The following is a 57,671-nucleotide window of genomic DNA, read 5'->3' on the forward strand; positions in this document are numbered from 1 at the left end:
GCGACATCGTTTCTCAAAGCGACTGAAGGTTTCACCCGGTTCTGGCCATCATTGATCGTCGTGGCCGGTTATCTGCTGGCGTTTTATTTATTGTCGCTGACGTTGAAAACAATTCCGGTCGGAGTGGCTTATGCGATTTGGTCCGGTGTTGGCATTGTACTGATCGCGCTGAGCGGCTGGCTTTTTCTCGAGCAATCGCTGGATACGCCCGCGATCATCGGTTTGATGATGATCGTGGCGGGTGTGGCAGTGATCAATGTGTTTTCCCGCACAGTACCGCATTAACAAAGTGTTCAGGCAATCCGCAGATCGGCAAGAAACCGGTCGAGAATTTCTTTGGTCACATGCGGCATGATCACGACATGTGCGCAGGGTGTCAGCTTTCCATCGAGACTGAGCCGCATCGTGGCGAGTGAATAGCGATCGATTACCGTTTTGTCCGGCGCGATGAAATAAACAATGTTTGAGTGGTCGTTGATGCGTACAGGGCGCAAGTGGCTGTAGTGATTGTTCATCTCTTTCAGCAAGTAGGCGGTGTTATCCAGTATGTCTTTAGCGTCCGCGGCTTGCTGTGCCAACGCTTTTTCCGAGCTGAAAAAATAAAATTCAGCCGGTTTGACAGCATCGCGCGAACAGGTGATCGTGCCGGGTACTTGCTGGATATATTCCGGGTCGTGGATTTTGCTGAATGGCGTCAGGAACGATGTAAAGTTTTTCCGCGTAGTAATGAATAGTCCTGCAGGGGATGGAAAACCAAAGAATTTATGACACGAAACAGCGATAGAGTCGTAACGCTCCGATGTGTTGCCAGTCAGCGGATTCACTGTTTGCTGCATGAGCTCGGCGGCAAACGGCGTGTGCGGCAAGAAACCGCCAAAAAGTGCGGCATCGAGATGCAGATATGCATTGCGGTTTTTTAACCTTTCCTGGATTGTGTCGATTGGGTCGATCGCACCTTTGAAGGTGGTGCCGATGGTGGCGACCACCAACGCGGGGCGGTCGCGATGGATGTTCAATTGCCGCTCCAGATCATCGGTATCCATAGCACCGTCCGGCTTGGTATCGACGATCACTGATTCGAGTTGCAAGACATCGCGCAAAATTTGTATCGAATAATGCGCTTCCTTGGTGAAATAAATTTTTGGCGGCACACCGGTGCGGCTATGCAGAATCGTTCGTCCCATATACAGTCCGTGCATGTTGCTATCGGTACCGCTGTTGCTGAGAAAACCCCACGTGTTGCCGTCGGGAAAGCCGTAGAGTGCGCCGAAACGATCGATCAATTCGCGCTCGAACGAATGGCTGTTAAAAGGGATATGGCTGTGCTCGTAGGGATTGCCGACATTATTAAAGGCGAATTGGTTAAATCCCGCGGTGGCGAGTTCGTTGCGCCAAGCGAAGAATTCTTTCGGTAGCGTATTCATATTGATCGGGTAACCGAGGAAATGCTCTTTTTGGCGAGCAAGACTCTGGATGGTTTCCATCTTGGCAGATACTTTCTGCGGCGGCTGATTTATTTGCGCAGAAGTCGCTAATGCGTATGGTGAGCATACGGCTGCTAAGGCCGTTGCACCTGTCATGCTCAGAAAATGGCGCCGGTTGATAGTCATGATAATGGCCTCCTGAACAAATAAGCGTTAGATATTACGCGGTTCGCAAGGTTTCTTACAGTCTTGCAAATAGGTGCTGTCTTGAATTGATGATCGAAGACCGCTATCGTAGTCGATTGATTAATTTTTCTGACATGTGATTATGAGCAAGGCATTCACCAAAGAAAGCGAAGACGACGAAGATCCGGACGGCACGCCGCAATTACCGCAGGGCGTGAAGAACTATATTACGCCGGGTGGTTACCGGCGGTTGAAGGATGAATTCGATCACTTATGGAAGATGGAACGTCCGGAGCTGGTTAAAACCATTACCTGGGCGGCATCGAACGGCGACCGCTCGGAAAACGGCGATTATATCTACGGTAAACGCCGCCTGCGTGAAATCGACCGGCGCTTACGCTTTTTATCCAAACGCCTGGATAATGCCGAGGTGGTCGATCCGGCGCAACGCGGCGACTGCGATCAAGTATTTTTCGGTGCTACTGTAACCGTTTGCAATGATCAAAACGAAGAACATACTTACAGCATCGTTGGCATGGACGAAGCCGAACCAAGCCGAGGCCGCATCAGTTGGATTTCGCCGTTGGCCAAAGCATTACTCAAAGCGCGCGAGGGCGACATGGTGATGCTGCAAACACCGGGTGGGTTGGAAGAATTGGAAGTGGTGGCGATTCGCTACGAGGCGTTGTGAGTTAGGATTTTATTTATGCAGAATCTCGCCATCTACATATAGCCATAATTCATATTCACGCACAAAGCGACTGATTTCGTGTAAGCGGTGCGCGCGACCATTGATTTTGTAACGTGCAATGAACTCCACGATGGCTTGATCCGCAGCAGTTTGCTCGTGGCGTTTGACGGTCAGTCCTAACCACTGTTGCGCCGGCTGTCCGGTTAATTCCAGCGATGCCGGGCGCGACTCCGGGTGCCAGGTCGCAAGTAGATAGTCTTCACGTTTCAAGGTATATGCGGTGTAGCGTGAGCGCATTAGGTTTTCTGCGGTAGAGGCTGTCTCGTTCTGATCCAGATAACGGCTGCAGCAGTTTTCATAATGCTTGGTGCTGCCGCACGGGCAGGGCGATGTTTTCAAGTGGGCGGTTGGGGTATTCATATACAATGCGGTTTGTTCGCCGTGTAATTTACCATAGTCCGCATGAATATCGCGTTGACCACTTCATCAGTGGATCCAGTGAATCTCCAATCGCGCCGGATCGCGCATCTGGACATGGATGCGTTTTATGCATCGGTCGAGTTGTTGCGTTACCCCGAATTGCGCGGATTGCCGGTGGTGATCGCCGGGCGGGATGAACATCAACCGGTGATTCAAGCGGATGGTCAACGACATTTTTTTCGTTTGCGCGATTATGCCGGACGTGGTGTCATTACCACCGCGACCTATGAAGCGCGGGCATTGGGCGTGCATTCCGCGATGGGTGTGATGAAAGCGGCGAAACTGGCGCCGGATGCGGTTTTGTTGCCGGTCGATTTTGCTGCTTACCGGCATTATTCACGGTTATTCAAAGCCGCGGTTGCCAGCATCGTTACGAGGATTGAGGATTCCGGCATCGATGAAATCTATTTGGATCTCAGCGACCTGCCGGACGATACGTCTGTACTGGCTATCCGGCTTAAACAAGCGGTCAAAGATGCAACCGGGCTTTCATGTTCGATCGGTATCGCACCGAATAAATTATTGGCGAAAATCTGCTCCGATCTGGAGAAACCGGATGGACTGACGATCCTTGGCTTATCTGATATTCCGCAGCGTATTTGGCCGTTGCCGGTGCGGAAAATCAATGGCATCGGTCCGAAAGCCGCAAGCAAACTGGCATCGCTGGGTATTACTACGATCGCCGAATTGGCGCAGACCGAACTAAGCGTGTTGTACCGGCATTTCGGGCGCAGTTATTCGATTTGGTTGTACGAAGTATCCCGCGGTGTTGACCATCGTCCGGTAATCGTTGATGCGGAGCCTAAGTCGATGAGCCGGGAAACGACATTTGAACGCGATCTGGATGCGCGCCGGGACCGGCAAGAATTATCGATTGCATTTACCGCGCTGTGCGAGCAAGTGGCCGATGATTTACGGCGCAAAGGTTATGCCGGACGCACGATCAGCATTAAATTGCGTTTTGATAATTTTCAGACAGTTACGCGCGATCTTTCCCTGGTCGTACATACCGCCGATCCAATCCGAATCCGCCGCACTGCGGGAGAGTGCTTACGGCGAGTGTCATTAGATAAAAAGATCCGTTTACTAGGAGTTAAAGTCAGCGGATTGTGTGCGGCTTCCTCCACTCCTACCACCGAGACGTGCCGTCAAAGGGAGCTACCACTGATTCCCTGAGTATTGCGATGTTATTTATCTAAACCGCAATCAAGGCCCTATAAATCCGGTTATTACTCATTAAATGTTTGTCTGGTTTCTTATACACTTGTGACGATGACAGAGGTGGGCTCAATACTCGCCGGCTGTTTTCAATCGCGTAACAACAAGAAAAATTTCAGAAGGAAATGAAGAATGGTTGATCGGACGAATCTTTATCGGATAGCACCTTTTGCTGCGTATGTTTTTTTCATGATCCTGGAAGATGTGTTGTTGAAGTTTGGCTGGGAAGCAAACGATATACGCTGGCTCTATGCGGCGAAAATAATTGTTGTGGCGGGATTGCTCTGGGGCATGCGTAGTGCTTATAGCGAATTACGTTGGCCTGGTGCTGCCGGTTTCCGCACTTGGGGTATTGCGGTTATTGCCGGCATCGTGGTGTTTGTTGCTTGGATTAATATGACGGCGGATTGGATGGTCATGGGGGAAGCGGTGGGCTTTGATCCACGCAATGATGACGAAATCGATTGGGTTTTCGTTGCTGTGCGGATAGCTGGTGCGGCTTTAGTGGTTCCGGTAATGGAAGAACTTTTTTGGCGATCATTTTTGATGCGGTGGATTCAACATCCGAATTTTCTGAGTGTGGATCCCGCTCAAGTAGGTCTCAAGGCATTGGCCATCGCAGCGATATTGTTTGCGGTCGCGCACAGTTTATGGTTCGCCGGTCTGTTCGCCGGGATCGTCTATAGTTTGTTGTATATGCGCAGCGGGACGTTATGGTCGCCAATACTGGCTCATGCCGTTACCAACGGGATATTGGGGATCTGGATTGTGGTTACCGGAAATTGGGGGTTTTGGTAAAGGTGATGGATGGTGAATTTCTCACCATCCGCTAAATAACATTCTCAGGGTGTTCGACAATTTCGTGGTAAATCATATGATGCAAGGTAAATACCTGATCCGGCTTTATGTCGGAGAATTCAAGGCCGGTGCAAATGACTTTCTGATTGTTTTTGTTTATTTGTTTGGCGGACCGAATAACCGCTTTGATCGATAGATGCAGTTCTCTGCTGAGGATATTGATATTAAAGGATAAGGTAACGGTTGAGCCGAGCGTTCCCAAAGGCAGCTTCGAACTGACCCCGGCTCCGCAGATACTCAGATCGGTAATGGCTATCGGGATTGCCTTTTCGGCTACCGTTGCTTCAATATTGCATTTAATTCTTCGGGATTTCCGGATGTTTTGACCCTGAACGACTTTGGGGAACGATAGATGTAGGTATTTGAAAGGAGCTTTGATTACTTTATCCACAAAAGCTGTAAATTTGTAAGCGTACTGACCGGTTACTAAACGAATATTCAACTGATCCCCTTCGATCAAAGGCTCTCCGATGATCTGATCGGATACCGGCATGGTGACGATTAGAGTGTTATTCGGTACGTAGCCGATCATAGATACCGTATAAGAATTCTGAGAGAGATCGCATGATTTTCTTAATTTTGAATAAGCCGCTAGAGTGATGTACATTTTTTGTCCCACTTTAATTTGCATATCTTCAAAACCGATCTGATCCGGTATTTTCTTGTCAGCTTCGGTTTGCTGAAGGGCGGGCGATTGCATACGAAAGACTGACAGTTCCTCCAATTCTCTGAGTTCATCCGCTGTTTTGAAGATATATCCGCGTTTTTGTATCGGTTTCTGGGATTGATCAAATAAATCCCATGGTAACGGTTGTCCTACAGTCAAATCGGATGTTTGTATCGGTGTCATGTTCATAGTTGATTATTATTGATTATTAACAAATTGGATGACTTGATATTGATTCTTCTATCTATTCAGTATGCTTTCTCATTTTTTGATAAGTACCGGTCTGATTTTTTACGGAGTCGATTCGCCAAAACTTTAATGTTTTGAAATGAAATTAACATTGCGTGTTGCGGATTATATGAAAGGTTCCCTGGTAACATAATATTTGAGAAAAGCGTATTGTTATGATTACGTGAATCGCGCCGCGGGCGTGTTGTAATTTATATCAACCAATTCATTTGTTTCGCGTATTTGCGTTGACCCTTAATATAATTCAATGATAGAGTTCTTACCATGGAGTTATCAGGGTCTTTGTCATTAACTTATCTGTATCTTTTTTAACAATATTTCAGAGGGGGGGAGAATGGAATATAAAACAAAATATAAGGACCAGATGATCAATACCGTGGCTGGAGGATTGTTGTTGCTCGGTATGAATTCGTCTGGTGTTTATGCGAACAGTGCGATTAGCAGTAACGAATTGAGCAATAACCCTTTTGTTAGAGCAATCAAAAACAGCGGCATTGAATTCGGCGGCTGGGTGCAAGGCGGTGCAACGTATAATCCAAGCCAAACACATGGCTTTATGGGACCTGTTACTTTTGCGGATCAAGCAAACAGGTTTCAATTAAATCAGTTGAATTTCTTCGTGGAACGGGGTGTGAAAACTGAAGGAAAGGGGTGGGATTTTGGTTTCCGGGCTGATTTCCTGTTTGGTACCGATGCTATTTTTACGCAAGCTTACGGTAACCCGGCTTTTGATGTTAATAACGGTAGACCGCTGGCGGATCGCGGCAATTGGGATTTGGGAATTTGTTGTAATTCCAGTCGTACTTACGGTATTGCAATTCCTCAGGCTTTTGCAGAGATATATGTGCCAATTGGAAATGGCTTGAATGTTAAAGTGGGGCATTTCTACACACCGATAGGTTATGAAACGGTTCCTGCGCCCAATAACTTCTTCTATACCCATGCTTATACCATGCAGTATGGCGAACCATTTACGCATACCGGTGTACTGGGTAACTACAATGTCAACAAAAATATCGTTGCGATGTTTGGTACCATTGGCGGCAGCGGAACCGGCGGTTGGGATGGAAACTTTGACAAGCAAATGGAAAACTGGGGAGGTATCGGTGGTGTTACCTGGACCAGCGATGACCACAAAACTTCTTTTAATGTCAGCGGTACCGGTAGCACGACATCGACCCGGAATAGCAGCTTCTGGGGAATGTACAGCATCGTCTTGCAACACCAATTTACCGACAGAACACATTTAGTCTTGCAACACGATCATGGTTTTGCGGATAACGTAATGTTATTTAACAATGTGTATTCCGGTGTTGTCAAAGATGCCCAGTGGTATGGTGTAAACACGCATTTTTACTATGATGCGACGCCTAATGTCTCGGTGGGTGTTCGCGCCGAATGGTTTCGTGATCGCGATGGCTTTCGGGTGTTCGCGCCGGGCAGGGTGACTGCGGCTACCAATTATCTTGGAACCAGTTACGCCAGTAACGTTGGCTTACTTGGCACCAGTACGCCTGCTGATTATTATGCTGTAACGATCGGTGCAAACTGGAAAGCGGCAAAAACATTGAATGTGCCTTGGAAAGGCATGAGAAATTTTAATCTTCGTCCGAATATTCGCTATGATCGCGTAGATGCTTTGCACGAATCATTGCAAGCTTCCGCTTATCGTCCATTCGGTGGTAATAAAGATCAAATCATCTTCTCGCTGGATGCTATTTTACCTTTCTAGATATTGACGATCCTGATAATTATGGAACAAAAATGCGCCTTAGGGCGCTTTTTTGTATGCACGCTTAATTCTTTTTAAGTTGCCGCAAGGTTTGTAGCAACACATCGATATCTTCCGGAGCCGGGGCTTCCCAGTTGCAAACTTGCCCGGTTTTCGGGTGAATCAGCGATAGTTTCCGTGCATGTAACGCTTGCCGGGGAAAACTCGATATGAGTTGCCCTGTTTTTGATTCCGGGCTTATCGGCTTTCCGCCATAGACCGGATCGCCGATCAACGCATGACCAATAGTATTCATATGTACCCGGATTTGATGCGTGCGGCCTGTTTCAAGGCTGCACTGCAACAAAGTGCATTGAAAGAAAGTTTCAATCACTTGGTAATGTGTCCGTGCGGGTTTGCCTGTTGCAGTGACCGCCATTTTTGTGCGCTGCGTGGGATGACGTCCAATGGGTGCATCGACAAGACCCCCTTGCTGAATTTCTCCTAACGCCAACGCCAGGTAATCACGCTTTACAGTTCGTTGCTGTAATTGACGCACGAGACTTGTTTGTGCTTCCACGGTTTTTGCAATGACTAGCAAACCGGTGGTGTTTTTGTCCAAGCGGTGCACGATCCCGGCTCTAGGAACATGTTCCAATTGCGGAGCATGGTGCAGTAATGCGTTCAGCAATGTACCGTTCCAGTTGCCATTTCCTGGGTGGGTTACCAATCCGGCCGGTTTGTCGATGACTATCAATGCATCGTCTTCATAAATCACGGTGAGATCGATATTTTCGGGCCTAAATGCCGTTTCGTGGGTGATATCGTGTGGTAAAACCCGCACGCATTCATTTCCCCAAACCTTATGTTTCGCAGTGGTCGGCTGATCGTCCAGTGTTACCCGATTTTCGGCAATCCATGTTTGCAAACGGCTGCGAGACCAATGGGGTAACAATTTTGCTAATGCTTGATCCAGCCGCAAACCGGCGCAGCCGATTGGAATGATTAATGCAAGCACCGCACAATCCGGATCACTCGGTGTGAGTGAACCCGGCTTTACGCTATAATCCCCGGATTGATCATCGCTATTAATGGAACTTGTCATGTTACGTAGTTTAGCTTTATTTCTGGTTATGGGGCTATCAGGTTGCGGATTGTTACCGGACCGCACGGAAGATCAGGAAGACTGGTCCGCCAATAAATTTTATTCAGAAGCAAAAGATAAATTAAATGATGGTAGTTATCCAGCGGCAATCAAGCTCTATGAGTCGCTGGAGTCCCGCTATCCTTATGGCCGGATTGCCCAGCAAGCGCAACTGGAAATTGCCTACGCGCATTATAAAAATGAAGAACCGGCATCTGCAATTGCAGCAGCGGATCGTTTTATTAAGCTGCACCCCAATCATCAGCACGTTGATTATGCTTATTATATCAAAGGATTGGCTAACTTTAACGATAGCTGGGGAATGATCAGTTTTCTGATGAAGGGGCCCTTAAAGCAGGATATGAGCGAACGGGATCCCAAGGCATCGTATGAATCGTTTGAGATTTTCAAGGAACTGGTAACCCGGTTCCCGGAGAGTAAATATGCCATGGATGCCAGGCAGCGGATGGCTTATTTACTGAATGCCCTGGCGATGGGCGAGATTCATGTGGCGCGTTATTATATGAAGCGTAAAGCTTATATCGCGGCTGCCAATCGGGCGCAAAATGCGGTTAAAGAGTACCCGCGCACACCGGCAACCGAGGAAGCCCTGTATATTATGATCAGAGCGTATGAAGCTTTAGAAATGTATGATTTGCGTGATGATGCGGAACGCGTCATGCGAATCAATTTTCCTGATAGCATTTTTCTTGCGGAATTACCCGAGGTGGGAGGAAAAGCTTGGTGGCAATTCTGGAAAAACTAATAAAGCTGAATTCTAAATCGGTTCCTTGATATGGACCGCCAGCACATCACATTCGGCGTGATATAACACATCCTTAGCCGTGGACCCCATCAACACGGCGAATCCATGCCGCCCATGCGAACCGACAATAATCAGGTCTATTTGTTGTTGAATTGCCAGCTGCGTGATTTCCTGCTGTGGCTCACCCCAGATAAGCCAACGGCGGGAAGGTGCAATATTAAGCTGATTGCTGATTTTCACTAATTTGTTTTTTTCCTGTTCCAATAATTCATAGGCTGAATCTTCCGTTAACGGAACGACCGTTCCATAGGGGGTATCGGGCATTGGTATGTTGTCCAATACATGAAGAATATGCAGGGTGGCATGAAACTGTTCGGCTAGAGCGCTTGCTCTTTGGACGACGAGCTGGTCGTGCTCGGAAAAATCGACAGTGAGTAAAATATTTTGATAATTGAGCATGTCAGGATATTGGAACGCTTGAAGAAATAATTGAGGCGCACTTTAGCATATCCTGCCGGGATTGCGTCGAACTTTGTAATACCGGTAGGGAAGCGCTGATTAATTGCTTGCGCAAGCGATTTGCTATGTTGGGTGATGCTCAGAAACGCGCTATATCCCGTGGCTCGCATCTCATCTTGTGCGGCGAATTAATCAGCGCTTCTTTAGTAATCCTCAGATCGTTTAAGATACTCTGATAAGAATTCGTCCACGCGGTGTTCATATTCTCTTCCGGCATAGGTATGCATATTAAAATGCTTGGCACCCGGAACAATCCACAGTTCTTTTGGAGCCCTGGCCGAAGCATATAAGCGTTCTGTTTCCGATTGGGTTGTATGGGCATCATGTGTTCCTGAAATGAACAGAACGGGTGCGTTAAGGCGATCGATTCGGGCGATCGGATTTAATTCTGCGATAGCGATATCCAGATTGAGCGATAGTTGCCAGAGCATCAACGGCAGTAATATGCTGCCATAATCTCCAAAATGGAGTTTTAAGCGATTATCGACCGCTTCTTCAAGGGTCGGGTGGAGCGATTCCAGAATCACTGCATTCAATTTTAGATTTTGCTTGGCAAGTACAATTGCAGCGGCTCCCAGCGACGTACCGATTGCACCGATTCGCTCATTCGGGAAACTCTTCCTCAGAAAATCGACCGATGCTTCAATATTTTCGGCTTCTTTCAAGCCGAAAGTAATTTTATCGCCGACGGTTTCACCGTGTCCTTGCAGATCAATGAGTAAAACACTATATCCCTTGTCTCTAAGAAAACGAGCCCGGCTTAACATCTCTACCCGGTTGCTTCGCATCGAATGCGCCAGAAGCACAGCGCCTTCACCGGGTATTCCTGGAACGAGCCAGCCATGAACAATGACATTATCCCGGCTTGGGATTTGCACGGACTCAACAGGAAAATCAGCGGAAAGCGCGGAAACCGTAGTGGGCGCCGGTGAAGTCAGAATCGTTCCAATAGCAAATAAAAGTGAAAATGCGATAAGAATAGCTATAACGAGTTTGAAAATTATGTTGGAGTGCATAACAGATGCAAAGTGAATAAAAAACGCATGATATTGATCGACTGATTCTTGGCTGTCGCCGGTAGCAGTTCTTGCTCAGTTATTTCATAGGATTCTATGACCGGAGTTTAATGGAATAGAAATTTATTTTAATAGTTGGATAAGCATAGGTTACTTTTGTTATCTGTCAAAGCTGAGGAATATGGTAGCAGAAACAAGGCAATAAAAATGATAACTAGCAGGTTTTTCGGTGCTAGTTCGAACATTTGAATTTTGAATCTTTACATACAATGGGCGGAAAGTCGGGAAGGAGCAAACCGGGATAACCCGATAATCGTCACCTATTTCGGGGTTATAAGCACTGATGACGGAGTAATTTAGATTGCAAAGAGAGGGCGTTCATTCAGCGGACAAGATAACTGAGCTGAAAATTATGGGAAGCTGAATGGTAATGCGAAAGCAGTAACCCGCTAAAGTAATAAAATATCTTAGGTAGTGTGGATATATATTACAACTCATTGATAAAAATGCTATATTAGTCACTTTTAAAGTGCAACCAGGCAAATGAGAGTTTTGATGAGATTCGGTATCGCTGTTGTTATCGAGGAACCATTTGATTTCAAATATGTTGTTAAGGTCGGATATTTTTGGGTGCATGACTATGGAAAATAAATTACACGATGAATTTCAGGAAAGATTATGTTTGCTGGCTACTACGTTTATCGAAGAGCTACCGGACAAAATTAATGAAATCGAAGGATTGTGGAGCAAACTGTTGGGCGAATGGGAGTCGGGCATGCTTCAGGAAATTCATCGCGCCGTCAATAATCTGGCAGGCAGTAGCAAAACATTCGGTTTTTCGGAATTGAGCATCGAGGCCAGAGTGCTGGAACAGATTTTTAAGAACTTGTTGTTGCAGCAAGTTTCTGCCGATGCGTTTCAAGCTAACCGGATTTCACAGCAAATCCTGGAGTTGAAGAAAATTTCGGAAGATAAAGAATCCAATCCAATTTTTATCCGGCAAACGATTGCTAATAAAGAAGCTTTCTTTACGATTCCACAGCCTTCGGATTTGATTTTTGTTGTAAATGCCGATGCTGAAGCCGCAGAGGAATTGGCATTGCAGTTGCGGTATTATGGCTATGAAGTGGAAGTTTTTAATCAGTTGGATAAATTTCGCGCAGCGATTTTACAGATACCCAATGCCATCGTACTGATGGAAATAGAATTTCCGGACGATGAAATGGCGGGAATTCGTGTCATGGAAGAAGTGCAGCGGGAATTGACGCAACCGGCCCAGGTCATTTTCATTTCGGTTCACGACGGTTTGGATTACCGGCTAGGTGCAGTACGGGCGGGCGGCTTGGCCTATTTTACCAAACCGTTTAATCCGGTCGAGTTAATCGGCCAGCTTGATCTAATAACAGCCTCGCAAATCCAGGATTCTTTCCGCATTCTGCTGGTTGACGATAATCCGACTATTCTGGCCTATAACGCCGCGGTACTGGAGCGGGCCGGCATGACTGTAAAAGCTGTTACGGGACCGTCGCAGCTACTTGAAACATTGAATGGCTTCAATCCGGATTTGATTCTGATGGATCTCTATATGCCCGGTTGCAACGGTATTGAACTGGCAAAAGTGATCCGGCAAATGGAAGGCTTTATTGCAATTCCTATCGTATATTTATCGTCTGAAAATGATTTCAATACGCAACGTGAAGCAATGAGTTTAGGGGGCGATGATTTTCTCGTTAAGCCTGTTTTCTCCCGGCAGTTGATTTCAGCGGTTACATTGCGGGTCATGCGCGCGAGGTCTTTGCGCGCACTGATGGTGCATGATGGTTTGACAGGCTTACTGAATCATGCGGCGATCAAAGAAGAATTGGTACGCGAAGTGGTGCGCTCCGATCGACTGAATACGCCACTCTCGTTTGCCATGGTGGATATTGACTTCATAAAAAAGGTCAATGATTTGCACGGGCACGCCGCAGGTGATCGCGTCGTTAAAAGTTTGGCGAGGTTGTTGAAGCAGCGGTTGCGTGGTACGGATATCGTGGGGCGCTATGGTGGTGAAGAATTCGCTGTGATCATGAATGATACGGATGCAACATCGGCTGCCAAAGTTATCGATGAAATCCGGCATGTTTTTTCACGGCTACTGCACTTAAGCCAGGAGGAGGAATTTTCGGTCAGCTTTAGTTGCGGGATTGCGGATCTCGAACACTTCCCGGATGCCGCGAAACTGAGCGAAGCGGCTGAGAAAGCGCTTTTTCATGCCAAGCAGCGCGGACGGAACAAAGTGGTAGTCAATAACGGGGATTAAGCATCCATAGAAAACGATTCCGGCGAGCACGGACAATTACCAGCTGTGATCATTACGACGGGTTCGCAATTCGCGAGGTGGTGCAATCGCCGGATCAATTGCAAATTGCTGCTTGCTGAAATCGGCGCGTGATCCGGGATCCGGATCAATTTCCTGAATGGATTCGATAACAGCGATACGCGGCGCCAGCCCTGCGGCATTGGCGACTTGAATGGAAAGCCCCGGCCGCGCATTCAGTTCAATAATCATCGGACCATGATCACGATCCAATACAATGTCGGCTCCCAGATATCCAAGGCCGGTCATTTCATAGCAAGCTGCCGCCAGTTGCAGCAATTTGTCCCAATGGGGAACCATTAATTCCGAGAAGGTCTTGCGCGTATCCGGATGGAATAATACCGGTTCGCCGTGTTGCACGGCATGTAATGCGCTACCGGTTCCCATATCAATTCCGACACCCACGGCACCCTGGTGCAGATTGGCTTTGCCATCGGAAGCGTGCGTGGTGAGCCGCAGCATTGCCATGATTGGATAACCGCGAAAAACGATAATGCGCAAGTCAGGAATGCCTTCATAACTATAATCAGCGAAAACCGGATCCAACTGAATCAGCGATTCGATCATCACCATATCGGGCTTTCCGCCGAGACTATGCAAGCCGCTCAGAATATTCGAAACATGCCGTTCGATGTCATGCAATTGTAATGCATCGCCGCTTGGCTTGAAGTAGAGATTGTGTTCATGCTCGGTAATAACCAGGATGCCTTTGCCGCCGCTGCCTTTTACCGGCTTAATGACGAACTGGGCATGAGGATCCAATATATCTTTCAGAAGCCTGACATCATGCTGATATTGCACGGTGCCAAGTAATTTCGGTACTGTGATCCCAGCTTGTTGCGCCAGTAATTTGGTTTTTAACTTGTCGTCGACCAATGGATATAGATGGCGCGGGTTATACCGAGAAATCAGACCAAAATTTCTCTGATTCATACCGATGATGCCGAAGCTCCTAAGTTTCTTAGCGCTGGCTAGAAGCATGACGCCGCTCCAGTGCGTGAAAACGATATAGTTCAGATAATCGGTACCCGGTATATTGTCCGAGAATTAAGATAAGCGCCAGATTCACCAGCATCAATTCAGGAAAATTGAACGTTAAATACTCGATCGTCCGATTTGTCATGAATAGATAAGCTATCACCGCGGTTAACAAACTGCCGCCACCTTGGATAAATACTTCGCGAGGTCCATCTTCTTCCCATAACACGGACATCCGTTCGATGGTCCATGACAGAATGATCATCGGGAAGAAAGTAACGGTCATGGCCTGGTCGAGCCCGAGTTTATTGCTGAGTATGCTGATGCTCGCCATAATCGCAATAACGACGATGATGACCGCCGAGATACGCGCGACAAATAACAGATTTAAACGCGATAAGTAGGAACGAATCAGAAGCCCGATGCCAACCACGGTCAGAAAGATAAGAATCCCGGTCAGCAAAGTAGTTTGTATTAAGGCAAGTGCGATCAGTATCGGCATAAAAGTGCCGGAAGTGCGGATGCCGACTAATAGGCGCATGATAACAACGATTAAAGCGCCGATTGGTAACAGTAAAATCATTTTGAATGCATTTTGCTGTTCGATCGGTAAACTATAAATTGAAAAATCGATGATGCCGGCCTGCTTGTTCATGCTATCGCGAACCACTAGGTTACGGGTTGAATGAACATTTTTGATAATTGAAAAAGATATTTGCGAATTTTTACCGCCGACGACATCGAGTAATGATTGGTCGCCACGTTGCCATATCAGAAAATTTTTCGGTTTGCCGATTTCGCCGGAGTCTTGATTGAAGAGCAACCACTGTCCACCGATGTATACCTCGATAAAATTGACCAGTACTTGTCTGCGGCGTCCATCTTGCAAATAGAGTCCGCGAACAATGTGCGCGCTGATACCTTCAAGCGCCAGTAAATTGATAATGAGGTGTGTTTTGTATTCTTCGGAGGATTGGTCATTAAGCAGCAAGCTTTGATTCTGGCCGGGCGCGTTGGAATTGAGGGTGGTAATAAGCTCGCGAGTGAAAGTTTCAGTGTTGGCCGATCGGCTGCGGACTTGATCCAGAAGCGTGGTCGCTGCTGTTTTAAGTACTTCATCAAACTCCGGTTTTTCCGGTTCGGGTGGAAGATCCGCAGTGCCTTCTTCGGTGATGGAGTCGGTCTCGTACATACTGAGCCGGTAATAAGCTGTTTGTGAACCGGAAGCCGTTCTTTTGCTCCATTGCGCACGGCGGCCGGTGGGGGAAACTAATTCACTGAATCCGTAATCAGGGGACGCGAAATCTTCTTCAATAATCGCAATATCCGAAGTTTTGGGTGGCAGGGCGAACGAAACGATAATCGGATCACCGCGCGCAATGAAATCGATTTTGGCTTCGATGGTCCAGACCGGTTTTTTGTCATCCGGCGATAATGGAAACCCCAACACGAAGTGCTTATAGAGAATCAAACCGATTCCCAGACCGATAAGGAGTATGACGATAAAATATAATCTTAATTTCGTGTGCATTATTTCACATCACCGGTTTCGAGAGTTTCAGTTTTGACGGCAGTAAAATCTTTACTAACATCCACAATCGCCAAGTCATTGAGAAAATTCCTGCCGATTAAGACTTGATATTTGAATTTACTGCGATTTTCCAAAGTAAAGTCAATTTGTTCATTGATATCAGCAAGAATAACCCGCATTCTGACCACGGGGCGCCGTTGCGCTTCCCTGTCGCCGCGTTCCTTAATGCGGACATGACGGCGCAAGCGTCGGGTAAGCTCCAGTATTTCACCGGTTTCAGGATGTGTCAGCTTAAAATTCACAAACGGTTTCCCATCTCTCTCGAACTCAACAATATCGATTGCATTCAACGATGAAGTTCGCGCACCGGTGTCAATTCTGGCGCTAAATTCCAAACCGGGCGGGTCGAGATACACATTTTCAATACCGCCGATCAGAGTTTTTCCATCCATTTTTCCAGGAGAATCCGGCTGTGACTGAGTGGTATTGTTGTTATCACAGGAACAGTGGTTGATATTGGTTGAAATTGTATCTTCTTTTGTGCTTGCTAATTTATCAGACTGACTCTTTTCCAAGAATTTTCTGGTTTCAACCAGCTCCGAAAATAGATTAACCAGCTCCGATTCCCGATCCCGGATCATCGCTTCCCTCTCCGATAGTTGATCGTCCCGCGTATTGCAAGCACTGAGTATTGCAATAGCGAGAATGGCGAATAAATGGTTCAGACAATTTCTGGTGATAGATGAATGCGGGATGCTCATGAATGAAATTGCACCGTAAATAGTAATAATTTGTTAGAAAGTGAAGTAGGGTTTTGCTGCGTTTGAGATAACCGCTCGGGCAGTTATATATTCGCTTCGTGCAAAAATTGTTACGGATTCTTAAGCTGAATGGTCAATGATTGGTTTTTATAGGTACACGCATAGCGGTGAATTTCCAGGCAATGAGACGTGATGGTGATTTGATAGCTGCCGGGTGTTTCGTTTCCGGTTTCAAACTTAAATTCAAATTGACCTTCCGAGTTACTGGGGTAGGATTGATCCGCCAAGGTGGAGCCATCTGGCCGGGTTACTTTGAAATTCAGCAGTACATCGGCGGTTGCTTGATCGTTATAGTTGACCCAGCCGTGAAGAATGACAGATTCGCCGATGGTATATTGTGTTTTAGGACTGATAAGAATAGGTTGCGAGATATGGGTTGCCCATGAATTGGTAATGCCGCCGCTTAGGAGCAGCAAGCTTGTCCACGCGATCATGAAAGTTTTTCCGTAGGCCGTCATAATATTTATAATGTATAATTATTTAATAAACAATGAATTGCGATTAATAACTGATTAAAAGTATCATTTCTTTGGTAAATAAAGATCGGTAATGGTTCCGGTTGCCATTTCAGCCGCAAACAAAACTGTCTCCGACAATGTCGGATGCGGATGGATAGTCAAACCGATATCCTCCATGTCGGCGCCCATTTCCAGTGCTAAAACGGTTTCGGCGATGAGTTCACCGGCATTAATACCCGTGATACCGGCACCGAGTATTCGACCTGTCCTGCTATCATATAACAACTGCGTGCATCCTTCTTCGCGAGCCATCGAGATGGCGCGGCCACTGGCCGCCCAAGGAAAGCTGGTTTTTTTATAGTCTATTCCTTGCTTGATCGCTTCTTTTTCGGTCAAACCCATCCAGGCGATTTCAGGGTCGGTATAAGCAACTGAAGGGATGGTGCGTGCATCGAACAATGCTTTGTGGCCGGCAATAACTTCGGCAGCCAGTTTTCCTTCGTACGTCGCTTTATGCGCCAGCATCGGTTCACCCGCGATGTCTCCAATCGCAAAAATATGCGGTAAATTGGTGCGCATTTGAGAATCGACCGGAATAAATCCCCGCTCATTGACTTGGATGCCGATTTCATTGGCACCGATGCTGTGCCCGTTTGGGCGCCGGCCAATTGCCACTAAAATTCGATCGTAGGTTTGTTGCGGTGGCGCATTCTCACCTTCGAATGTGACAGTCAAACCCGCTTCTGCCGGGTCAATCCGATTTACTTTGGTTTTGAGATAAATTGCTTCATAGCGTTTCTTGATGCGGCGGAATAGCGGTTTGACCAAATCGGCATCCGCTCCCGGAATTAATTGATCCATCCATTCAACGACGCTGATTTTACTTCCCAGCGCATCATAGACGGTTGCCATTTCCAGGCCGATAATGCCGCCGCCGACGATCAGCAACCGCTGCGGAATGTCTGTCAGATTCAGAGCATCGGTGGAGTCCATTAAGCGCGGATCGTCATACGGAAAACCGGGAATGCGGGTGACACTGGAGCCGGCGGCAATGATGCAGTGGTCGAAAGAGATTGTTTTAAGCCCATCGGGTGTGGTCACTTCCATCAGATGGGTTGCAATGAATTTTCCAACACCGTGAACGATTTCGACGTTGCGCTGCTTCGCCAATGCTTTCAATCCCTTGGTTAGTTTGCTTATGACCGATTCCTTCCAGTCGCGCAACTTACCAAGATCGATTTGAGGTTTGCCGAATAAGAGGCCGTGAGACGATAGCTCCTCCGTTTCGGTGATGATCTTGGCTGCATGTAATAGCGCTTTGGATGGAATGCAGCCGACATTCAGGCACACGCCGCCGAGAACCGGATAACGTTCGATCAGGATGACTTTCTTACCCAGATCGGCTGCGCGGAAAGCTGCGGTGTAACCGCCCGGACCGGCACCGAGTACAACGATGTCAGCATGCAAATCACCCGGTTTGCCTGCTTGTTGCGATCCTGATGGTGTTGAGGATGGCGAAGCTGCTGAATCTCGAAACACGTCGCGTGTAGGGCTTGTTTGGGCGGATGTCACAGGTTGGGCAACCGCTAAAGTCAGAATCACCGATCCTTCCGAAACTTTATCGCCAACGCGTACAAGAATATCCTGCACGATTCCCGCTTGGGGAGAAGGCACTTCCATTGAGGCTTTATCGGTTTCCAGCGTAAGTAGTGACGTTTCTTTTTCAACAGTATCGCCAGACGATACCAGTACTTCGATAACCGGCACATCTTTGAAATCACCGATATCGGGAATCTTTACTTCAATCATTTGTGCCATGATGACCTTTAATGGGTGTGTTTAATTCCTTAACTGACCATCACCCAACACGATGAATTTTTGACTGGTCAGGCCTTCGAGACCGACCGGTCCGCGCGCATGGATTTTATCGGTGGAAATCCCAATTTCGGCACCCAGTCCGTATTCAAATCCATCTGCGAAACGGGTGGTGGTATTGACCATCACCGAACTGGAATCGACCTCCCGGAGAAAACGCCGTGCTTTGGTGTAGTTTTCGGTTACGATGGCGTCGGTATGTTGTGAGCCGTATTGGGTGATGTGATCGATCGCCTGATCCAAACTTTCGACAATGCGTATACTCAGAATCGGCCCTAAATACTCTTCATACCAATCGGTCTCGGTGGCTTCTTTTATTTGTGGAATAATGCGGCGAGCTGTTTCGTCGCCGCGTAATTCAACACCTTTGTCGAAATAGATTTTGCACAATGGCGGTAGAATTGTAGGCGCCATACTTTGATGAATCAGTAACGTTTCCATGGTATTGCAGGTGCCATAACGCTGCGTTTTAGCATTGTCCGCTATGCGGATCGCTTTGTCGAAGTCGGCCTGATCGTCAATATAAACATGACAAACACCGTCCAAATGTTTGATAACCGGAATTCGCGCTTCATTGGCGATGCGTTCGATCAAGCCTTTGCCGCCGCGTGGCACGATCACATCGACAAAATCTTTCATCGTAATCAATTCTCCGACTGCTGCGCGATCGGTGGTTTCAATCACTTGCACGGCGGTTTCCGGTAATCCGGCAAGCCGCAATCCTTCTTTTACGCAGACTGCAATTGCCTGATTGCTATGAATCGCTTCCGATCCGCCACGCAGAATCGCCGCGTTACCTGCTTTTAAGCACAAACCGGCTGCATCGGCGGTTACATTCGGGCGGGCTTCGTAAATAATACCGATGACCCCTAAAGGAACGCGCATTTTCCCGACTTGTATTCCGGACGGGCGGTAATTCAAGCCACTGATTTCACCGACCGGATCCGCCAGAGCGGCGATTTGTAACAACCCTTCGGCCATGGTCGCGATGTTTTTGGATGATAGAGTTAAGCGGTCGATCATCGAAGCTTCCAAACCTTTTGCGCGTGCGTTATCCAAATCTTTGGCATTGGCGGCTATTAAGGCGGATTCATCGCGGCGGATGGCATTGGCCATTGCTGTCAATGCTTGATTCTTAGCTGCTGTTTCGGCTTTGGCGATTTGCCGCGATGCTGCGCGCGCTTTTTGGCCGACGATTTGCATATAACTTTTGATATCAGAAGTGTCCATGGGTTTAATTTTTAGGCTGTCAATATCGATTTGCTAAGGAAACACTGAGTAATTGACTATACGAGTGCATCACTTCGTTGCACGGTACTCGTTTCCTCGCCTATCTTATTGATAGATCCCAGTTGCTGCGTTCCGTGCGTCTCGTACTTCATCTTGTCTATCAAATTAATCAGTGTTTTCCCTAGCAAGGTTCATAGTAGGGAATTATAGTACAAGATGCGGATTTTATTGCATGCGGCGATGTGCTTGGGTAAGGATAAATCCGTATCGGCTGAGACTGCAGAGAAGAATAGCTTGCCGGATGCAATGATGTAATGTGCTCAATCTTTTTTCAGTTTTATCATCCATGTTTTTTTGAGAATAGCATCGGAAATTCCTGCTAATTCATGGAAATGAATCTTTCTTTCCGGCTACGGCTATCAGTACTTTCGGAAATAATGGGTAAAACGGGTTCTATTCTCAGTTATTAAAATGACTGCCGACATTATGATTCGCCAGAGCAGAAATCTATCCCGGTTATTCGACCGAGAAATATTCTATGAATTAATCAGATGGAATTTTTGCTCAATCTCTGAAAGTTTAATCCACCTTATCTCAGTGAGGAAAAAATGAGTCATCAGCTTTTCAAACTTATTCGAACCACAATTTTTCTTGGTGGAATTTCTGCAGTTTCAGTACCGGCTGCTGCAGCGACAGATTGGTCTATTGTAGGTTTAGGAACGCTTAGCGGCACATACAGTGTCGCTCGAGCCATCAATGACTACGGGCAGGTGGTGGGTAACGGTAATGGTGTCGATCTCGCATTTATTACCGGTGCAAACGGCGTCGGTATGCACTATTTGGATACTCTGGGTGGTACTAGAAGCTTTGCGTTTGATATTAATAATTCCGGACAAGTGGCCGGCTATTCTTCGACAAGTTCCGGCTATCTTCACGCCTTTATTACGGGTGCAAACGGGGTAGGTATGATGGATCTGGGAACACTGGGAGGGGATTACAGCATTGCATACGGTATCAACGACCAGGGGCAGGTGGTCGGCATCTCTTCCACCGAGGGTAATGCTGCTTATCATGCGTTTATTACAGGTCCCGGCGGCGTGGGAATGACCGATTTAGGAACATTGGGTGGAGACTATAGTGTTGCTTACGGTATCAATAATTCTGGAGAAGTGGTGGGTGCTTCCACCATTGGAGATGGTGCCACGCAACACGCTTTTATATCGGGCGCCCATGGTACGGGAATGGTCGATCTCAGTACGCTGAACGGGACGACCGATAGTTTGGCCTGGGATATTAATAACTCGGGGCAGGTTGTGGGGTTTTCCGGGTTTTACGATGACTTCTTCGGTTATTATTCGGTAAAAGCTTTTATTACCGATGCTGGTGGCGCCAGTATGGACGGCTTGGAAATTTCGCAGGATAGCCGAGCGAATGCCATCAACGATTTGGGGCAGGTAGTTGGTGGCATTAATCAGTACTGTAGCGATTGTACTCCCAGTTCATTTCTCTACAGCGATGGAACAGTGACCGATCTCTCGTTACTTGAGCCGGTTGTTGCGGCAGGATGGAGCGAATTGACTGCCGTCGGCATTAATAATCATGGACAAATCATTGGTTGGGGGCAATTGGCCGGATCGCCAGGAGGTGGTTCCCGGGCTTTCTTGCTATCCCCGGTTGTTGCAGTACCGGAGCCTGAAACTTACATGATGTTATTGGCAGGTTTGGGGTTGCTAAGTTTTGCATGGCGGCGCGAGGGAAAGCAATCACCCTTCCAGCGATAACCGCGACGCAATTAATTTTGCGATAAAGACTCGATGAGCTGAGGTCGCCCAGAGCGATCACTCAAGCTCATTGGGGTTTTCTGAAATTTTATGCCTTGACTATCGATCCGGCTGATTGCCTATCTCATGCCTGATTGTGGACAAAGCCTGAATACCCGCATTGAAAGTTTTGATTTCCGAACGATCAAGTAGCACGCACGGTTTTTGTGTGTATCTGCAAAAGCGTTTGACCATCAGGAATGCTTCGTGATTGACGCAATCGACCGGGCAAATGATCATATCGGCCATCTCCAGCAACAGTGGCAAACGATCCAACGAATCATTGGCATCGCCGTGAAATGCTAAAAAATGGCCTCCGCAAGTGGCAACTAATCGCTCATAGTACGAATATAGTTTGATACGACCGCCAACGCATAATACGGAACGGTTTTTCAAATGGGCAGTGTCACAATAATGATCCCACACATCGTTTGAGTTGCCGGCAATCGCTGTATTAATTTTCGAGGATGCTTTGATCAATGGCGCCCAGCCGGTAAAAGCGGAGGTCTTATGTGCGCTTGAATCATCATCAATATTGGTTATTAATACCTGGCCTAAACCATCGTACCATTGCTTGAGCAGTGTAAACAGCCGCGTAACGCTACCCAGTCGATAAGATAAAAAACTATTTGCATGCGTTGAATTTGAAGCATGATAATGAGGAGCGGTGCACAGCGAAGCGGCAATAACCGATTTATTGATGAATTTCATTTTCGAGTCTCCTACAAATCATCAGCAACTAAAAAAAGCGGCTGGCTGACCCGGGAGAAGCAGGCTGGCTGGCTAAATACGCCGCTGGATAAGGAAGAGGAATTCCAGCGGCGATGGCAAAAAACTACATCTGGCTTTGCAGCCAATTATGGATACCGACTTTTTCCATGACGCTCAGTTGGGTTTCCAACCAGTCGATATGTTCTTCGGTATCCTCTAGAATCTGTTCAAAAATTTCCCTTGATACAAAATCTTGTGCGGATTCACAAGCGGCTATTGCAGCGAGCAACGTGTCCCGCGAGATATACTCAAGCTTCAAGTCGCATGCGACACACTCTTCCGCTGTTTCCCCAATCATCAATTTACCCAAATCTTGCAGATTGGGAAGGCCTTCTAATAGAAGGATTCTTTCGATCAAACTATCCGCATGTTTCATCTCTTCGCAGGATTCTTTAAATTCATGCTCTCCAAGGCTGCTAAATCCCCAATTTTTATACATGCGAGCGTGGAGGAAATATTGATTGATGGCGGTTAATTCATGTTGCAATTGCAGATTCAACCAGCGAATAATTTCTACATTACCTTTCATTTCTATCTCCTCAGACAAGTCTTTTGCATATCAATGGCTGTATCGGAAAATATATCGCGCAGGTATTGTATTTTAGCTTTCTCAATCCAATTGCTTGTATTGTGATGAGCAGCATACCTTGCATGAATCTTTATCATGCACTCGTAAATCTGACTTTACGAAGAGCGATACCACTAACAACTTACAAGCATAAATATACATGATATGTGCTTTTAATCCACTATTTGTTCAGAATCAGCTTGCCATTTCGTGTGCGGCGCAGTGCATATTGTTCACCCCTGTGCACAATGATCACAACATCGCCATGTTTGAATAACGTATCGCTATCGATGAGTTTGTTTATTTCCACTATTCCGGATTGCGGTAAGCTTCTGGCGCTGATCTGTTGAGAACTTAAAGTATTCATGATGTATTAATTGATGTAAATGAGAATGATTCTCATTATATCTACTTTCAATTAAAGTGCAAGTTTTTTTGTGATGTTGTGATGAAGTGAGATTACCATCATGATTAATAGCGATGGTATGGTGCTAGTGGTTGAGACCACTGTCGCTAATTGCCATGACAGTAAATCGCTTCTGGACTTGTTGGATAAAGCCAAAATCCAGTCAGCAGGAATCTATGTTTATGCCGTCAAATCCTATATCCTATAGCAGCCAGAAACACCGCGATGCTTTGAAATCGTGCGGCATTAAAAACTGCATCCAGGATAAGGCTGCGAAAAATAATCCATTGATGCTACGAAAATTACTGCTTAACAGTCTAATCACAAAGGCCTGCTATGTCGTTGAACGAACCTCCGTCAGCCAGGCACACATTAGTTCGATGTCAAGATACTGCGTCACAGGCGGCTTACCTCATTGAATTAAGGACAAGCAGGAGTGCCATCCGCTCGCAATTGCGCTGTGGCATGCCCCGATGCTGGAAACGGATTTAATCGACCGACTACTGGTGCGCCTTTCTCAGGTCGATCTAAGGTAGTGAGAGGGCCACTATCGTTTGTCAAAAAACAAAAATTTTCGAATGGTACAGGCACAGGATTCTTGTACTGACCAAAACGAGTGTTTTCAGGATATATATATTCGCTGACCGGTGCAGTATATTGACCAGAATTGAGTCTACCGACTTTAAAAGTGTCATGATTTTCGATCCTAATACGCACTTCACGCGTAATAGGCAAGAAATTGGCTTTTGCCGGCAAAGTTACTCTTATGCGTCCTACTTGAGCCGTAGGACTTGGGGTAAGCGTGGTTAACGGTCGTTCATTTTCCACCCATTTATTTGTTGTGACATCAAACTGATAATTCAATACGAAAACCTTTACTCTTCGGGCTGGATCGGTAGTGAAACCAACCAAACGAAATCGTGACGTCTCTTCCTGATCAATACCAGGAAATGGTTGACCTAAAGTACCAGAAATGGCTTCTTCGATAAAAACGTAGGCTGGATCTTCGTTAGGAGAGGTATAGATACCTAGTTTGGCGTGAATTGCATGAGCTGCGATGAACCAATTCCCGCTATTAGGTGTTTCTTCCGTTAGCATTCCGGAATAGGTTATGAAATCTCCTTCCTGGAGTGGCATCTTTTTTTGGGGATCGCACTCTTTGTGCGGTATGGCGATAGGATCTATCGCAGCAACTTTACCACAAGTAAAACGACGAATAGTTAATGGAACCGGTCGATTGGATATAGGGCATAAATCATCTTTTTTAACCGATGGATTAGAGCGGGGAATACACATAGGAAAACCCGTTTCGGCAACAACCGGCGCATTGCCAGCATCGCTGGAAAAACGCTCATCCATAACATCGGGATTTCCTGGGAATTTATCTTTATTCTGATTCCCATATTCTCCCTTCGGGTCATTGATACGCACGCGAGCAGTTGCAACGCCTGTGCCTGCTTCAGGGCCTACAAGCAATTCACCTTTGTCGTAGTCGATTGATTGAATAAATCCCTCACCGACATTTAATCCTCCCTGGGATATGCGGACTACCCCTGCAATATATTCACCATTAACAATGTTACCGATAATCTCAGCTTCAAAAGAAACTGCTGGCGTGATAACAGGCGGGGATGCAGTTAAATTACGATCTTTGAGTGCTAAACCACTTGGCTTAGTTGCAGGCCTGATGGCCCCTCCCGTATCGAATGGATGAGATCCTCGGAATAGGTCGTTAAGCGTTAGGTACTGTCCAGGCATTGTAATTAGTAAATTTTTCGGGAGGGTAATGCGCAATCCATTGACGACAATAAAACCCTTAGATAAAGGATCGTTAAGGTCGTCAACATCCAGTTCCTGAATATGGCCCAGCACACTAAAAGATGATGTAGGCACCTGCGCGAATGCCCAACCACTTGCGCAGTATATGATTGCAAACATTACAGATTGTAGCCAATGTTCCTTCTTCATTCTTAATCCTCCTTATTGCCAAATAAAACCCTCAGCCAGAGCGTGCCGGGCTTTAGGTGTGAATCGAACAGATAAACCAGGGATAGGTTCGAATTCCTGAGGATTATCTAGTACCGAAATTAATCGATCCTGGTCCAGGATTCGCCCAGAGCGTGCAATAGCTTCGGCTATCAATCCGATTGCAGCGTGACCCAGTGCGGTCCATAAATCCGTTGCTGCCAATACATGTTGAGGTACCGGAAAAACTACGACTCGATTTGCGTGGTTAGCTTGAAGTGACGTACCTGAGATGCTTGCTAGTGTAGCCACGCATAGATGCAAAGTGTCTATGTCTAGCTGTGATCGTATACTCTCAATGTCGTCAGAAGGAAGTAAAAAGATCAATTTATCAGCCAAACGGGAATCAATCGTTTTCTTCAACTGCTGTTCAACCTGCGATACATGAACCACTCGTAATGGTGGCTTATTATTTACCGAAGTATTCGAGAAAGCTCCACTAACCGGATTTATTGCTGGTAAATCCTTTTCGTTCACATACCATATTTCACTGCCAAGATCTGAAGTACAGCGTTCCTGCAAAAGCGCTAGGGCCGATACAATTTGTTGTTGTACACTCGGCAGCAGATAAGTCGTCAATCGATGGTGCTGAGTCGCAATCGGCATACCGATGGCACCGACGCTGGGAGTGTTGCTTGCAGTAAGAGCTTGTATCAAGCCATCGGATGGCTCAGCAAGCCAACTACCCACCAAGGCAAATATATCTTGCGATTGAATCAAATCGAGTGTGGCGGCATCTAGCCCATCGGTAGTTGCATCTACCGATTTTAATTGCAAGACACGCCCAAAAATCCCGCCTGTTGCATTAATTGCATTAATCCGTTGTTGCATTCCTTGCAGAATGGAATATCCTGCTGCTGCTTGCGTGCCGGTAAGTGGTAAAACGGTACCTAGAATAATTGTATCGGCAGACACCCCACGTACAGGAACTGCCTCAGTTCCAATTATCCGCAGATATTCAATCAGTGCATCACGTTCTGAATTGGTCAACATGAATCGCGGCATGCTTTCAGTCAGCAAAGTGTCATTTGTCCGTGCGATTCCTTTCTCAATTGCACTAAGGATTTGCTGTGCCGAATCATAACCTGGAAGATTTGAACGTTTATTCGTTAATGAGTGCCATTGAACGGATGGTGCAATAATGCCGCCTTCCACACGTCCCTCTCCATGTGATCCATGACAAGCTGAGCAATGTGCATCGCTCAACGGTATTGTTACACCCGCAACCTGAGGAGCATGAGTGAAAGGGTGTTTTCCTTCATAAAGTGCGCGCCCAAGCTTGATTTCATCAGTAATGTTTGCTGCTAATGTGACAGAACAAGCTATAAGCAAAGTACTTAAGATACCTAAGCGCTGGATTTGAGGTTTCATCACTGCGCTACCTCTCGGACTAATCTTGATAGTACATCAGGACCATTGAGAGCTGCGACACGCATCCAGCGTTTGTTTGGTTGATAACCGATCCAAATCATTCCTGTATGAGAATCAGCCGCATAACCACGTTCACCAAATGCACGCATGATACGACGCACCTGTTGCGGTGTGCCTGTCAGAAAAACCCAGCCGTTATTAATCCCTGTTTTTACGTCGAAACGTTGAGCATAATTACGCAGTCGGGAGGGATTGTCAGTTAATGGATCAACTGTGATCGAAATGAAGAGTATTTTGTCTTTGACATCGGTAACATTCACAGCGTCCATTGTTGCACGAAGAATAGCTGTTTGCGGAGAACAGCTGCTGGTACAACTAGTAAACATAAAATTTACCAGCACTATATGTTCGTGAATGAGCTCATCCAATCGGACACTGTGGTTATCTTGATCTATAAGTTCTACTTTGGGTATAACAGGGGGTTCACTAACCCAAGTCGAAGCTATGGCAGCATTCTTTGTAAGCAGTACGAATACAATGAAGCACAGTAACGAATGATATTTAATCAGTTTGGGCATGCTGTAACCCCTGAGTCGTTTCAACTTCAGTTTCAATATATAAAGATCCGATTCGACCTGAGGTAAAATCGAGCGTGAGTGAAGGTACGCTAACCAGGAGCTCATAGCGCCCAGAATGAGGTAGCTTTGCGGATGCTTCATAAACACCAGCTTCGTGTTCATGTAAAGTTATTCGGGTTTGCCAGCCGGTTGTGCGATGAAAAACCAGTAGAACACCATCCGCAATGCCTGCAATGGTTTGTTGCCGGGCATCCCGTAACGCAATTCTGAAATTGCGTTGTGTTTTATCTGAAGAATCTGAGCTATCCAGTAAAACTGCAAGTACCGAGTATTCGTGTTCCTCCGGTTTGGAATCCGGTACATTTACTACGATCGGTAAGCAGGCTGTAATTGAGGGTGAAAGGGTCTTCACTATGACTTCGTATGTACCACTGGTCGAGAATTTAACCGGTGCAACGTATTCACCTGCTCCGCGCTCGGTTAATCCAGAGTCCATGATCATGACGGCGCGCGCCTTGCGGCGATAATTGCTAAAATTGCCTGAGGGCGCCATCAATCCTTCAGTATAGCGATAAAGCATACCGTCGGCTGCATTAGCTACGATGACGCCATTACCTTCTGGTACCGGTACAATCATTGGCGCAACGCCAATATCTTCACTGGTAGCGTTGGGAGCTAACCGTCCCATTGGGACTTGCGCCACATTTAATCGTCCTTGTGCAGCTTCACGCAAATTGATTACTGAGACATTGTTTGAGCCTTGTCCGCGTACATAAGCATACCCGGGCGATAAAACAATTTGATCCGGTCCAGTAGTAATTTGCGCAGTTGCCTTTACAACACCCATTGCAAGATCAATCAATGTAATCGTGCTACTTTTACTATTTGTGACCAGTGCGTTACGTCCATTATTAAATAATGTCAGCGCTTGCCCTGCTTCTTCAAGTTGGATACGCGTTGTAATTTTTCCAGTCGAAGGATCGATTAAAAACAAATCATTGCTATTAGCTGTAATAACCGCTAATCGCTGTGCCAGGGTACTCCATGTTGCAGCAAGAGGAGTTCCGGGAACTTTGATTTCCTGTAAATGTTTTTTTGTAACCGCGTTGATGACGGACACCGTGTCAGCTTGGGGATTGATTGCAAACAACCATTGTTGATCATCTGATGTCGCTAAGATATGTAAACCCGCCCCTACAGGAATACGTTCGATTTTTGTTTGTGTTTCGCTTTGATTGGCAGTTAAATCGATTGCAGCAATTTGTGCGCGGCCATCCAACCCCACCCATAAAATCTGCCGTTCTTCATCCAACAGCATTCGAGTGGGATGATCATCGGTATCAAAAGCAATGGTTTGAATCAGTTTTCGGCTTACTGTATCAATCACAGCAATAGTATTTTGATTGCGCAGTGTTACATAAATGCGCTGTAGTTTAGGTGAGTATGTCCAATCAAAACCTTCACCCGGTAATGAGACGATTGACTCGAGTTTGGCATTATTCAGAGATACAAACGGATTGATAAATGCTACTGTCTGATCATGGTTTAAAGTAACGATCCGATAAGTATTGAGATCTATATCCGCACGCAGGCTCATGTTTCCTGACATCAATTGCTTAGCCTTGAATTCGCACGACAGCTCTCCGTTATCGTAGAGATTTCGTTTGGCAACGATCCATGATAAGGGTTTTATATCCCTATAGGCGCGGCCGCTAATTGAATCTTTCACTGTAATGGAAGCCAACCCTAATCCTGGCTGGTTTGGCTCAGCCGCATTTTGCAGAGAAAAATCAATTGTTATACCGCCTGCTTCAGTTTTTGCTTGTAGCGACTCGATGGCAAACACAGTAGTTGCAGAATGCAAAACACATACAAGTACAGCGGTCAGAGTCGATTTCACTGAGCTCATTGTGGGATATAACGAAGGGTGTTGATTGCTACGTGCGTTGCTGGATCAGATAAATAGGGTGCAGTTTCCGAATGTGTAAAATATGCATCAAAGGTTACCGTGTCAATCAGTTTTCCTGCAGGAGCTTGGCCACCTAAGAAAGGAGCTGTACCACGTACCTTATTGGAAATGCCACTCTTAATTAATCCTTTCTGACCTGAAAAATTCGCGCGCAGTTGTCCCCAGTATTCTTCCCCAATTTTTCTTGCATCAACAGAAATGTGCGCGCCTACCGCTAGAACAGCGGGTTTGAAAGTAAGAATAATTACTCTATGCTCGTTTCTTGTGGTTCGCAGCAATGGATCGCCATCAAAGAAATTATTATCAAGTAGAGTCCCGTTCCCACAATTATTTACCTGGATTTCATTATGATTTGTTATATCAACAGTAATTGTTTGATGATCATAAATGTAATTCATGCTAACAGTATCCAAAAGATCTCTACGATTAATTATAACGTTCGGATGTGCTGTCCAATTGACTGTGTTGGCTTGACTGAAGCCAGAAAACTCTAGTTGTGCCAATTCATCATTTGACATTTTGTATCTCCTTATTTATGTTCTTGTGCTGTTTTAGGTACAACACGCAGTAATCCCCAGATACCGCCATCAAACAAGAAACTGGCCTGGCTGCGATATAAATAATCCATGGGTATTTCTCTCTCACCACCCGCTTTAAACACCAGATTGGCCGCCATCATGGGGCCAATAGCATTGTGGCTTCCTTCGATAACACGTTTAATTGGACCAATAGCAGTGTAGCCTTCTTTGTTAACATGTCTTTTTAGCACTTCGCCGGAAGTCAGCATAGTCATAGCTTTGGTTTGAGGATTATATTCCCATGGAAATGGCGTCCACTGATGGCCATGTACAGTTATGGCTTGCTGACGTGTATGCCCCCCCGGATGTACGATACGAAAGCGTACATCTCTACCGGCTTCAGTCACAAAAATGGGCGTTTCAGGATCGCATGAGTTTTGGATGCCGTAAGGAAACAGTTTTTCTATCCCCGCCTGACATAGTTCATTACCATTTTTATCCATCACAATCTTTGAACTTAGCACATTGGAGTAATCAAATTCATTACGTTCCTCAAACTCAATTGAAGGATCTTCTCCCCGCCGCCCCCAAATTGGCTCAGTGCGGTAATTGATCGCTTTTACACCATAGTCGTCAGGCTCTTCCGCGCCTTTGAGATTACCAATTGGCCACATATCCATCGTAGCATCGACCGCATCCTGAAGTACCAACACAAAATCGCGGTATAGTAATTCCCCGGCCTCGTTGCAAATTGAAGCGCTGGAATTTGAACGACGATCAGCTTCCTGTTCACGTGTACTACCTGCTTTACACACTCGTGAATCTTTAGGTCCGATCACCAGGGCACCAATTGCACCATGTGCAGGATGTTTGATCACATCACCGAAGCTGCGGAGCGGTAGAGCGCCGAATTCAATCGGTTCAAGTAGTGGATTTCCTCCTTGATCCAAATTGTAATCACCGGCATACCAGGTATAGATGGTTCTACAAGAGCCTTTTTCACTACATGCGGGTAGAAGTGAGCCTTGATTTGGTTTTTTAGGTTTATTTGGATGAACAGGATCTTTATCAGACTCAATACCGTTGATACCTGCGTTAGTGCCATCACTGATCAATGGATTTTGTGCCAGCATCGGCACGGACAGACCAACAGAACTGGACATACGGAACTGATTATAGTTAAAACCGTCCAGAATCATGGACATGAAGTTATGACCGAAATGACCGTCGATCGGATTGTCTTGTGCATCGAATGGTCCATCATGCATAACCAAAGGCAAATGATTTCGTAATTGAACATTTATGCACGCGCCAGCAGATGCACGTAAGATAAGTGGTTCGAGCACACGTCCATTTTTAAATTCTTCTTTTAATTGCTCGAGAACATCACGATCTGTCATCAATTGATCCTTTTCATCACTACTGAAAAAATCATCGCTTTGAAGATTGCTGCGTACAAACACGATGGCATTTGGATCTGAAATATCCAATCGTTGGTTCAGCATAATTCCTTTTTTTCCAAATTCGTTTTCAGTACAGGCATTTTCAAAAAGCTGACATGCGCGTACAGCACTGATGTCAAACCTGAAATTTTTAGCATCGTCATCACAAACTTTTGTAGCCGGATCGGTAACAAAATTATCCTTATTTGGTTTTTCTACAAATTTATTCAGTTTTGCAACAGAAATATCCCCATTAAAGATGTGACCATAAGAACGCATCACACCCCACATACCATCCCATAATTGATCCATGGATGAGCCAAAGTACAGATAATCCAGACGAGGAACATTTAACGGCGTGATATTGACATTGAACTCAAAATGCTCGGAAATACCTAAAGGCTGTGCATTGGTGTAACCCGAATTAAACGATGCAGGTTGACGTAACCACTTAACACCATTCATGGTAAAGACATGTTGTGCTTCCTGCGCGCCCTGAATCAGACGGATTTGTACAGGATCTCCTTCGTAGACAGGGAGGATAGGGGTGGCGGGATCACCTAATTCACGCCATGGTTCAAGGTTGGCAATACGGCATTCTTCCGGATTCAGGCCGGGTAATGTGCCATGGGGATACAGAGCACAGTTAAATTGCTTGCGCCACAGCTCGACGTTTTCAAGAACTATCTCCAGTTGTTCGCGTTTGCCTGCGCTAGTTAGCAGCGCCTTGGTTGCAGGGGAAATTATTGCCCCGTAGGGTTCTTCAGCAATGATTCTGTCTCGGTTCGCATGGACATGCGTGCTGAATACATTGGCCATATCACCAGTACAATGAATCCGCTGCTTTTCAATCTCCTCAGCAGAAAGTTCATCATCCTGAGTTTTGCGACAATCTTTTTGTTCATAGTTAAAACCACCCAGAATCGAATCAGCTGCACGTTCAGCAATGCGCAATCCAATCGGTTCATTACGATAGTTAATTAATTGCGTGCCGGGATCTTCCGACGATATCGCCAGTGGCATTGGTTTATTCAAAGGTACTTGTCGTCGTCCGAAATAAAGCGCGGACTGATCCCGTTTCTCAGGATTGATAGGTTCAAGCGCCGTATTGTAAAGAATCGCGAAATCAGCAAATGCCATCGTAAATTCACGGCGGGTGCCATGCGTTAATTTATCTTCTGGACAATCTAGTATTGTTTTTGGACCCGGATTTAATGGATTTGATTCTGGATTACCGATACATTTAGGCGCGATAATATTGGCGCGAGTAGAAGTGGGTCCACCATCCTCCCTTAATTCCAAAGGATCACGCATGCCCAATAAGGGGTTATATTTATTTTCTTTGTGCCTATTTTTTACTTTGCTGGGATCACGTTCTGCCGGTAACGCTTTATTAAAATCCGCACCACCGATGAGTTTTGTTAATTCGTTCTTATCCTTGGATTTAACTTTATCCCATAAGACCTCACTTTCTCCCAGATTAAGCCAAACTGAGTTAGTCGGTTCAACGACTAACGCGGCATACAATCCGTGTTGTTGATGCGAACTTGGGCCAAAGTGATCATGGGTAAAGACGGTGCGCAACGTGTTGTCTTTATCAGTTTTTTCATTGATGATGGGATCTGCCCACCAACGCTGAATCGTACGTTGTGCCCCACAATAAGGATGATCTTCTGCGAGCTTAGCTAAACCAAGCTTTTCCCAGTCTTGTGGACATTCACCCTTCTTCTTAAAATTGCTGCATCGCTCAAAAGCTGCCGTATCGTTTTTGTCCGTAGTACAAAGATTAGCAACCTCAAATAAAGGATGTGTCTCGAGTTTCAGCATTTCCGATTCTGGTCGGCCAGCTTCTCTAAGCGCTTTATTAATCGCAAACACCCGTTCACGAACTTCATCGGGTGAAAAGGTGCCATCTTCGTAATTCCAACCATTGCCTGAGCCATCAGAAGATGTCACATCAAATTTTACCAGGTGAATGTGCTGACCAATCGTGTCGGTCGGTGTGTAAATTTGGAAATCATCCACATTCAGCGCATTGGGCACAAAATTGGAGGAATGAAACACAATGCAATCGCCAGAGTTGGCTCGGAAGAACAGAGGTTCGGGAAGGCGATCACGGTTATTCGCATCGATAATGTCCTTAACATCTTGTTCCAGCGCAATGATGCGGGCTTGCGGATCGAACCAACCATGACGATTGACAGTCAGTTCAGTCTGAATAAATGCTGCCATATAGTTGCGTATCGGGGTATGGGCAGGACAAGGATCACCATACGGAGCGCCTGGCGCAGGGTCACGACCGTTAACATAGAACAATGCATCATCTTTATGGTGTTTCTCTTTATGGTGTTTCTTTTGACCTTTAACCGTACTGGCCCTTTCCGTCACATACGCCGTTGCTTCACCACGCCACCTTTGGTGTGGGTCACGATGCTCATGCATTCTTTTTACTTTATGTTCTGTTGATTTGCCTGCATGAAAATCCATTGCTTTTATTTCCAGCGCTTCGCCAGCATGCTGCAGACGCTTAATGTTCAGGGTGTCCCACTCTTCAGCGAGGACAAGTGAAGTAGGATTCAGCTGATATACCCGATTAGCGATAACTTGTGCAGCATTGCCTCCTTTTTTTAGAGCTCCTTCTATTACACTCTCATCCATAACACCTTTTTTGGTTTTGGTTTTAACCTCAGGTGAGTGTTCATTTTGGAGTTGAACAATATGGCGTGGCAAACCTCCATTTACGATTTGCCCGTTCTTTACATCCATATCCAGCGGCGGTTGAGGGGGGCGATGACCCTCTTTACCAGGAATGTAGAATGGATAACCGGGAAAATCACGGGTAGGCATGACTGCTAATGCTGTTCCTGGAATTGGAACGATGGCCGGGTTTTCTGTGCCATTTTCTACCTCTGCATCCGGTAAATTTCTTATGAGCCAGTGTTTACCAGCCTTCGCATCAAGGGAACCCTTATAGAGTCCATCCTCGAATACATCGTGAACACGCCACAGCTCCCACATTCCTTGTGCAAAATGAGGATAGAGATGGCAGTGGAAGATTGAATCACCCGGTGTATAGTTGCGATTGCCTGAGCCTCCGAATTCGATTTCGTAACTGAAAGTGGCGCCAGGTGAAATTGTTTGGGAATCAAGATAGGTAGAATTGGGATCGCTCGCATCCTGCACCCACTGATGCGCATGCAAGTGGAATACATGGGTTTCCTTGGGGCCTGCATGTATATTTCGAAATTTTACCGGATCCCCGAGATAAGAATGATGCACATTGGAAGGATCATCCGGATACATCGCTCCTTCGGGTTTCTTACCATGTTCGTCGTACCTCAAGATCAACGCAGGATCTCCATTGGCCCATGAACTGAGGAAAAACTCCTCAAGGCGGCATTCAGGGCAATCTTTAGCGGGGCCGACATTGCGATTGCGCGCTACTGTCATTGCACCCAGGCCGCCTACACCGTAATTAATGCCCATGCCGTCCTTGATATAATGCAACGGACTATCTTGGTCCTCCAATTCCGCAAATGCTTGCACAGCTTTTACTTCATCATGCATGATGACGGAAAATTCGCGGAAAGAACGACCGCAGGAATTTCCGACCACTTGTTCTTTGCATTGTGGAAATTCTATAGGCTTTCCTTTAGCATCAATCTCTGGTATGACGATGATAGCGTTTAAATCGCTATGAACAATTTCATAAATCTTTTTGCGTTTATTATGTTTTTGATGCACCTCTTTTCGCATGTTTAATACGGGTATGCCGTCGCGTTCATACTCGTAATTGATTTCACTATAGGGGTGCTTCTTATTTGCAGATTTTCCAGTAGCAGCCTGGAGATCGGCATAACTTACTTGAGACCGATACCAACGCGCGCCCTTCGGTTGAACATTGACAGCTCCAAATAATCCTAATCCTACTTGTCCACCGTTTCCTTCACCCCCCACTCCGGCGCCAGTTGAATAGGCAAAGTAGGTACCCTCGCGATGCGCATGGAAACGATACAATGCGCTTTGACCGGGATAAATTTGAGAGCCTTGCAATTTAAGTTTCTGGACCAGTGTATCCTCTGTATCAGGGTGCACGATCCCTTTGTTTGAGCCTACATTACTCGCTGCCGATCCGCATACCCATTCATGCTCGGTGGATGATAGTGGACAATCTTCAGGTTCGATGGGTATATATTCCAAGCCATTCGGATGAAATGACACGGACCGGGTCCAAGGCATGTCAGAACTGATTGCTGTAGGTTTAACCAATTCACGCGCTGTCTTACTTGCCTGGTCAGAGTAGACGATTCCATCCGGATCTTCGATATGTGCCGGTACTTTACCGCCATATTGCTCCGGTCCATCTGTGCGCTCTTCAGTCGCGGTTGGCATTAACATATTGTGCAATTTTACTTCAAGGCATTCACCTTCATTTACCCGCAATACCAATGGACGCGGCCTTTTAGATTCACGGAGTTTTACCTTCCCCGGACGTAGCGTAGGATCATTTTTATCTGTCGAAACAACATCTGATTTGAGTGCATATAACAAACCTGCAGGATTAAATGCGCCAAATCGGTTCAATAAATATGCTTGTTCTAGAGCGACGATCTCGGCCCGGACAATTGCACTGCAGTTGTCGTGATTGTTTTTTGCTTGAGATGCAGCATGTGCCGACCAAGGCAATAGCATTATCATTGAGACAAACAACAGAAGCTTGTGCCAAACTAATGGCATGGTTATTTTTTTTGTGTGCATGTTGATCCCCTCCCCGAGTGAATCCTCTTACCCATAAGGTCATAGTATTTTTAAAAAAGATGATATAAGTCTATCAGCAAAAAAATTTACTTTAGTGATAGAACTCACACTGTTTAGTGATAAAACTCACACTGCATTGCAGATAATGGCAGGATCTCAGGTGTGGGAATTTTCAGGAAATCAATGAGTAATGCGTAAGCGCGCAGCTCAAATCGATCGCTTATCAGGGGTATGATCCAAGCGCTCCATCAGATAGCATAAACAATCCTGGCGGATGATGCGGGTATCGCGTGTCAACATCGCGGGCATTACACGACGCTTGGTCAATAAATTGCCATTGCGGTTTTCGAAGTAATGTTCGCTCATATCGCAACCCAAACCATTGCGTACATGCAAAGGATTGGAGCAGCTAGGTGCTACCACTGCCAGATGCGTACCTGGATCGAGCAAGCGGAAATTATAATGATCAATGGTTTCGATCAAGCATAAATCCGTTGACGGATCGCCGATGCTAAGACTGGTTGCTTCGGGTACGGTGACAACAGCGACTGATTGAAACAATTCCAGATCTTGGCTGGCTACGGGATGCGCTGGAAACGCAGATAAATGCAAAGCGCCTTCGACAAAACAAGCCGCGTGCTCAACACCTCCAACGCCTCCCGGTTTGCCGCATTCCAGCGTAACGGCGGGGCAGAGCTGAGCGAAGGCTTCCGATTGAACTCCCTTAGGATGGGTAAAGTACACGACGATGCGAGAAAACATCGTTGCGAGATGCAAAAAAGTATCGTCCAGTCGATTAACGCAAGCGTAATGCGGGTTCAAGCCGGTATTATTATGAATGTCAATGCTTGCGAATACACCGCGCTGCGCCATACTGCTGATCACTTTTTGCATCATACGATGTTCTTCGGCAATTATTGTATCGGCGTCGAATGACCAGACGCGATTGTAGTCGAGTTGGCCTTCCAGGCGGCGAAGACCGGCGCGTGCGGCTGCAACATTGCCGACATACAGTGAAAGAGCTCGTGGTAATTGCTGGTTTCGGTATTTCTTTAACACCTCTTGCATGGCCTTCAAGCCGGTATCTTCATTGCCATGCAATAAAATCGACACAAATAGCGGTGCCTCGCGCCTGCCTGGCAAATGAATCAAAGTAGGACCTGGCAGCACCGTGTGTAATTCGGTGGCTTCGACTTGCAACAATCTTTCCGGCAGATAATCGAGTTCCGTCAGCATGTTTACAACGCCCATTCATGTACCGGCGCACCGCTGCGCTGTCGTTCCAGATAAGCAGCGACCAGATGCAGACTGTCCGCCTGGTATTTCTCGCGGTAACAACGCTGCCATACCGCACCGGTTTGACCACATTTGATACGGGATTCCAGAATGCCAAGATTGTGATCGATATCCGTCTTATCAATGCCTAATGTTTCCAAACCCTGGCGTGCCATTGGCAGAATTTCTTCGAGCAGTAAGATGTGCGCTTCGACGGCGCTGCCATCCAACCAAGCGAGCTTGGCCTGGAGTCCACTACGTGCGGCGGTATAAAAATTATCACGCGCTTGGTCAAAACTGAATACAGCTTCCGGCGCTTCGCGCAGGGTGGCAAGATATCGCGCCAGGCCAAAAAACAGTGCGGCATTGGCGATCATATCGGCAATCGTGGGACCGGCAGGCAACACGCGCTGCTCAATGCGCAAATGCGGTGTGCCATCGGGGTCAAAGCCGATCAGCGGCCGAACCCAGCGCCAAATCGTGCCATTATGCAATCGGAGGTGCGCGAATTGCTTCGGCGGACTATCCATTAAAATGGGTAGCAGCACATCATGTAATGCAAGATTTTCCGCAAAACATTCAAACAGGGAGTTACGCGCATAACCGCAACCGAAGCTGACACGGTGGCCTGCCGGATGTAGCTGATCGCCAATCTCAACCGATTGCTCGAATAATGGAATACGTGTTTCATCCCATAAATCGGTATCAAATAACAAAGGTGAGTTACCTGATGCCGCTACCAACGGCCCAGCCGCGATGATGGATGCGTTGAAATAGCGCACGGCATCATGTTGTGCGCTCTGCAAATGCACTTGGAATGATGTGGCGGCTGCTTCCAACATCACATCCGGATGAACAATCGCCAAATGCTCGCGCCCATCGATGCGGATATGCAATGGGCGTCCGCCGCGACGTTTAAACACTTGTTCGTTCAATGCGCGGTAACGTTTAAGTTCGGACATATTCGCCAGGCACAAATCGGATTGCCGCACAGTCGGCAAGATGCCGATCATCATCAGTACACTATCCATTTGATGCGCAACTTCCTGGCATTCTTGCCAGTTCTGATTCAGCTCAGAAGCTATTGCAGACAACGCGCCACCTTTCAACGGCATGGGTGCTCCATTGAGTTCGACATTAAAGCGCGAAAGTTCGTGTACTACCAAAGGGTTGTTGAGGCGCGTCAGGAATGCTTGATTGATCGGTGAAGGGAAATAATTGTGGTCCACGAGCCATGACTCGAGCTCATAGCCACCGATTTCACCAATAGTAGAAAAAACACCTTGTGAGAGCTGTTTCTCTAATAGCTCAGTTTCCCGGGATAAGCGGCGCTGATATTCCTTGAAAATCTGATCATCGAATTGCGTCCGGTTGATTTCCTGGCCCATCGCAATCGCTCGGATCCATCAAGCAGGCTCGCTGGCAGCGACGCCCTTATGGAAGGTGACATAAACGTATACCGGCACCTGTAAATCGTTTAAATGCTTAGTGATCAGGGGATTGACTTCATCCCAGCTTAATCCGCCAACCCCGGTAGCCAGGCGGGGCAAAGCAAGGCTGTGAAATTTTTCCGTATCCATCAACCGGCGCAATTCCCGTAACGCATGATTTACATGTTCGACAGTTGCTTTTCCTGGCTTGGAGGCATGATCAGGTGCGGCATTTTGCGTAAACAAGTTGATAATGCGCGCTCCTTCCGCGCCACCCCATACCCAAGCGCTTCCTGTTTTTGGATGCGTGGTTTGACAGAAATGCCGGAAATCCTTATACATGGCCGGCCATTGTTCTCTTAAGCTTAATGCCAAGCCTGAGGAAAACGGATCATTGGGAGCGACACCGTGCGCAATGGCATGTGCCTTGGAAAGAAGAATATCGCCACTTACGAAATGGATCATTTAATTTAAAGTATAAATTGAAAAAAAGAAAAAACCGCTACTCTCAGCTTGACTGTACAGAAAGATGCAGAAAGCGTCAATCGCAAGTCTATATCGTAAAATTAAAGCGGCATTGATTCGGAAAAAATGGATGCAAACCCGGGATACTGGATGTTATTCCGGTAGCACGAGATCCAGCATGACGCTGTAGTGAGGCGGCTTGTCGCCGGCAGGGTTGTTGATCGTGATTAATGCTTTACAACATGTGGCTTGATCTGAAAGCTCGTTTTCTTTTAGCTGATTACGAAAATTGCGCGCTTGCTCGCCATACAGATGACCGATCGTTTGCTGATGAATCTCCACTCGGATAATATCCATATCAAAGGGGTTGCTGAGATCCGGGATCAGTTGTGCAGTAAAAATGCGTGTTTGTGCGGATAAAAGTTGATCAGAAGCAGCGATATTTTCCTGTATTAATTGCTGAATTGTTTTCTGATACGGTTTTGCATCAACGGCACAGTTGAATTGCCCTGATTCCGGCCAATGGTAAATGCTCCCGGTCGAATGGTTTGGTTTTGTTAGCTTTGCACTGGATGGCGTTTGAATGTCGGTGGCGGCAATTTTGTCGCGTTTGACGTAGAGGATGATTGCGGTGACCAATGCGACAGGAAGAATGTATGATTTGTCGATTCCGGCGCCTACGATCAACCCGATAAACAAGGATAATATCAGGATCGATAGGATACTGATTTTCGGTTTTTTTGCACCGCTAGAATTGCGATCGGTGATCATTCGCTTATTGATGCAGCGCTTGTTCAATAGCGGTTACAACGCTTGGATCGAGAGGCTTGGTGTGCGGACTGAAGTGAGCAATGAGTTTGCCATCGCGGCCGATCAAGTACTTCTGGAAATTCCAGGTCGGATAAGTGCCTGACAATTCAGCCAGTTGCACAAAAAAAGGATGTGCATGTTCTTTCTTCACCTGGGTTTTTTCAAACATCGGGAATTTGACATCGTAAGTAAGATGACAAAAATCACGAATTTCCTCTTCCGTGCCGGGTTCCTGACCCATAAAATCATTGGACGGAAAACCGAGTACTATCAATCCATGCTGCTGATATTTCTCATAGAGTTGCTCCAATCCTTCATACTGCGGGGTGTATCCGCATTTACTGGCGGTGTTGACGACGAGCAACACTTTACCACCGTAGCTCTCGCATAAATTGACATACTCGGTTCCTGCGAGTTTGCGGAAGTTCTGATCAAGCAACGAGCTATTGCAGGCGGCAGAGGCGGGGTTCATGATAAATAGCATAGTCAGAAAGAGCAAAGTACGCATCATTGTCTCCTAAATTATTTCGGGGATAAAATTTCCAAAATGTAACCAACCGAACTCACGTAGCTGGGAAATGCTGTCTTTTTTATTTTAGCGTATTGCCGGATTGATCTCAGCTTTGAAGAAGCAGCCGGAATTGGAAGCTTCGCATCAATAGCGGCACGTTTTTTTAACTAATGTTAGCCAGTACGAAATTTCTTGATTTGTACGTTTATGGCCTTTAAATGCCCAATGGGTTAGAAACATGCAAAATCAGATTGTTGATTGCTGTATATTCTATAAGTTATCGGGTGTCTTGTTTGAGAATGTTGAAAAGCTTGGGAAATACAATGTATTCCGAAGCCGCAGCAATCGATGGAGATGATTGCTTATCGGCCTCCAAGAAAATAAATTTGATGATTACAGAGCCACTCACAACAAAATAAAAACTATATGTAACTCCGCATAGGAGATGGTTCTTGATATTTTTGCTAAGTATATGTCATGTCACAGTGATTCTGGTTCTTATTCTGAAAGATTGGCGCTGTTGTCATCGATTTTTATGACAATTGGATCCGTGGCGAATTTGATTATGTTCTAGGGAGAAGAATGTGTTTCTGACTACAGATGATCGCAAAATCAGCATTATTGGTGCGTTGTTGTTATTAGGATTGACCCTGACGACAGGGATTACCGTTTATGATGCGATGCGCCAGCAAATTGAAACTGTCTTAGGCAGAGGGTTAACCGGGGTATTGGAAGGCAAAGCATTATTATTTGAGACGAGGATAGAAAAAGGTATTGAAGATACTCGCGCATTATCCTTGCGGCCGTTTATCGTTCAGTTTATGGTGGAATTAAATGAGGACATTGAGAACGAAACTGCACGCAACAATCTTACCCGTAACGTAAATTCCCTTGCTCAAATAGGTTTTAGTGCTGCGGTGATTTATGACCGGAATAATAATGTGCTGTCTCAAGTCGGAACCTTTAGCTCTTCCGAAAATCCTGTGATCCCTTTGGATGGTGAAAGGAATGTGAAGCTTATCTGGGACAATACTTTCATTTTACAAACAACCGTCAATGTGTTTTATCAAGGCCATAAGATTGGGAAAATTTCAACCGAAGTGAAGTTGCCGAATCTGACCAGAAGCTTTATGGATATCAGATCCGCGGGCAGTAGTGCGGAATTATTGATTTGCGCTAAATTACCACACAGTTACCCGGCGCTTGCTTGCCTTATCAGAGATTCCAGTGCAGTCCGCTTTTCTCACATCAGTATGAGTTCAGACAGAAATGAAATTTCTCCAAAAGAGCTGGCGCTCTCGGGTAAAAGCGGTGTCGTATCGGCTCTTGATTATCGTAATATTCCAGTAATTGAAGCTTTTACGTCATTACCTACATTGGGATTGTTAATGACATTGAAGTTGAATCAGGAAGAATTGTTTATGCCGGTTAATGATAGATTGAAAGACATCATTCTTTATCTGGTAGCCATGATTTTTGCTGAAATTTTGTTATTGAACTGGTTTATCAGGAAACTTATCAGCTCGGAAAAAGAAGCAAGACAGACAAAAATTAAAGCTGAAGAGTATTCCACGGAACTAGCCAAGAAGGAAAAGGAATTACGAGAAAGACTAAAGGAAATGACGTGTCTTTATGAGATACGGCGGGCGATGGAATTGGAGGGATCCATTGATGGCGTGTGCCAGAAAATCCTTAAGTACTTGGATGCGGCCTTGCAGTCTCCGGATACGAGTGCAAGTGAGATTGTGATTAATGATAAGCGGTATGTTTCTTCAGATAATAATAAAAAGCGACTGATTGAAGCGGATTCTTCCAATATTATTGAGATCTTCAAGCCTGCTAGATTATCCGAAAGAAAAGTGATATTTAATTCTTTCGTTCAGTCAGATATTTACATTGATCATGAAAATAAGGGATATATACGGGTTTACTATGAGCAGGATGTGCCGGATTCTCGTATTGAAGAGCAAAAACTTATTGATGCAATCGCAAGTGATTTGGAAAGCTGGATTGAATTCAGGAGATTGGAAGAGGCTTTGGTGTCAATGGCCGAAGGTCAGGTGCATAAAATTGGGCAAGAGTTGCATGATAATATCGGTCAGCAAATTGCTGCAGTGGCATTTCAAGCCGGCGCATTGGAGCTGCAAGCCAGCGACGTCAATATTCCGCGTACCCAACTTACCGAATTGGCGGCTTCTATCGTGCAACAAACACAAGACCTTGTTATAAACATTAAACAGCTTTCAAAAGTTTTATTACCGTTCGAGCTGGAAGCTAATGGATTGATCACCGCCCTTCAAACACTCGCAACCAGGGTCAGTGCAACTTATAATATTAATTGCCAATTCGAAAATGATCTTGGCGAGGAAGATCTGGGCAGCATGATCGCTTTAAGTTTGTATAGAGTTGCTCAGGAAGCGGTTAACAATGCCATTTCACACGGTAAGGCAAAATATATTCTAATTTCCCTTGGAACCAGCGAAGTGGAGAAAAAGATGATACATCTTATGATTCGTGACGATGGTTACGGATTTGATGAATCCCATATAAAAAACAATTTTTTCTCCGGTATGGGAATAAAAATCATGCATTACCGTGCAAAACAATTGAACGGGAAACTGACTATCCTTAAGCGAAACGAAAGTGGTATCGAAGTGCACTTTATGGTGCCGCTGGATCAGGGTGAAAATGCATAAATCAAAAGTGATGATCGTTGATGATCATGCCATGATCAGGCATGGCATAGCGATGTTGATTAACATGGAAGCGGATATGGAGGTTTCTTGTGAAGCCGGAGATGGCCCGGAAGCGATCGAAGTTCTTCAGAAGAATGCTCCGATTGATATTTTGTTATTGGATGTCTCACTCAAGACAGTATCCGGACTGGAGATAATCAAAACTATCCGCTCGATGTATCCGTCATTGCCCGTATTATTTATTTCTATGCACGATGAATCGGTGTATGCGGAGCGAGCCTTGAGATCCGGCGCTCGTGGGTATGTCATGAAACAAGAACCCAGAAATATATTGATTGCTGCAATTCGTGAAGTATTGGAAGGCAATATTTTCATAAGTAAAAGCATTCAGGATCAAGTATTGAAGCGTATTGCAACGAGAGGTTACGATCAGGAAGCGACAGTCAGTGCACTGACTCCGAGTGAATTTGAGATCTTTCACTTAATAGGACTGGGTTATAACACCCATGAAATTTCGAATCTTCTTTCTCGCAGCATGAAAACGATAGAAACGCATCGGTTCAATATCCGCACAAAATTAAAGCTGAAAGATACAGGGGATCTGATACGCTACGCGACCAAATGGTTTACTGATCAGAAGTAAATAAAAAGGACCTAACTAGCATGAAAAAATATACGGGGTATTCTGCTAGTTAGGGGCATCTGCCATAAAAGAGTGTAGAAAGAGAATAAAACAATAGAAGAGATGACTCTCTGGGTTCGGCAATCGGCCAGCATGCGGTTAGCCACTGCCAGCCGATTGTTTTAATGCATGTTTATATCTTGCCAGAGGATTTTAGTTTAAACGGCAAGAGACGATAGGGAGATTTTGATGGATAAAGAATAGCTAAAAGCAAATAGATAATAAATAAAGCGATCCCGATCCACGCATCATCACTCAATGTAAAACTGCTGCTAAATTGAGCGCTCTTGGTATTGATATATAACGCTAGAAAAGTTACTAGCATTGACATCATAGAATAAATAAAAACTTTGGTTGTTGTCATAACAGTTCTCCTAAAAAATAATTTATAACTAATTGATTCTAACTAACATTATTGAGCAATCAACTTTTCTTACCAACTCTTCCGCTACGGAGCCGGAAAAGAATCGATCGAGCCCCTTACGGTTTGAAGTGCCCACGACCAGCAGATCAGCCTTCCAATCCGTGGCTGATTCGGCGATTGCTAAGCTGATTCCATTCAAGCCGTATTGCTCATCCGCAATAAGAAGTTTTGTTTCGATGGAAATATCGTTGATATTGACTCTGGCTTTTTCCAACACTTTGCGGCCTGTTTCCTGACTGGATGAGTCATCGCTGCTGATGCAATGCGCAATGCATAGTGAACTATTAAAAATCTGAGCCATCTTGATGGCGACTGCCAGAGCTTGCTTGGAGAATTCGCTCTCATCGATCGCGATATAAACTTTTTTGTACATAGATTATTTTCGTGTCAAATGGTATTTGTCTTCTTCGTGGCAGCAACTAACTTGGTTGCTGCCACTACTGATTCCAAACTAGATTTAATTTAAGTTTGAGCTATCGTTGTTTCTGAGGCTGTTGAAATATCTTTTGACGACATCTTTTCCTGGCACTTGGTCATGATTTGTGTAAACCAAATAGTGAATCGCGCCATGGATAATCATTGCCGCCAGAAGCCCTTCAAAAATTCCTACTTTGAAGACTAGTCCGGCTGTTACAACTGCCAGGATTAATGCGTATGTTCCATAGTGGGTAACGTGCATCAGCCCGGCGATCATTTTGTAACCGGTGAAGAGCATGATTGCAGCCAATGCAAATTTAGGAAGAAAATCGAGATACTGCACGTTGAAAGTAAAGAAGCACACCACAGAACCAACGATCAACACCGAGAACTTGGTCATTGCGCCGGCGAGTTTGTTGGTTGTGCTTTTGGCAAGCCCATCCAAATTTGTCATGCCATGGAAGAAACTGGACCCGAGGTTGGCAACCCAGATAGCCAGCAAGCTATTGTTGCTATCGGTTTTACGCTTCAGCGGATCGATTTTTTCAATTGCAGCGTTACTCATGACTTGCTCAATTACATCGACTATTGCCAGCATTGCGCAAAAGAGGATCATGTAAGCAAGCATCATGATCGTGGTATCTTCCGCCGGTAAAGGTAATTTGAAATGAAGGTCGACATCTTCAACGGTGATCATCGGAACACTGACGAATTGCGCCAGAATTACGCCGCCTAAGATGAGGGCGAAATAGGGAACCGCGGGTTGCTTGTCTTTAAATTTGGAGAAGAGATAGAGAAAGAGCGCAATTCCTGCAGCCGAGATTGCTATCATCTGCACGCGAGCCTCGTTCCAGAAAGTTTCGGTAACCATTGCTTCCGGGATTTCGTAGGTGAATTCGAAAAATTTCATGAAAATTTTTAAACCCACCCCGGCGAGTAAACCTTCAACCAGATAAACCGGTACGGCCACCAGCAAATATCGTTGCCAGTTGAATTTCCAGATGATCGCTTGCATGATTGCGGTCATGAAAATGCAAAATGCCATATTTTCCCAGCCGAAAGAAGCGACACCGAGTGCTAAAACCGGCGCCAGGCCTGCAGCAATTCCGGGTGATCCAATAAAGTTGCCCGGTCTGAACCAAGCAAATAACCATCCAATCAATGACGCAAAGGCTACGGTCGCGAGACCTACTTTGATTGGATAATCGGACATGATCGCTATCCCGATTGATAATGGAATAGCCATTGCGCCTGTTATTAAGCCGGCCGCAGTATCACGGAAAAAGTACTGCGCCTGGAAGGCAGCCGATCCGTACTGCTTCATGTCTATTTTCTTAAGTGCTTCACTTTTTTCTGATAATTCACTTTCTATATGCGTTGCCATAGTTTTATTTCCTTTAATGATATTCTGCTAAGAGCCACGTTAAATCCGAATAAATTCAACCCCTGTGTGCTTTTTCTTTAGGAGTTTTTTTATCAATTAATTTCTCATTTATTTAATGAAATCAATCGATAAGAAAATTCTTAAAGTTTGAGAATCATGCTATTGCAAGACGATGAAATGGTAGCGCTACGTGTGAGCCGCTGTATATTGGGAGAAGTATTAATTTAAGTAGGGGTATTGCTTAGACAATACGCAACTTTTACTTAGATCGTCTAAGTGTTTGTATTAGATTGGTGGGATGATGAATCGGGTGAAAAATAGAATTCTATCTATGAAAACAAGCTCCTATTACTATTTTCTGCAAGATGGCTCTTTAAAGCGGTATTCCAATATATTTTGAAGAACACTCATTTTTTGGAGGATTCTTCTTCCCTATCGGAGGTTTTTTTCTCCTGAGAGTCTACCGATCTGAAAAACAGGGTTTTGATGAGGTAACTTAAATAGAGAATGACGATAAGATCCGATAAGGCAACGCGTGTATTTGGCATTACGACACCAGCGACCAGAAAAATGCTGGTAACCATTACGATCAATAGATACATATTGCTGCCGGGTGCCGTATACATATAGTTTCTTTGATAATCATAAAGAATCATAATTCCAGGTTTAATTATAGCATGTTATTCACAGAAAAATCACATTTAATTCACAAAAAAATCACATTTTGCTTCTGATCGATATTTTTAAGACATTAACAACAACTTTTTCACAGGTTTTTTTCTTTGTTTTTTCATTTGATACATTGCGGTATCCGCATGAACCATCAACGTACTCAAATCACTGCCATCCCTGGGATATAAAGCGGAACCAATGCTTGCGCCGACCGGAACCGGCAGGCCATCGCCCAATACAATTTCAGTAGTTAATTGTTGTTGCAGCTTACTTTTAACCAACTCGCTTTCATCGTTGCCGCCCTCTTTAATAGGGAACGCAATAACAAATTCATCCCCGCCCAGGCGGATCAAGATATCTTCCTTGCGGATGATCGATTGCATGCGCCGCGATATTTCGATCAATACTTTGTCGCCGGCGTCGTGACCATAATTATCATTGATAATTTTAAAGCCATCCAGATCAATCAGCATCAATAAGATTTGGCTGTTTGTACGATTGGCATTGATCAGCATATTATTCAATCGCTGTTCGCCAGCACGACGATTTAATAACTGCGTTAATGCATCATGTTGTGATTCGAATAGAATCCGCTCCATTTCAAATGTTCGCTCAGTGATGTCAATCACTAAGCCTTCTATCAGATTGTCGCCTTCATCATTTTTTACAATCGAAAATAAACAGTGCAACCAACACTCTCCGCCAGTGGTGAGTGCGTTCAATCGCAAATCGCACGCCGCTTGTTTTCCGGTTCTCAAAACTTCTGTCAATAAATCTTGCACAACGGTGGAATCGTAAAATAAATCGGGGAAATAAATATTTAGTTTATCTGCCCGCCTTTCTTCCAGTGCAATGCCGGCGATATCCTTGAATGCCTGATTCACTGAATTTAAGTAGAAATGGTGATTCAGAAGAAAGATACCCGCACTCGCTCGTTCAAAAATTAAGCGAAAATGTTTCTCGAGATTCTCCATCCGATTGCGTAGATACTGCTCTTGTTTGATCGTTTGCCGGGCTGATTCAAGCAGCTTGTTGATGTCATTTACCAAATTACCGATTTCATCTTCCTCATGTCCTTTGGGGCAACGCAAGTTATTGTCGTCACCGGGTACGATACGGTGCAGGCTTGCCGCGATCGACTGTATCGGATAAGTTAATACCCGCAACATCAGGATCAGAACCAAAATCGCGATGACCACGACTTGAATAACTAGAACAAACATCTGTTCAAGCGCCGATTTCAACACGCGCGAATTCAACAAGTCTTCATTAAGTTGTATTTTTATTTCACCTGTTTGTTCAAAAGCGGTAAAAGGCGCGAAAAGCGGAAAACTCAATACTTCAGTATCGGCGTCGCTCCATGACGATGTGATGATTAAACCGTTTCCGCTGGATAACATTACGCCGGAAACGATGTCATTTCCGGATAAACTTTCTACGACTTCTTCGGCAAGATCCGTGCTATCCAGATAAGCGGCGATCTCGGCATTGCGTTGAACGGTCGAGAACAATTGTTCGAGTGCTTTTTTCATTGCTTCGGATTCGGCGGATTGCGTGCGAGTATAGGAAATGGCGGATGCCATGACGGCGAAGACAATGGCACCCAATGTAACGATGCGGGAAACGCGAAGATGAAGTTTATTGCTGCGCATGGGTTATGATTTTAAAGACAACACTGACGCGATCATTCAAATTCCTTTCATCGATGTATCCGATGACGTTCGGATCTTTCTCAACAATATCTACGATGCTCATATTATCAGTTACTTGTCTTGGTGGGGAAGCGCGACCGGTGAACAAAAGCCTGGCCCAATAAGCATTAATAAAAGCAACCGGTCTTCCTGTTAAGTGTTGATAGAAACTGGCTCTGAGTTCAGAATCTTGCGGTTGATCGTAAGGAACGATTCGATTGGTATCTTCAACGGCATGGATGCGCCCCATATAAATATCAATAATCTGCTGTTGCGTTAAATTTTTCAGCCGACTCGATGGATGCACTACAACCACAATATCCGCTTGGGCCTGGACGGATATCAGCAACATCAATACGATCATGGCAATCAGATATTTCATCATTTGAAAATGAAATTGAGATTGACACTGAAAGTATCCAATGCCGTGTCATGCGTCAGCGGTTCCCGGGTTATTAAAAAACCGCCACCATTCTTCCTGACCCACGTATGATCCCATTGGGCTTTTAAAGCTGTTTGATGATTCAAATCCCATCGCACACCCAGGGAAAACGTATTTTGATCAATGAGGGTTCGATTAAATGCCGTTTGGGTGATCTCCTGAAGTTTCGCGATATTCGCTGGTGTGGCGGGATCCGCCCGGAGATTAAGCGGGGAATTCAGAGATTTGGCATAGGAACCGATGCTGTACCAAGTGACCGGTCCAAACCGGCGGCCAACGCTCAGATAACCATTGGTCAAATTAACGCTCGGCCATTTGGAGCTGAACCAAGCAAACTCGGATTGAACCAACCAAGCATTTTTATCGTATGCGATTCCTGCTGAGTAATAGCTGCTCCGCTTGCCTTCTGCGGAAACATGACCGGCGATTTCCGCTGCTTGCGGCCACAATGCAGCAGGGACGTTGTTCAATGCACTTAACAGTTGGTGATAAGGTTGATTGCGAATGGCATGCACTTCGGCGGACGCATACGTCAGGCGGAACTTCCAGTGATCGGTTTCCAATGACGCGTTAGCACCGAAGAAAGGCCGTTCCCTTAAACTTAAATCTCCTCTGCTGACAGTGATATCCGAGCCGGTTTGACCGCCATACGCTTTGAATTCCAGGAAACCGGGAGCGATCCGGCGGGAATATTTAATGTCGAATCCATCGAAATGGCTCAATGAAATCGGCATATAAAATTCAATGACGGGGCGTGCCCATAGGTAGGCGAATCCGACATTCCGGTACTCGGATAACATAAACAGATCGATACCCATGCGCCCGGCACGAATGGTGGTATCCGGAGTTACCTGGTAACGCAAGAAAGCCCAATCCAGGAAATTGAACAGGTCGTACTTGGTTCTTTCTTTGACAACGCCCTGAACGGTAGCACTTAGTTTTGGCAATAGGTCGGCATCGAATTGCAAACCGCCGACGGAGCCGGAGAAGATTGAAGCACCGCCATATTGAGGGGCGTGACTGAACTCATTGTGGTAGCCGATTTGCTTGGTACCGGCGGTCGTTACATCCAGTGTGCCGAATCCACTTAAGCGGAAACGCGGTTCTTTTGATTCCTGCGCTGCTAGTTCGCTGGTGCTGAACAACAAAGTGAGGCCGATCAATATACTTGAAATCAGCCTTTGCATCGTGACTGTAAAACCTTTGTTAACATTGAGGAAAATCAGCGTATCAGTGTTCGCTAATAGTAGTACAAATGATAATCAATGTCGTATGGAAATAGGCTGTAAAATAGGCGTTTATTCGCAGGAAAAGAATTCCAAAATCGTGTAATCGCTACAGGGCAGCTATATGTCTGAAGTGGTCTCGATGGATTGGTGTGCGAGCACGGGGACGGTTAATGATCAATCCGTTCGCAAGGCGTCAACCGGGTTTAATTTGGCCGCTCGCATCGCTGGCACCACACCGGCTGCCAATCCGATCAGCATCGATAAACCTAACGCACCCAGTACAAAATTCCACGGAATATTGACTGGTAGCCCGCTGACTAATAGCTTGAGCAACCACGCGATGCCGTAACCGATGATCAACCCGGTCAATCCGCCCAGTGTCGAAAGCGCTATGGATTCCAGCAAGAACAATGTGCGGATGCGCGCACGCGTGGCGCCCAGGGCAGTAAGCAAGCCGATTTCGGAAATGCGCTCGGAAACCGCGATGTGCATCAGTGTAACCATACCGACACCACCTACGACCAAGGAAATGCCGCCCAAAGCTGCGACTGCGAATTTTAGAACGCTGAGGACGGTCGATAACGTATCCAGCATTTGCTGTTGCGGTTTAACGGTGAAGTCTTCGCGGCCATGACGCGCAATCAGAATGCGATGAATGTCGTCGACGACTGCTCGCACCGGTGCATCGGGCAGGTATGAAAATTGGATTTCCATGACCCCTTGCCGGTTAAAAACTTCCAGTGCCCGGGTGGTCGGCATAAACACTGTGTCATCCAAATCGAAACCAAGCACCTGTCCTTTGGGGGCCATCACACCGATAACGCGAAAACGTGATCCGCCGACTTGCAGCAGTGCACCCAATGGATTGGTTTCGCCGAATAACTCGACGCGTACTTTTGCGCCCAGTACCACATAGGCACGCGGATTGCGCGGATCATCATTCGGTAGGAATTGCCCGATTTCGACTTGCATGTTAAACGCCTTGGCAAAATCCGGCCCTTGTCCATATGCGGTAACCCGCCGGCTGCGGCCTTGTGCGCGGATTTCGGCATTTCCGACTACGCTCGCATTGGTGTATTGCGCGTAACGGCTTTGTTTGAGCGCCATGGCATCTTCGATGGTCAGCAGCCGCGCACTGCCGATGGCGCCGAGAGAACCGCCATGCGTGTTGATCTTGCCGGGGGTAATGGTGACGATGTTAGTGCCGAATTGGGTAAACTCCGCCAGCACAAAACGTTGTATGCCATCACCGATAGCCGTCAACAGCACGACCGCAGCGATGCCGATGGCGATTCCGGAAGCCGATAGCAGAGTACGTAAGCGGTGTGCAGTGAGTGAACGGAAGGCGAACTGAATAGTATCGGGAATGTTCATTGTTTTTTTAGTCTAGCACTTGAGGATGTTAATGTTAATTATCCGGTAATGGCTTGTGGTACCCGGCATAAGTCGGTGAGGCCGGAATCCTTATTCTAAGGAAATGCTGACTCATTGCTCGCACAAGCGATTTGCCGCGTTGGATGGTGCTCAAAAAACTCGCTTTCATTGTGCCTGGTGAATTAATCAGCGTCTTTCTAACTCGCTGTAAGGATCAAAAACTGATTTGGGTGCGGACGGATAACACTGAAAAGTGATCGGTTCGCGCCGCAGTATCATGACTTGAATGACCGAGCATCGCGTCGGCTAGATAATAATTCAGCATCAGGCGGATATTGGAATACGGATACCAATTGGCCCCCAGTGTAATGATCTGTACCTGGCATTTGGAGGTTCCTGTTTTGCAAGGATTAGCGTTGAGGCTTTGCGAAAAATTTTCCGCCAAATCGTAGCGCCCCACTAATTCCAGCGCACCCCATTTGCTAATGGGCTGCGGCTTGCCGAAAGCGCCGCGATCCTTTCTATAAACAGCGGTTTCGCCGGTAAGAAACCAGCTGGCCTGCGTATAGAATGCCTGAATTGTCGAATCATGCGGATGACCGCCTGCCAGGTGGGTATTATCGAGCCGAGAAAGAGCGTATTCACCTTGCAGTGTCAGCGGGCCGATTGCATACGCGGTTTCGGCGGCGAATGTCGATTGGCTGTTATGATCCGGCGCGCCGGGGCTGGCACCGGCAACACCTAAGGACTGATTGATGCCTAGCCGGCCGCCGTAAATATCGGTGATCTTGGCCGATAATGAATTCCGGTTGGCGGTATCGCGGCTAATCGAAAATCCCAGATGAATAAGCTGACCTTCTCGATCAAGTGGCAGCCAAACCGCCCGTCCGCCATAGCTGGTGCCTTCCACCGGCAAACCGAAATGTGCCAGGCTCATGACATACAATCCGAACCCTAAATTTTCCCGGATTAATCCCCGGTAACCGATGCCGGTCAGGAACTGGCGGCCACTGTAGATGCCGGTCGATGATGTCGAGGGCCGTTCCATCAGAGTAATTTCATTGGAACTGGTGATCTCTTCCAATCCCCGGTATGGTTTGAATTGGCCGATGGTGAGCTGCCCCGGCCCCAGTTGAGTAGCTACCCAAGCTTCACGCAAGCTATGCGGGAATGCGGTCGTGGCGTTGACAGCAAAATCATTCTCGAATTTGAAATTGACGCGATGAATTTTTCCGGTGACTGTGGCATAAGTTCTGCGCCAATTGAAACCTTCGCGATCATCGGCGTGCAGCAATTGACTGCCAAACGCCGGATAATCGGAGCTCGCGTTATCCGGATACAGCCAATGCGTATCGAAGTGACCCCGGCCATTAAGACCCAATTCAAAATTGCCATTGTCGGATTTGATCCGGAGGCCGTTCTTGTAACTGAAGTTAACCGCCTGACAATTGGTAATGCCGATATGAGTCAATGCCATCAGGCTTAAAAATTTGAACGATATTTTTAGGCCTCGAGATACTGGCACACAACACCTGCACGTAAATGAATGAAGTGCGAATGATTATATATCAATGGGTAAAAACTGCGTTTGAATCACCCGGGACTTCCCGTAGACAAAATGGCTTGAGTTCAGCACAATTATCTTCCGGGAAATCCGGGGTGTCCTCCTGACTAACGAAGATACTCACCGGAACGTTCCGGTTGATATGTGATTTCTTCAATGCGTACTTGCAACAATCCTCCCCCCGGCTTTGGCCACGCAATTTCATCCCCTTGGGAAAGACCAAGCAGTGCAATACCCACTGGCGCAAGTATAGAGATTGTGCCGCCTTGTGCATCAGCATCTTTGGGATACACGAGCGTTAGATAGAAATCCTGGGTGGTGGATTCGATTTTGAATTTCACAGTCGAATTCATTGTTACCACAGTGGATGGAATTTTCGTAGGATCCACGATTTCCGCGCGAGCGAGTTCGGATTCCAAACTGCCTTTGTCCGGAAATGCGGAATCGGGCAGCGATTCCATAAGTTTTTCCAGCCGTATCGCATCTAGCGACGAAATGATAATGTTTGGTTTTCTGGTCATATTTCCTAAATCGAAGTTGTTATGAATTGGTTTGAAATGAAAAACGCCCAAGGCTTTCTTATTGCCCTGGGCGTTCTGAAAATACTCTGCTTTGAATCGGTTATTTCTGCTGCAACTTTTTACTTTGAATTTTAGGGTTTTTATAATTTGTCAGGATCGGAATCTAACTCTGCTTTATTCGCATGATCACTGAGTTGGCCCGGTGTTGCAACGGGCTTGGCATTTTCGCGTTGTAACAATTCCGCTGCTATCCTGCGATGAAAATATGCCTGTTTTTGCGCTTCTTTCGCAGCTTGTTCGTAATAGCGCAAATTGGCTGTTGTATGTGAATGAAAATCTTGTCCGCGCCTTCCATAGTAGTGGCTTTTGTTTTCATAGTGTTGTAAGGCTTTTCTTTTTTCTACAACTTTTTCTCTCATTTCTTCGGCCACGTCATCATAGTAACTAGCTAACTTCTCATGATCGTTATGCGTTTTTGCATGCTGTGCAAGCTTATTGATGTCAGCGTTCTGCACGTCAAGCGGACCCATTTGTGCACAGGCAACCAGCAGAGAAAGCAACGGTAGAACTGTAAAGTATTTTCTCAGATTTATGCTCATGATAGTGACTCCAGGTAAAACAATAGGAAGTCATATTACTTGAGACGATACAGCGATGAATATTAGGGAAACTATTGTTCTTTACTAAGGAAAACTATTAAATCGTATTTTGTCCGGTAATCAATCAAGACAAATGGCTTCATTATTCAATGCGATAAACGGCATTGCGAGATGGGTAAAAGTGTCAGGTCAATGGACGGTTGATTATGCTTCATGATCATTGGCTTATGCAGGATGCTGGTGAAGTTAAGCTACTTTAAAGATTGATCCCAGTATGGCATTTCCCCGACGTGCTCTGACAAGAAGTTAACAAAAGAGCTTATTTTTTTCGGTAAATGTCGGCTTGGAAGGTAGCAAGCGTAAATATGACGCTCTACCGACAAATATTCCGGAAGCGCGGCTTGGAGCCGTCCTTTCTGTAATTCCATACCGATGGTATAAGTGGGCAATAAAGCGATCCCTAACCCATGGAGCGCTGCTTGAGCAAGCGCATCATTATTATTGATGCGTAAGGTCCCCGCTATTGGAATCTTGATCTTTCCCGCCGGTCCGGTAAAGCGCCAATAACTTTGTTCTGTTGATAACGCACAATCGAGACAGTTATGTTCCTCAAGATCTGCCGGTGTTTGTGGCATACCCCATTGTTGGAAGTATTGAGGAGTTGCGCACAATATCCGGCGCACAGGTGCAATCTTGCGTGCAACCAGATTGGGGTCAGGTTCGTTTGTGACACGAATTTGCACATCATATCCTTCCTCTATCAAATCCCCCGGGTGGTCGGTAATGGTCAGATCAACCTTTATTTTAGGGTAACGGGCTAGAAAGCAAGGGAGCGCGGGGGCAATATGGCGCGTTCCAAAAGAAGTCGGCACACTCACTTTCAGTGTTCCAAGCGGCTCCGCATGAAGACTATTCACTACTTGTTCGGCATGTTCAGCTTCTGTCAGGATGCGTGTAGCATGCTCGGACAGCGCGATGCCTGTCTCTGTCAGACTGAGATGCCGAGTGCTTCGGAGAAGTAATCGTGTACTCAAGTCCTTTTCGAGCTTGGCGACGGCTTTGCTGACAGCCGCACGAGAAATATCCATACGGCGCGCCGCTTCCGCAAAACTGCCTGCTTCCACAACGCGTGCAAAAATAATGAAAAGATTAAGATCTTGCATATTGTTATTGTATCGTTTTTGGAAACAAAATGTTTCGTTTTCTGGTACTTCTCATTAAGGTTTTCTAACTATATTATTATTTTCAAGGTTGGTAGATTATATTATATGCAATAAAGTAATGATGCTCATTATTGTAATTTAATGACTAATATGTATCCAACCTTAATTGGTTCGCTCTAAATAACTTGAAATCATGAATTTCTGAGTTGTCAATTGATAATTTTATTGTCAACTGAATAGAGCGTATTGTTAGCGTGGTTATTTTTACAAGTCAAAAATTCATTGTGGCTTGCATCAATGATCAATAAATGCATCATAAGGAGAATAATTTTATGGAAACCAAAGAGTTAATAAAAGCACCTCAATTATTTGTAGTTTATGCAATTGCTATCCTCTATACGATCGTGTTCTCTTTAGCAGCGGTTGTAGCGCCATCCATTGATGGAATATGGGGGCTGCAAGGCATGCATCAGGTTGCGATGCTGGAAACAAATAGCCGTAGTCATCCTCAAGCTGATCGGAGCGACAGTCTGGGTTAAGATTCATAAGGATCGCAGCACATATGTTTCTGATTAAGCAAAGGAAACGCTGATTAATTCGCTGCATAAGATGAGATACAAGGCGGATGGCGCGCAGTAAACAAGGCCTATCATAATAATAAGGCGGGTTTCTGAGCACCACCCAACGCAGCATGTCGCTTGTGAAGGCGATTAATCAGTGTTTTCCTAATTTTGAGATGAAGGAAAATGTAACAATGAAATGCTTTTTCGGAAAAATAGAAGCCAAGTATGTTGCTTCAAAAATCGTTGTCTGCCGGATTCTGAAAATACTATGAGCGTTATCCAAATTAAGCGAGCCTATGAAAAGGCTGAAACAAAAGATGGCTACCGAATCCTGGTGGATAGATTGTGGCCGCGAGGTTTGACTAAAGAACGGGCGGCTATTGATTTGTGGTTTAAAGAAATTGCGCCTTCGCCAGGATTGCGCAAGTGGTTTGGGCATACCCCGGATAGATTTCTTGAGTTTCGCACCCGCTATGTTGAAGAGCTTGCACAAAATCCTGCCGTAGCAAATGTTCCAAGCTTATTAGCCAAACACGAAATTGTGACGTTAGTATATGCGGCTAAGAGTGTGGAAATTAACCATGCAGTCATTCTCAAAGAATTTATGGAATCAATTTAGAGAGCATCGGTTCGACATCATATACAGGTATTCTCACTGATCAGACTTATCCGCTGAACCCGCTGAGTAGCGCCGCCTAATAGTTTCCTGTAGGAAGAAACCATGGTTTCCTTAATATACACCCGTTATTAACTAAACTAAGATGGCATTGCTTTCTTGTGTCTGAGAAGAATTATCGTGAAAACACAGGGAGTTGCAAGGATTCTAGGAAATGTGGGCGATTCTGTGAAAAAGTATCTTATATTTCTGTTTGATGGTTGTCTGGCTTTTAGAGAGAGGAATAAGTAAATGACATTAATGAAAAAATTTGAAATCGTTATCGGGATTGAACACCTAAATCAACTAATAGAATTGTTAGAGAGATCCGAAGTGCGCGGATATACCGTCATCAAAAAAGCAGGAGGCCTCGGTTCCCGAGGCGCGCGAAATCCGGACGATCTCCTGATTCCCGATGAAAATGCGATGATAATCCTCGCTTGCGAGGAAGATCAAGCGCAGAAAATGCTGCATGAATTACAGCCTGCAATGGAGGAGCTGAATGGTATGTGCCTGATTTCAAATTGTCATGCATATATTCATTGAGAAATCCCTGGATAAGTCAGTTGTGTTAGTGGAATAGAAAATTGGCATCACATTTTTACCTATCGGCATGAAACAAAGTCGTTTTGCGGCAAAAGAATTTGTGGTTTGTGATCTTATTGCTGATTATTGCGGGTCTGGCCGCACTGACGCA

Annotated in this window: 52 protein-coding genes (1 of these 52 only partly in view); 14 read left to right on the plus strand and 38 right to left on the minus strand. The window is 45.8% G+C overall.

Features of this window, described 5'->3' with window-relative positions; genetic code table 11:
• On the plus strand, positions 1-285 hold the 3' portion of the coding sequence (locus KF839_RS05035) for an SMR family transporter (protein ID WP_292916744.1). Its footprint begins 48 nt before the window's first position; 285 of the gene's 333 nt are visible here — the last part of the coding sequence; its start codon lies off the left edge, out of view; its stop codon occupies positions 283-285.
• Positions 286-293: 8 nt separating this feature from the next.
• Here the strand turns inward: KF839_RS05035 and KF839_RS05040 are convergent, their stop codons facing one another.
• A complete protein-coding gene (locus tag KF839_RS05040; RefSeq protein WP_292916745.1) occupies positions 294-1,610 on the minus strand; it encodes an aminotransferase class V-fold PLP-dependent enzyme in 1,317 nt (438 codons plus the stop codon).
• A gap of 142 nt (positions 1,611-1,752) precedes the next feature.
• On the opposite strand from KF839_RS05040, the gene greB reads away from it, so the two are divergent.
• Positions 1,753-2,301, plus strand: a complete 549-nt coding sequence (greB, locus tag KF839_RS05045) for a transcription elongation factor GreB (RefSeq protein WP_292916746.1) — start codon at positions 1,753-1,755, stop codon at positions 2,299-2,301.
• 9 nt (positions 2,302-2,310) lie between these two features.
• Here the strand turns inward: greB and KF839_RS05050 are convergent, their stop codons facing one another.
• On the minus strand, positions 2,311-2,721 hold the full coding sequence (locus KF839_RS05050) for a YchJ family protein (RefSeq protein WP_292916747.1): 411 nt from the start codon (positions 2,719-2,721) through the stop codon (positions 2,311-2,313).
• A gap of 42 nt (positions 2,722-2,763) precedes the next feature.
• On the opposite strand from KF839_RS05050, the gene KF839_RS05055 reads away from it, so the two are divergent.
• Together KF839_RS05055 and KF839_RS05060 are read left to right on the plus strand one after the other, a co-directional pair.
• On the plus strand, positions 2,764-3,957 hold the full coding sequence (locus KF839_RS05055) for a Y-family DNA polymerase (RefSeq protein WP_292916748.1): 1,194 nt from the start codon (positions 2,764-2,766) through the stop codon (positions 3,955-3,957).
• A gap of 174 nt (positions 3,958-4,131) precedes the next feature.
• Entirely contained in the window at positions 4,132-4,797 is a 666-nt protein-coding gene (locus KF839_RS05060) for a CAAX prenyl protease-related protein (protein WP_292916749.1), read from the plus strand.
• Between the two features lie 31 nt (positions 4,798-4,828).
• Here KF839_RS05060 and KF839_RS05065 read toward each other — a convergent pair whose 3' ends face one another.
• Positions 4,829-5,707 carry a flagellar brake protein gene (locus tag KF839_RS05065; RefSeq protein ID WP_292916750.1) on the minus strand — a complete coding sequence of 293 codons (879 nt, stop codon included), beginning with the start codon at positions 5,705-5,707 and terminating at the stop codon, positions 4,829-4,831.
• 400 nt (positions 5,708-6,107) lie between these two features.
• On the opposite strand from KF839_RS05065, the gene KF839_RS05070 reads away from it, so the two are divergent.
• A complete protein-coding gene (locus KF839_RS05070; RefSeq protein WP_292916751.1) occupies positions 6,108-7,505 on the plus strand; it encodes a porin in 1,398 nt (465 codons plus the stop codon).
• A gap of 64 nt (positions 7,506-7,569) precedes the next feature.
• On the opposite strand, the gene rluD is transcribed toward KF839_RS05070, so the two are convergent.
• Positions 7,570-8,589 carry a 23S rRNA pseudouridine(1911/1915/1917) synthase RluD gene (rluD, locus tag KF839_RS05075; RefSeq protein ID WP_292916752.1) on the minus strand — a complete coding sequence of 340 codons (1,020 nt, stop codon included), beginning with the start codon at positions 8,587-8,589 and terminating at the stop codon, positions 7,570-7,572.
• On the opposite strand from rluD, the gene KF839_RS05080 reads away from it, so the two are divergent.
• Entirely contained in the window at positions 8,588-9,394 is an 807-nt protein-coding gene (locus tag KF839_RS05080) for an outer membrane protein assembly factor BamD (RefSeq protein WP_292916753.1), read from the plus strand. The two genes, rluD and KF839_RS05080, sit on opposite strands and share 2 nt — an antisense overlap.
• A gap of 12 nt (positions 9,395-9,406) precedes the next feature.
• Here KF839_RS05080 and KF839_RS05085 read toward each other — a convergent pair whose 3' ends face one another.
• Together KF839_RS05085 and KF839_RS05090 are read right to left on the minus strand one after the other, a co-directional pair.
• Positions 9,407-9,853 (minus strand): universal stress protein, encoded by a 447-nt coding sequence (locus tag KF839_RS05085; protein WP_292916754.1) that lies wholly within the window; start codon positions 9,851-9,853, stop codon positions 9,407-9,409.
• A 203-nt stretch (positions 9,854-10,056) separates the two neighbouring features.
• The gene (locus tag KF839_RS05090; protein ID WP_292916755.1) at positions 10,057-10,929 is read right to left on the minus strand and encodes an alpha/beta hydrolase; all 873 of its coding nucleotides are present in this window, start codon (positions 10,927-10,929) and stop codon (positions 10,057-10,059) included.
• Between the two features lie 640 nt (positions 10,930-11,569).
• Between KF839_RS05090 and KF839_RS05095 the strand changes: the two genes are divergently transcribed.
• The gene (locus KF839_RS05095; RefSeq protein WP_292916756.1) at positions 11,570-13,231 is read left to right on the plus strand and encodes a diguanylate cyclase; all 1,662 of its coding nucleotides are present in this window, start codon (positions 11,570-11,572) and stop codon (positions 13,229-13,231) included.
• 36 nt (positions 13,232-13,267) lie between these two features.
• Here KF839_RS05095 and KF839_RS05100 read toward each other — a convergent pair whose 3' ends face one another.
• From KF839_RS05100 to KF839_RS05125, 6 genes are all read right to left on the minus strand, one after another.
• Positions 13,268-14,269 carry an alpha-L-glutamate ligase-like protein gene (locus KF839_RS05100; protein ID WP_292916757.1) on the minus strand — a complete coding sequence of 334 codons (1,002 nt, stop codon included), beginning with the start codon at positions 14,267-14,269 and terminating at the stop codon, positions 13,268-13,270.
• A complete protein-coding gene (locus tag KF839_RS05105) occupies positions 14,250-15,797 on the minus strand; it encodes an inactive transglutaminase family protein (protein WP_292916758.1) in 1,548 nt (515 codons plus the stop codon). Before KF839_RS05105 ends, KF839_RS05100 begins: the two co-directional genes overlap by 20 nt.
• Positions 15,797-16,558: an ATP-dependent zinc protease family protein gene (locus tag KF839_RS05110; protein ID WP_292916759.1), complete on the minus strand. Its 762-nt coding sequence runs from the start codon at positions 16,556-16,558 to the stop codon at positions 15,797-15,799. Before KF839_RS05110 ends, KF839_RS05105 begins: the two co-directional genes overlap by 1 nt.
• 110 nt (positions 16,559-16,668) lie before the next feature.
• Positions 16,669-17,052, minus strand: coding sequence for a hypothetical protein (locus KF839_RS05115; protein ID WP_292916760.1), 384 nt, complete (start codon positions 17,050-17,052; stop codon positions 16,669-16,671).
• An 87-nt stretch (positions 17,053-17,139) separates the two neighbouring features.
• Positions 17,140-18,894 (minus strand): dihydrolipoyl dehydrogenase, encoded by a 1,755-nt coding sequence (gene lpdA, locus KF839_RS05120; RefSeq protein ID WP_292916761.1) that lies wholly within the window; start codon positions 18,892-18,894, stop codon positions 17,140-17,142.
• Positions 18,895-18,915: 21 nt separating this feature from the next.
• Positions 18,916-20,181: a glutamate-5-semialdehyde dehydrogenase gene (locus tag KF839_RS05125; protein ID WP_292916762.1), complete on the minus strand. Its 1,266-nt coding sequence runs from the start codon at positions 20,179-20,181 to the stop codon at positions 18,916-18,918.
• Between the two features lie 608 nt (positions 20,182-20,789).
• On the opposite strand from KF839_RS05125, the gene KF839_RS05130 reads away from it, so the two are divergent.
• The gene (locus tag KF839_RS05130) at positions 20,790-21,962 is read left to right on the plus strand and encodes a DUF3466 family protein (RefSeq protein WP_292916763.1); all 1,173 of its coding nucleotides are present in this window, start codon (positions 20,790-20,792) and stop codon (positions 21,960-21,962) included.
• Between the two features lie 99 nt (positions 21,963-22,061).
• Here the strand turns inward: KF839_RS05130 and KF839_RS05135 are convergent, their stop codons facing one another.
• The 3 genes from KF839_RS05135 to hemP form a co-directional block, all read right to left on the minus strand.
• Positions 22,062-22,712, minus strand: a complete 651-nt coding sequence (locus KF839_RS05135; protein ID WP_292916764.1) for a DUF2325 domain-containing protein — start codon at positions 22,710-22,712, stop codon at positions 22,062-22,064.
• Between the two features lie 124 nt (positions 22,713-22,836).
• Positions 22,837-23,301, minus strand: a complete 465-nt coding sequence (bfr, locus tag KF839_RS05140; protein WP_292916765.1) for a bacterioferritin — start codon at positions 23,299-23,301, stop codon at positions 22,837-22,839.
• Positions 23,302-23,521: 220 nt separating this feature from the next.
• Positions 23,522-23,707, minus strand: coding sequence for a hemin uptake protein HemP (hemP, locus tag KF839_RS05145; RefSeq protein ID WP_292916766.1), 186 nt, complete (start codon positions 23,705-23,707; stop codon positions 23,522-23,524).
• 100 nt (positions 23,708-23,807) lie between these two features.
• Between hemP and KF839_RS05150 the strand changes: the two genes are divergently transcribed.
• Entirely contained in the window at positions 23,808-23,954 is a 147-nt protein-coding gene (locus KF839_RS05150; RefSeq protein ID WP_292916767.1) for a hypothetical protein, read from the plus strand.
• A 212-nt stretch (positions 23,955-24,166) separates the two neighbouring features.
• Here the strand turns inward: KF839_RS05150 and KF839_RS05155 are convergent, their stop codons facing one another.
• From KF839_RS05155 to KF839_RS05205, 11 genes are all read right to left on the minus strand, one after another.
• Positions 24,167-25,714: a hypothetical protein gene (locus KF839_RS05155; RefSeq protein ID WP_292916768.1), complete on the minus strand. Its 1,548-nt coding sequence runs from the start codon at positions 25,712-25,714 to the stop codon at positions 24,167-24,169.
• Positions 25,715-25,726: 12 nt separating this feature from the next.
• Positions 25,727-27,142, minus strand: a complete 1,416-nt coding sequence (locus KF839_RS05160; protein ID WP_292916769.1) for an ABC transporter substrate-binding protein — start codon at positions 27,140-27,142, stop codon at positions 25,727-25,729.
• A complete protein-coding gene (locus KF839_RS05165) occupies positions 27,142-27,720 on the minus strand; it encodes an SCO family protein (protein WP_292916770.1) in 579 nt (192 codons plus the stop codon). The genes KF839_RS05160 and KF839_RS05165 overlap by 1 nt, the downstream gene beginning before the upstream one ends.
• Positions 27,704-29,620 (minus strand): YncE family protein, encoded by a 1,917-nt coding sequence (locus tag KF839_RS05170; RefSeq protein WP_292916771.1) that lies wholly within the window; start codon positions 29,618-29,620, stop codon positions 27,704-27,706. Before KF839_RS05170 ends, KF839_RS05165 begins: the two co-directional genes overlap by 17 nt.
• A gap of 5 nt (positions 29,621-29,625) precedes the next feature.
• Positions 29,626-30,207 carry a hypothetical protein gene (locus KF839_RS05175; RefSeq protein ID WP_292916772.1) on the minus strand — a complete coding sequence of 194 codons (582 nt, stop codon included), beginning with the start codon at positions 30,205-30,207 and terminating at the stop codon, positions 29,626-29,628.
• Positions 30,208-30,218: 11 nt separating this feature from the next.
• Positions 30,219-36,407, minus strand: coding sequence for a cupredoxin domain-containing protein (locus tag KF839_RS05180; RefSeq protein ID WP_292916773.1), 6,189 nt, complete (start codon positions 36,405-36,407; stop codon positions 30,219-30,221).
• Between the two features lie 207 nt (positions 36,408-36,614).
• Positions 36,615-37,643: a M14 family metallopeptidase gene (locus KF839_RS05185; RefSeq protein WP_292916774.1), complete on the minus strand. Its 1,029-nt coding sequence runs from the start codon at positions 37,641-37,643 to the stop codon at positions 36,615-36,617.
• Between the two features lie 2 nt (positions 37,644-37,645).
• Positions 37,646-39,070: a glutamate-cysteine ligase family protein gene (locus KF839_RS05190; RefSeq protein ID WP_292916775.1), complete on the minus strand. Its 1,425-nt coding sequence runs from the start codon at positions 39,068-39,070 to the stop codon at positions 37,646-37,648.
• 18 nt (positions 39,071-39,088) lie between these two features.
• Entirely contained in the window at positions 39,089-39,577 is a 489-nt protein-coding gene (locus tag KF839_RS05195) for a macro domain-containing protein (protein ID WP_292916776.1), read from the minus strand.
• 153 nt (positions 39,578-39,730) lie between these two features.
• Positions 39,731-40,348 carry a hypothetical protein gene (locus KF839_RS05200; RefSeq protein WP_292916777.1) on the minus strand — a complete coding sequence of 206 codons (618 nt, stop codon included), beginning with the start codon at positions 40,346-40,348 and terminating at the stop codon, positions 39,731-39,733.
• A gap of 4 nt (positions 40,349-40,352) precedes the next feature.
• Positions 40,353-40,895, minus strand: a complete 543-nt coding sequence (locus KF839_RS05205) for a glutathione peroxidase (protein ID WP_292916778.1) — start codon at positions 40,893-40,895, stop codon at positions 40,353-40,355.
• Positions 40,896-41,626: 731 nt separating this feature from the next.
• On the opposite strand from KF839_RS05205, the gene KF839_RS05210 reads away from it, so the two are divergent.
• Both KF839_RS05210 and KF839_RS05215 read left to right on the plus strand, forming a co-directional pair.
• Positions 41,627-43,594, plus strand: a complete 1,968-nt coding sequence (locus tag KF839_RS05210) for a sensor histidine kinase (protein ID WP_292916779.1) — start codon at positions 41,627-41,629, stop codon at positions 43,592-43,594.
• A complete protein-coding gene (locus tag KF839_RS05215; RefSeq protein ID WP_292916780.1) occupies positions 43,587-44,237 on the plus strand; it encodes a response regulator in 651 nt (216 codons plus the stop codon). Before KF839_RS05210 ends, KF839_RS05215 begins: the two co-directional genes overlap by 8 nt.
• Positions 44,238-44,409: 172 nt before the next feature.
• Here KF839_RS05215 and KF839_RS05220 read toward each other — a convergent pair whose 3' ends face one another.
• From KF839_RS05220 to KF839_RS05275, 12 genes are all read right to left on the minus strand, one after another.
• Positions 44,410-44,640, minus strand: coding sequence for a hypothetical protein (locus KF839_RS05220; RefSeq protein WP_292916781.1), 231 nt, complete (start codon positions 44,638-44,640; stop codon positions 44,410-44,412).
• Between the two features lie 28 nt (positions 44,641-44,668).
• Positions 44,669-45,073, minus strand: a complete 405-nt coding sequence (locus KF839_RS05225) for a universal stress protein (protein ID WP_292916782.1) — start codon at positions 45,071-45,073, stop codon at positions 44,669-44,671.
• An 84-nt stretch (positions 45,074-45,157) separates the two neighbouring features.
• Entirely contained in the window at positions 45,158-46,501 is a 1,344-nt protein-coding gene (locus KF839_RS05230; RefSeq protein ID WP_292916783.1) for a SulP family inorganic anion transporter, read from the minus strand.
• 407 nt (positions 46,502-46,908) lie between these two features.
• Positions 46,909-47,127, minus strand: a complete 219-nt coding sequence (locus tag KF839_RS05235; RefSeq protein WP_292916784.1) for a hypothetical protein — start codon at positions 47,125-47,127, stop codon at positions 46,909-46,911.
• A 117-nt stretch (positions 47,128-47,244) separates the two neighbouring features.
• Positions 47,245-48,825: a sensor domain-containing diguanylate cyclase gene (locus tag KF839_RS05240; RefSeq protein ID WP_292916785.1), complete on the minus strand. Its 1,581-nt coding sequence runs from the start codon at positions 48,823-48,825 to the stop codon at positions 47,245-47,247.
• The gene (locus KF839_RS05245; RefSeq protein ID WP_292916786.1) at positions 48,812-49,246 is read right to left on the minus strand and encodes a type 2 periplasmic-binding domain-containing protein; all 435 of its coding nucleotides are present in this window, start codon (positions 49,244-49,246) and stop codon (positions 48,812-48,814) included. Before KF839_RS05245 ends, KF839_RS05240 begins: the two co-directional genes overlap by 14 nt.
• Positions 49,246-50,493: a hypothetical protein gene (locus tag KF839_RS05250; RefSeq protein WP_292916787.1), complete on the minus strand. Its 1,248-nt coding sequence runs from the start codon at positions 50,491-50,493 to the stop codon at positions 49,246-49,248. Before KF839_RS05250 ends, KF839_RS05245 begins: the two co-directional genes overlap by 1 nt.
• Positions 50,494-50,709: 216 nt before the next feature.
• The gene (locus tag KF839_RS05255) at positions 50,710-51,909 is read right to left on the minus strand and encodes an ABC transporter permease (RefSeq protein WP_292916788.1); all 1,200 of its coding nucleotides are present in this window, start codon (positions 51,907-51,909) and stop codon (positions 50,710-50,712) included.
• A gap of 214 nt (positions 51,910-52,123) precedes the next feature.
• On the minus strand, positions 52,124-53,434 hold the full coding sequence (locus KF839_RS05260; RefSeq protein ID WP_292916789.1) for an OprO/OprP family phosphate-selective porin: 1,311 nt from the start codon (positions 53,432-53,434) through the stop codon (positions 52,124-52,126).
• Positions 53,435-53,580: 146 nt separating this feature from the next.
• Positions 53,581-53,994 (minus strand): nucleoside diphosphate kinase regulator, encoded by a 414-nt coding sequence (gene rnk, locus KF839_RS05265; RefSeq protein ID WP_292916790.1) that lies wholly within the window; start codon positions 53,992-53,994, stop codon positions 53,581-53,583.
• A 140-nt stretch (positions 53,995-54,134) separates the two neighbouring features.
• Positions 54,135-54,593 carry a hypothetical protein gene (locus KF839_RS05270; RefSeq protein ID WP_292916791.1) on the minus strand — a complete coding sequence of 153 codons (459 nt, stop codon included), beginning with the start codon at positions 54,591-54,593 and terminating at the stop codon, positions 54,135-54,137.
• 251 nt (positions 54,594-54,844) lie between these two features.
• Positions 54,845-55,756 carry a LysR family transcriptional regulator gene (locus tag KF839_RS05275; protein WP_292916792.1) on the minus strand — a complete coding sequence of 304 codons (912 nt, stop codon included), beginning with the start codon at positions 55,754-55,756 and terminating at the stop codon, positions 54,845-54,847.
• Between the two features lie 332 nt (positions 55,757-56,088).
• On the opposite strand from KF839_RS05275, the gene KF839_RS05280 reads away from it, so the two are divergent.
• The 3 genes from KF839_RS05280 (at position 56,089) to KF839_RS05290 (ending at position 57,520) form a co-directional block, all read left to right on the plus strand.
• Positions 56,089-56,295: a hypothetical protein gene (locus KF839_RS05280; protein WP_292916793.1), complete on the plus strand. Its 207-nt coding sequence runs from the start codon at positions 56,089-56,091 to the stop codon at positions 56,293-56,295.
• Between the two features lie 292 nt (positions 56,296-56,587).
• Positions 56,588-56,938: a DUF488 domain-containing protein gene (locus KF839_RS05285; protein ID WP_292916794.1), complete on the plus strand. Its 351-nt coding sequence runs from the start codon at positions 56,588-56,590 to the stop codon at positions 56,936-56,938.
• 288 nt (positions 56,939-57,226) lie between these two features.
• Positions 57,227-57,520 carry a P-II family nitrogen regulator gene (locus KF839_RS05290; protein ID WP_292916795.1) on the plus strand — a complete coding sequence of 98 codons (294 nt, stop codon included), beginning with the start codon at positions 57,227-57,229 and terminating at the stop codon, positions 57,518-57,520.
• Positions 57,521-57,671: the final 151 nt, after the last annotated feature.

The organism is Nitrosomonas sp. (assembly GCF_019635155.1).
Classification (GTDB): Bacteria; Pseudomonadota; Gammaproteobacteria; order Burkholderiales; family Nitrosomonadaceae; genus Nitrosomonas.

Coding starts and splice junctions, on each gene's coding strand:
- KF839_RS05125 (WP_292916762.1), bottom strand. CDS start 20,181: ATGGACACTTCTGATATCAAAAGTTATATGCAAATCGTCGGCCAAAAA.
- KF839_RS05220 (WP_292916781.1), bottom strand. CDS start 44,640: ATGACAACAACCAAAGTTTTTATTTATTCTATGATGTCAATGCTAGTA.
- KF839_RS05060 (WP_292916749.1), top strand. CDS start 4,132: ATGGTTGATCGGACGAATCTTTATCGGATAGCACCTTTTGCTGCGTAT.
- KF839_RS05240 (WP_292916785.1), bottom strand. CDS start 48,825: ATGCGCAGCAATAAACTTCATCTTCGCGTTTCCCGCATCGTTACATTG.
- KF839_RS05070 (WP_292916751.1), top strand. CDS start 6,108: ATGGAATATAAAACAAAATATAAGGACCAGATGATCAATACCGTGGCT.
- KF839_RS05235 (WP_292916784.1), bottom strand. CDS start 47,127: ATGTATACGGCACCCGGCAGCAATATGTATCTATTGATCGTAATGGTT.
- KF839_RS05190 (WP_292916775.1), bottom strand. CDS start 39,070: ATGGGCCAGGAAATCAACCGGACGCAATTCGATGATCAGATTTTCAAG.
- KF839_RS05195 (WP_292916776.1), bottom strand. CDS start 39,577: ATGATCCATTTCGTAAGTGGCGATATTCTTCTTTCCAAGGCACATGCC.
- KF839_RS05215 (WP_292916780.1), top strand. CDS start 43,587: ATGCATAAATCAAAAGTGATGATCGTTGATGATCATGCCATGATCAGG.
- KF839_RS05095 (WP_292916756.1), top strand. CDS start 11,570: ATGGAAAATAAATTACACGATGAATTTCAGGAAAGATTATGTTTGCTG.
- greB (WP_292916746.1), top strand. CDS start 1,753: ATGAGCAAGGCATTCACCAAAGAAAGCGAAGACGACGAAGATCCGGAC.
- KF839_RS05275 (WP_292916792.1), bottom strand. CDS start 55,756: ATGCAAGATCTTAATCTTTTCATTATTTTTGCACGCGTTGTGGAAGCA.
- KF839_RS05290 (WP_292916795.1), top strand. CDS start 57,227: ATGACATTAATGAAAAAATTTGAAATCGTTATCGGGATTGAACACCTA.
- KF839_RS05165 (WP_292916770.1), bottom strand. CDS start 27,720: ATGCCCAAACTGATTAAATATCATTCGTTACTGTGCTTCATTGTATTC.
- KF839_RS05155 (WP_292916768.1), bottom strand. CDS start 25,714: ATGAAGAAGGAACATTGGCTACAATCTGTAATGTTTGCAATCATATAC.
- KF839_RS05250 (WP_292916787.1), bottom strand. CDS start 50,493: ATGCAAAGGCTGATTTCAAGTATATTGATCGGCCTCACTTTGTTGTTC.
- KF839_RS05055 (WP_292916748.1), top strand. CDS start 2,764: ATGAATATCGCGTTGACCACTTCATCAGTGGATCCAGTGAATCTCCAA.
- KF839_RS05080 (WP_292916753.1), top strand. CDS start 8,588: ATGTTACGTAGTTTAGCTTTATTTCTGGTTATGGGGCTATCAGGTTGC.
- KF839_RS05285 (WP_292916794.1), top strand. CDS start 56,588: ATGAGCGTTATCCAAATTAAGCGAGCCTATGAAAAGGCTGAAACAAAA.
- KF839_RS05130 (WP_292916763.1), top strand. CDS start 20,790: ATGAGTCATCAGCTTTTCAAACTTATTCGAACCACAATTTTTCTTGGT.
- lpdA (WP_292916761.1), bottom strand. CDS start 18,894: ATGGCACAAATGATTGAAGTAAAGATTCCCGATATCGGTGATTTCAAA.
- KF839_RS05105 (WP_292916758.1), bottom strand. CDS start 15,797: ATGCACACGAAATTAAGATTATATTTTATCGTCATACTCCTTATCGGT.
- KF839_RS05185 (WP_292916774.1), bottom strand. CDS start 37,643: ATGCTGACGGAACTCGATTATCTGCCGGAAAGATTGTTGCAAGTCGAA.
- KF839_RS05230 (WP_292916783.1), bottom strand. CDS start 46,501: ATGGCAACGCATATAGAAAGTGAATTATCAGAAAAAAGTGAAGCACTT.
- KF839_RS05205 (WP_292916778.1), bottom strand. CDS start 40,895: ATGCGTACTTTGCTCTTTCTGACTATGCTATTTATCATGAACCCCGCC.
- rnk (WP_292916790.1), bottom strand. CDS start 53,994: ATGACCAGAAAACCAAACATTATCATTTCGTCGCTAGATGCGATACGG.
- KF839_RS05225 (WP_292916782.1), bottom strand. CDS start 45,073: ATGTACAAAAAAGTTTATATCGCGATCGATGAGAGCGAATTCTCCAAG.
- KF839_RS05200 (WP_292916777.1), bottom strand. CDS start 40,348: ATGATCACCGATCGCAATTCTAGCGGTGCAAAAAAACCGAAAATCAGT.
- KF839_RS05270 (WP_292916791.1), bottom strand. CDS start 54,593: ATGAGCATAAATCTGAGAAAATACTTTACAGTTCTACCGTTGCTTTCT.
- KF839_RS05150 (WP_292916767.1), top strand. CDS start 23,808: ATGATTAATAGCGATGGTATGGTGCTAGTGGTTGAGACCACTGTCGCT.
- KF839_RS05050 (WP_292916747.1), bottom strand. CDS start 2,721: ATGAATACCCCAACCGCCCACTTGAAAACATCGCCCTGCCCGTGCGGC.
- KF839_RS05090 (WP_292916755.1), bottom strand. CDS start 10,929: ATGCACTCCAACATAATTTTCAAACTCGTTATAGCTATTCTTATCGCA.
- KF839_RS05135 (WP_292916764.1), bottom strand. CDS start 22,712: ATGAAATTCATCAATAAATCGGTTATTGCCGCTTCGCTGTGCACCGCT.
- bfr (WP_292916765.1), bottom strand. CDS start 23,301: ATGAAAGGTAATGTAGAAATTATTCGCTGGTTGAATCTGCAATTGCAA.
- KF839_RS05115 (WP_292916760.1), bottom strand. CDS start 17,052: ATGATCGCGTGGACAAGCTTGCTGCTCCTAAGCGGCGGCATTACCAAT.
- KF839_RS05280 (WP_292916793.1), top strand. CDS start 56,089: ATGGAAACCAAAGAGTTAATAAAAGCACCTCAATTATTTGTAGTTTAT.
- KF839_RS05160 (WP_292916769.1), bottom strand. CDS start 27,142: ATGAAACCTCAAATCCAGCGCTTAGGTATCTTAAGTACTTTGCTTATA.
- KF839_RS05180 (WP_292916773.1), bottom strand. CDS start 36,407: ATGCACACAAAAAAAATAACCATGCCATTAGTTTGGCACAAGCTTCTG.
- KF839_RS05065 (WP_292916750.1), bottom strand. CDS start 5,707: ATGACACCGATACAAACATCCGATTTGACTGTAGGACAACCGTTACCA.
- rluD (WP_292916752.1), bottom strand. CDS start 8,589: ATGACAAGTTCCATTAATAGCGATGATCAATCCGGGGATTATAGCGTA.
- KF839_RS05245 (WP_292916786.1), bottom strand. CDS start 49,246: ATGAAATATCTGATTGCCATGATCGTATTGATGTTGCTGATATCCGTC.
- KF839_RS05085 (WP_292916754.1), bottom strand. CDS start 9,853: ATGCTCAATTATCAAAATATTTTACTCACTGTCGATTTTTCCGAGCAC.
- hemP (WP_292916766.1), bottom strand. CDS start 23,707: ATGAATACTTTAAGTTCTCAACAGATCAGCGCCAGAAGCTTACCGCAA.
- KF839_RS05100 (WP_292916757.1), bottom strand. CDS start 14,269: ATGCTTCTAGCCAGCGCTAAGAAACTTAGGAGCTTCGGCATCATCGGT.
- KF839_RS05110 (WP_292916759.1), bottom strand. CDS start 16,558: ATGAGCATCCCGCATTCATCTATCACCAGAAATTGTCTGAACCATTTA.
- KF839_RS05040 (WP_292916745.1), bottom strand. CDS start 1,610: ATGACTATCAACCGGCGCCATTTTCTGAGCATGACAGGTGCAACGGCC.
- KF839_RS05175 (WP_292916772.1), bottom strand. CDS start 30,207: ATGTCAAATGATGAATTGGCACAACTAGAGTTTTCTGGCTTCAGTCAA.
- KF839_RS05255 (WP_292916788.1), bottom strand. CDS start 51,909: ATGAACATTCCCGATACTATTCAGTTCGCCTTCCGTTCACTCACTGCA.